Source organism: Kitasatospora sp. NPDC058032 (assembly GCF_042885845.1).
GTDB lineage: Bacteria > Actinomycetota > Actinomycetes > Streptomycetales > Streptomycetaceae > Kitasatospora.
Window position 1 is genome coordinate 105170 of sequence record NZ_JBHVRK010000010.1, and the last position, 55829, is coordinate 160998.

Annotated in this window: 50 protein-coding genes, 4 tRNA genes and 1 pseudogene (1 of these 55 cut by a window edge); 18 read left to right on the top strand and 37 right to left on the bottom strand. The window is 73.7% G+C overall.

The features are described from left to right. Window positions 1-95: 95 nt before the first annotated feature. The 15 genes from ACFVUH_RS18225 to ACFVUH_RS18295 all read right to left on the bottom strand — a co-directional run bounded on the left by ACFVUH_RS18225 (window position 96) and on the right by ACFVUH_RS18295 (window position 13545). Complete coding sequence (locus tag ACFVUH_RS18225; protein WP_387914251.1) at window positions 96-1373, bottom strand: tyrosine-type recombinase/integrase; 1278 nt, start codon at window positions 1371-1373, stop codon at window positions 96-98. Window positions 1374-1376: 3 nt separating this feature from the next. Then, on the bottom strand, window positions 1377-1607 hold the full coding sequence (locus tag ACFVUH_RS18230) for a helix-turn-helix domain-containing protein (protein ID WP_387914252.1): 231 nt from the start codon (window positions 1605-1607) through the stop codon (window positions 1377-1379). Window positions 1608-1950: 343 nt separating this feature from the next. Then, complete coding sequence (locus ACFVUH_RS18235; protein ID WP_387914254.1) at window positions 1951-3540, bottom strand: YfjI family protein; 1590 nt, start codon at window positions 3538-3540, stop codon at window positions 1951-1953. A gap of 109 nt (window positions 3541-3649) precedes the next feature. Further along, a complete protein-coding gene (locus tag ACFVUH_RS18240; protein ID WP_387914256.1) occupies window positions 3650-4573 on the bottom strand; it encodes a bifunctional DNA primase/polymerase in 924 nt (307 codons plus the stop codon). A gap of 236 nt (window positions 4574-4809) precedes the next feature. Further along, entirely contained in the window at window positions 4810-5445 is a 636-nt protein-coding gene (locus ACFVUH_RS18245) for a hypothetical protein (RefSeq protein WP_387914257.1), read from the bottom strand. A gap of 20 nt (window positions 5446-5465) precedes the next feature. After that, window positions 5466-5915, bottom strand: a complete 450-nt coding sequence (locus ACFVUH_RS18250) for a hypothetical protein (protein WP_387914259.1) — start codon at window positions 5913-5915, stop codon at window positions 5466-5468. A 36-nt stretch (window positions 5916-5951) separates the two neighbouring features. Next, window positions 5952-6140, bottom strand: coding sequence for a hypothetical protein (locus ACFVUH_RS18255; RefSeq protein WP_387914260.1), 189 nt, complete (start codon window positions 6138-6140; stop codon window positions 5952-5954). A gap of 238 nt (window positions 6141-6378) precedes the next feature. Next, entirely contained in the window at window positions 6379-8622 is a 2244-nt protein-coding gene (locus ACFVUH_RS18260) for a hypothetical protein (RefSeq protein ID WP_387914261.1), read from the bottom strand. Window positions 8623-8716: 94 nt separating this feature from the next. Next, entirely contained in the window at window positions 8717-10597 is a 1881-nt protein-coding gene (locus ACFVUH_RS18265) for a hypothetical protein (RefSeq protein WP_387914263.1), read from the bottom strand. A 79-nt stretch (window positions 10598-10676) separates the two neighbouring features. After that, the gene (locus ACFVUH_RS18270) at window positions 10677-10934 is read right to left on the bottom strand and encodes a hypothetical protein (RefSeq protein ID WP_387914265.1); all 258 of its coding nucleotides are present in this window, start codon (window positions 10932-10934) and stop codon (window positions 10677-10679) included. 106 nt (window positions 10935-11040) lie between these two features. Continuing rightward, window positions 11041-11334, bottom strand: a complete 294-nt coding sequence (locus tag ACFVUH_RS18275) for a hypothetical protein (RefSeq protein WP_387914267.1) — start codon at window positions 11332-11334, stop codon at window positions 11041-11043. A 20-nt stretch (window positions 11335-11354) separates the two neighbouring features. Beyond that, window positions 11355-11741, bottom strand: coding sequence for an ATPase (locus ACFVUH_RS18280; RefSeq protein WP_387914268.1), 387 nt, complete (start codon window positions 11739-11741; stop codon window positions 11355-11357). Window positions 11742-11790: 49 nt separating this feature from the next. Continuing rightward, window positions 11791-12141: a hypothetical protein gene (locus ACFVUH_RS18285; protein ID WP_387914269.1), complete on the bottom strand. Its 351-nt coding sequence runs from the start codon at window positions 12139-12141 to the stop codon at window positions 11791-11793. Next, window positions 12138-13166 carry a DUF2637 domain-containing protein gene (locus ACFVUH_RS18290; protein ID WP_387914271.1) on the bottom strand — a complete coding sequence of 343 codons (1029 nt, stop codon included), beginning with the start codon at window positions 13164-13166 and terminating at the stop codon, window positions 12138-12140. Before ACFVUH_RS18290 ends, ACFVUH_RS18285 begins: the two co-directional genes overlap by 4 nt. Before the next feature lie 91 nt (window positions 13167-13257). Continuing rightward, window positions 13258-13545: a hypothetical protein gene (locus ACFVUH_RS18295; protein ID WP_387914273.1), complete on the bottom strand. Its 288-nt coding sequence runs from the start codon at window positions 13543-13545 to the stop codon at window positions 13258-13260. A 593-nt stretch (window positions 13546-14138) separates the two neighbouring features. Between ACFVUH_RS18295 and ACFVUH_RS18300 the strand changes: the two genes are divergently transcribed. The 6 genes from ACFVUH_RS18300 to ACFVUH_RS18325 all read left to right on the top strand — a co-directional run bounded on the left by ACFVUH_RS18300 (window position 14139) and on the right by ACFVUH_RS18325 (window position 21204). Then, the gene (locus ACFVUH_RS18300) at window positions 14139-14987 is read left to right on the top strand and encodes a GntR family transcriptional regulator (protein WP_387914275.1); all 849 of its coding nucleotides are present in this window, start codon (window positions 14139-14141) and stop codon (window positions 14985-14987) included. Between the two features lie 38 nt (window positions 14988-15025). Then, on the top strand, window positions 15026-15670 hold the full coding sequence (locus ACFVUH_RS18305) for an HAD family hydrolase (protein ID WP_387914276.1): 645 nt from the start codon (window positions 15026-15028) through the stop codon (window positions 15668-15670). Between the two features lie 418 nt (window positions 15671-16088). Then, the gene (locus ACFVUH_RS18310; RefSeq protein WP_355360737.1) at window positions 16089-17198 is read left to right on the top strand and encodes a peptidoglycan-binding protein; all 1110 of its coding nucleotides are present in this window, start codon (window positions 16089-16091) and stop codon (window positions 17196-17198) included. An 82-nt stretch (window positions 17199-17280) separates the two neighbouring features. Then, window positions 17281-18111 (top strand): MerR family transcriptional regulator, encoded by an 831-nt coding sequence (locus ACFVUH_RS18315; protein WP_387914278.1) that lies wholly within the window; start codon window positions 17281-17283, stop codon window positions 18109-18111. 229 nt (window positions 18112-18340) lie between these two features. After that, on the top strand, window positions 18341-19705 hold the full coding sequence (locus ACFVUH_RS18320; protein ID WP_387914279.1) for an FAD-binding oxidoreductase: 1365 nt from the start codon (window positions 18341-18343) through the stop codon (window positions 19703-19705). A gap of 737 nt (window positions 19706-20442) precedes the next feature. Further along, complete coding sequence (locus ACFVUH_RS18325; protein ID WP_387914280.1) at window positions 20443-21204, top strand: pyridoxal 5'-phosphate synthase; 762 nt, start codon at window positions 20443-20445, stop codon at window positions 21202-21204. Window positions 21205-21360: 156 nt separating this feature from the next. On the opposite strand, the gene ACFVUH_RS18330 is transcribed toward ACFVUH_RS18325, so the two are convergent. After that, window positions 21361-22182, bottom strand: coding sequence for an EamA family transporter (locus ACFVUH_RS18330; RefSeq protein ID WP_355360933.1), 822 nt, complete (start codon window positions 22180-22182; stop codon window positions 21361-21363). 398 nt (window positions 22183-22580) lie between these two features. On the opposite strand from ACFVUH_RS18330, the gene ACFVUH_RS18335 reads away from it, so the two are divergent. Further along, entirely contained in the window at window positions 22581-23456 is an 876-nt protein-coding gene (locus ACFVUH_RS18335) for a DUF1906 domain-containing protein (RefSeq protein WP_387914281.1), read from the top strand. A gap of 23 nt (window positions 23457-23479) precedes the next feature. Here the strand turns inward: ACFVUH_RS18335 and ACFVUH_RS18340 are convergent, their stop codons facing one another. Then, window positions 23480-23677 carry a hypothetical protein gene (locus ACFVUH_RS18340; RefSeq protein ID WP_355360722.1) on the bottom strand — a complete coding sequence of 66 codons (198 nt, stop codon included), beginning with the start codon at window positions 23675-23677 and terminating at the stop codon, window positions 23480-23482. A 230-nt stretch (window positions 23678-23907) separates the two neighbouring features. On the opposite strand from ACFVUH_RS18340, the gene ACFVUH_RS18345 reads away from it, so the two are divergent. Continuing rightward, window positions 23908-25569, top strand: coding sequence for a long-chain fatty acid--CoA ligase (locus ACFVUH_RS18345; RefSeq protein ID WP_387914282.1), 1662 nt, complete (start codon window positions 23908-23910; stop codon window positions 25567-25569). A 73-nt stretch (window positions 25570-25642) separates the two neighbouring features. Here the strand turns inward: ACFVUH_RS18345 and ACFVUH_RS18350 are convergent, their stop codons facing one another. Then, the gene (locus ACFVUH_RS18350; RefSeq protein ID WP_387914283.1) at window positions 25643-29329 is read right to left on the bottom strand and encodes a PAS domain-containing protein; all 3687 of its coding nucleotides are present in this window, start codon (window positions 29327-29329) and stop codon (window positions 25643-25645) included. A gap of 179 nt (window positions 29330-29508) precedes the next feature. On the opposite strand from ACFVUH_RS18350, the gene ACFVUH_RS18355 reads away from it, so the two are divergent. The 6 genes from ACFVUH_RS18355 to ACFVUH_RS18380 all read left to right on the top strand — a co-directional run bounded on the left by ACFVUH_RS18355 (window position 29509) and on the right by ACFVUH_RS18380 (window position 34401). Next, window positions 29509-29602 (top strand) — tRNA-Ser (locus tag ACFVUH_RS18355). Window positions 29603-29775: 173 nt separating this feature from the next. Beyond that, window positions 29776-29851, top strand: a tRNA-Arg gene (locus tag ACFVUH_RS18360). 31 nt (window positions 29852-29882) lie between these two features. Beyond that, window positions 29883-29958: transfer RNA gene (locus ACFVUH_RS18365), tRNA-Arg, on the top strand. Between the two features lie 333 nt (window positions 29959-30291). Further along, on the top strand, window positions 30292-31920 hold the full coding sequence (locus ACFVUH_RS18370) for an Ig-like domain-containing protein (protein WP_387914284.1): 1629 nt from the start codon (window positions 30292-30294) through the stop codon (window positions 31918-31920). A gap of 187 nt (window positions 31921-32107) precedes the next feature. Beyond that, entirely contained in the window at window positions 32108-33436 is a 1329-nt protein-coding gene (locus ACFVUH_RS18375; protein WP_387914285.1) for an SPFH domain-containing protein, read from the top strand. Beyond that, the gene (locus tag ACFVUH_RS18380) at window positions 33433-34401 is read left to right on the top strand and encodes a C40 family peptidase (protein WP_387914286.1); all 969 of its coding nucleotides are present in this window, start codon (window positions 33433-33435) and stop codon (window positions 34399-34401) included. Before ACFVUH_RS18375 ends, ACFVUH_RS18380 begins: the two co-directional genes overlap by 4 nt. Window positions 34402-34475: 74 nt before the next feature. On the opposite strand, the gene ACFVUH_RS18385 is transcribed toward ACFVUH_RS18380, so the two are convergent. Beyond that, window positions 34476-35441, bottom strand: a complete 966-nt coding sequence (locus tag ACFVUH_RS18385; protein ID WP_387914287.1) for an aldo/keto reductase — start codon at window positions 35439-35441, stop codon at window positions 34476-34478. Between the two features lie 127 nt (window positions 35442-35568). On the opposite strand from ACFVUH_RS18385, the gene ACFVUH_RS18390 reads away from it, so the two are divergent. Further along, entirely contained in the window at window positions 35569-35769 is a 201-nt protein-coding gene (locus ACFVUH_RS18390) for a hypothetical protein (RefSeq protein WP_387914288.1), read from the top strand. 57 nt (window positions 35770-35826) lie between these two features. Here ACFVUH_RS18390 and ACFVUH_RS18395 read toward each other — a convergent pair whose 3' ends face one another. From ACFVUH_RS18395 to ACFVUH_RS18430, 8 genes and pseudogenes are all read right to left on the bottom strand, one after another. Then, a complete protein-coding gene (locus ACFVUH_RS18395) occupies window positions 35827-36945 on the bottom strand; it encodes an endo alpha-1,4 polygalactosaminidase (protein WP_387914290.1) in 1119 nt (372 codons plus the stop codon). Between the two features lie 34 nt (window positions 36946-36979). Beyond that, window positions 36980-37684, bottom strand: coding sequence for a spherulation-specific family 4 protein (locus ACFVUH_RS18400; RefSeq protein WP_387914292.1), 705 nt, complete (start codon window positions 37682-37684; stop codon window positions 36980-36982). Then, on the bottom strand, window positions 37681-38586 hold the full coding sequence (locus ACFVUH_RS18405; protein WP_387914293.1) for an NAD-dependent epimerase/dehydratase family protein: 906 nt from the start codon (window positions 38584-38586) through the stop codon (window positions 37681-37683). Before ACFVUH_RS18405 ends, ACFVUH_RS18400 begins: the two co-directional genes overlap by 4 nt. Before the next feature lie 176 nt (window positions 38587-38762). After that, window positions 38763-39470 (bottom strand): annotated as a pseudogene (locus ACFVUH_RS18410) (NDP-sugar synthase); the annotation flags it as partial. Window positions 39471-39541: 71 nt separating this feature from the next. Continuing rightward, window positions 39542-40534 (bottom strand): GDP-mannose 4,6-dehydratase, encoded by a 993-nt coding sequence (locus tag ACFVUH_RS18415; protein WP_355360689.1) that lies wholly within the window; start codon window positions 40532-40534, stop codon window positions 39542-39544. 146 nt (window positions 40535-40680) lie between these two features. Continuing rightward, the gene (locus ACFVUH_RS18420; RefSeq protein ID WP_355360686.1) at window positions 40681-42195 is read right to left on the bottom strand and encodes a hypothetical protein; all 1515 of its coding nucleotides are present in this window, start codon (window positions 42193-42195) and stop codon (window positions 40681-40683) included. Then, window positions 42192-43697: a GT4 family glycosyltransferase PelF gene (gene pelF / locus ACFVUH_RS18425; RefSeq protein ID WP_387914295.1), complete on the bottom strand. Its 1506-nt coding sequence runs from the start codon at window positions 43695-43697 to the stop codon at window positions 42192-42194. The genes ACFVUH_RS18420 and pelF overlap by 4 nt, the downstream gene beginning before the upstream one ends. A gap of 106 nt (window positions 43698-43803) precedes the next feature. Next, complete coding sequence (locus ACFVUH_RS18430) at window positions 43804-46185, bottom strand: hypothetical protein (RefSeq protein WP_387914297.1); 2382 nt, start codon at window positions 46183-46185, stop codon at window positions 43804-43806. Window positions 46186-46598: 413 nt separating this feature from the next. Here ACFVUH_RS18430 and ACFVUH_RS18435 point away from each other — a divergent pair, with 413 nt between their 5' ends. Then, window positions 46599-47435, top strand: a complete 837-nt coding sequence (locus tag ACFVUH_RS18435) for a tyrosine-protein phosphatase (protein ID WP_387914298.1) — start codon at window positions 46599-46601, stop codon at window positions 47433-47435. Between the two features lie 88 nt (window positions 47436-47523). Here the strand turns inward: ACFVUH_RS18435 and ACFVUH_RS18440 are convergent, their stop codons facing one another. The 8 genes from ACFVUH_RS18440 to ACFVUH_RS18475 form a co-directional block, all read right to left on the bottom strand. Further along, window positions 47524-48378 carry an RNA polymerase sigma factor SigF gene (locus ACFVUH_RS18440; protein ID WP_355360674.1) on the bottom strand — a complete coding sequence of 285 codons (855 nt, stop codon included), beginning with the start codon at window positions 48376-48378 and terminating at the stop codon, window positions 47524-47526. A gap of 177 nt (window positions 48379-48555) precedes the next feature. Next, window positions 48556-49425, bottom strand: coding sequence for an RNA polymerase sigma factor SigF (locus ACFVUH_RS18445; RefSeq protein WP_380681708.1), 870 nt, complete (start codon window positions 49423-49425; stop codon window positions 48556-48558). Window positions 49426-49679: 254 nt separating this feature from the next. After that, window positions 49680-49973, bottom strand: a complete 294-nt coding sequence (locus ACFVUH_RS18450; RefSeq protein WP_387914300.1) for a Dabb family protein — start codon at window positions 49971-49973, stop codon at window positions 49680-49682. Between the two features lie 60 nt (window positions 49974-50033). Next, the gene (locus tag ACFVUH_RS18455; RefSeq protein ID WP_199926184.1) at window positions 50034-50198 is read right to left on the bottom strand and encodes a hypothetical protein; all 165 of its coding nucleotides are present in this window, start codon (window positions 50196-50198) and stop codon (window positions 50034-50036) included. Between the two features lie 457 nt (window positions 50199-50655). Next, a tRNA-Ser gene (locus ACFVUH_RS18460) sits at window positions 50656-50745 on the bottom strand. A 56-nt stretch (window positions 50746-50801) separates the two neighbouring features. Next, window positions 50802-51311, bottom strand: coding sequence for a tRNA adenosine(34) deaminase TadA (gene tadA, locus ACFVUH_RS18465; protein ID WP_355360667.1), 510 nt, complete (start codon window positions 51309-51311; stop codon window positions 50802-50804). A gap of 57 nt (window positions 51312-51368) precedes the next feature. Next, window positions 51369-51869: a hypothetical protein gene (locus tag ACFVUH_RS18470; protein ID WP_387914301.1), complete on the bottom strand. Its 501-nt coding sequence runs from the start codon at window positions 51867-51869 to the stop codon at window positions 51369-51371. 292 nt (window positions 51870-52161) lie between these two features. Then, on the bottom strand, window positions 52162-52398 hold the full coding sequence (locus ACFVUH_RS18475; RefSeq protein WP_355360661.1) for a hypothetical protein: 237 nt from the start codon (window positions 52396-52398) through the stop codon (window positions 52162-52164). A gap of 183 nt (window positions 52399-52581) precedes the next feature. Here ACFVUH_RS18475 and upp point away from each other — a divergent pair, with 183 nt between their 5' ends. Next, window positions 52582-53217 (top strand): uracil phosphoribosyltransferase, encoded by a 636-nt coding sequence (gene upp, locus ACFVUH_RS18480; RefSeq protein WP_355360658.1) that lies wholly within the window; start codon window positions 52582-52584, stop codon window positions 53215-53217. Window positions 53218-53299: 82 nt separating this feature from the next. On the opposite strand, the gene ACFVUH_RS18485 is transcribed toward upp, so the two are convergent. Next, the gene (locus ACFVUH_RS18485) at window positions 53300-53968 is read right to left on the bottom strand and encodes a LytR C-terminal domain-containing protein (protein WP_387914303.1); all 669 of its coding nucleotides are present in this window, start codon (window positions 53966-53968) and stop codon (window positions 53300-53302) included. 276 nt (window positions 53969-54244) lie between these two features. Continuing rightward, on the bottom strand, window positions 54245-54541 hold the full coding sequence (locus ACFVUH_RS18490; protein WP_030061387.1) for a type II toxin-antitoxin system VapB family antitoxin: 297 nt from the start codon (window positions 54539-54541) through the stop codon (window positions 54245-54247). 172 nt (window positions 54542-54713) lie between these two features. Here ACFVUH_RS18490 and ACFVUH_RS18495 point away from each other — a divergent pair, with 172 nt between their 5' ends. Then, window positions 54714-55829, top strand: partial view of a helicase HerA-like domain-containing protein gene (locus ACFVUH_RS18495; RefSeq protein WP_355360655.1) — the 5' portion only. It continues 471 nt past the right edge of the window; the window shows 1116 of its 1587 coding nt (coding positions 1-1116); it begins with the start codon at window positions 54714-54716; its stop codon lies beyond the right edge, outside the window.

A 55829-nucleotide genomic window follows, 5' to 3' on the forward strand; every position in this document is an offset into this window, starting at 1 on the left:
TACCAGCGCGGTTTTACTCCGTTCGGGGTGGTGCGGGCCGGGAGGGCGGCGCGGGGGGGGGGGGGGGCCCCCCCCCCCCCCCCCCGGGGCCCGCTTCAGTCCTCCCGGGCCGCCTGTGGGCCGTCAGGCTGCGGATCGGCGGCCCATCCGAGCGTTTCGTAGAGCCTGTCGACGGCCCGGCGGGTCCGGCCGTCGCTGCTCGGCATCAGATGCGTGTAGACCCGGAGCGTGAACCCGGGGTCGCTGTGACCCAGGTACTGGCTCAGCGCCTTCACGTTCTCGCCGGCGTCCAGCAGGACGGTGGCGTAGAAGTGCCGGAGGGCGTGCATGCCGTCCTCCCGGGACGCCTGGTGCCGCTTCCCCTTCTCGGGCGCCGGGATCACCCCGGCTGCGACGAGAGCGGGCTTCCACGCGTACGTGTTGAAGTCGGGCCGTCGCACCGGCCCGCCCTCCTCTCGGGAGAACAGCAGCCGCTTCGTCACCGGAGGGCCGTCCGGGGTGAGCCACGGCAGCGTCACCTCGTCCGGCGGGAACGCCTCCATGTGGGCCTTGAAGAGGCGACCGATCTGCGCCGGGAGCGGCACGTCCCGGACCTTCCCGCGCTTGGGCGGGGCGAACACCAAGCGCCCGCCGATGACCTTGATCTGGTAGCCGACGTGCAGCCATCCGGTGTCGAACCCGATCTCGTCGACCGGCAGACCGAAGATCTCCCCCTGGCGCAGTCCGCACCCGCCGCCAGCGTCCGTCATCGCTCGGTACCGTTCCGGCAGACCCGCGCGCACGGCGTCCACTCGGTCCGTCGGCCACGGACGGACCCGCCCCGGCGCCCGCCCGGGAGCGGTGACCGATCGGGAACGGCAAGGGTTCGTCGTTCGCAGCTGGTCCTCGACGGCCGCCGTGAAGATGCCGGAGACGCTTCCGAAGATGACCCGGCGGTACGACGAGGCCGGGACGGCCTTCTCCAGCTCCGCCAGCCACTCCCGGATGTGGGACGGCAGGAACGAGTCCATCGGGCGCGAGCCCAGGTACGGGATCGCGTGCCGACGGATCTGGGCGTGGACCGAGGCCCGGGTGTTGAGGTCGGTGTGCTGGGACTCCAGCCACCGCTCCGCATACTGCTTGAAGGTGACGCGGGCCGCCTTCGGGTCGACGTACTGGCCGCGCGACATGTCGGCCTCGATCCGGGCCAGCCAGTCGTCCGCCAGCCGCTTCTGACGGTCCGGAAAGGACTTGGACTTCTCCGTGCCGTCCGGCCCGACGTACCGGGCTCGGTACCGCATGCCCGTTCCGTAGCGCTCGGTGCGGACGCGGCGCGGCTTGCCGTTGGGGCCGGGCTCGGTCTTGTACCAGCGGTCCTGGATGTGTCCTGCCATAGATCAAGCCGCCTGTTCGTTCTGCTCGGCCGCCCATTCGGCGACGGCCTGGGGGTGGTAGCGGACGTGCCGGCCGACCCGGAAGCCGGGCGGCCCCGTGCGCCTGCGGCGCCACTGGTAGACGGTCTCCAGCGGCACGCTGAAGATCCGGGCGATGTCCTCGGGTTCGAGGTAGCGGTCGGGGAGAGGGCGGACGTTCGGGGCGATGCCCGTGCTGCGGCCCTTCGGGGGCATGGCGAGGCCTCCGGCTGTGGCGAGTTGAGGTGCGGGGTTCGAGCTGAGCGGCCTGGGACGGGCCGGAGCGCTGACAGAACCTCAAAAACCCGGCTGCTGTGGCGCTGACCTGCGGTTTTGTTCATGATCGCGGTTGTGACAGAACCGGTAAAAACTCTGACAGAACCTCCGGGGAGTGGGTTGTGTCACGGCGGTCGGGGCTGTGACAGAACTCGGGGCGGGGAGGTTCTGTCAGAGTTTTCGGAGGTTCTGTCACAGCCGCGATCACGGCTGTTTTCGCAGGTCAGTGGGTTTTGGTGGGGGTTTTCGGGGTTCTGTCGGTGCTCCGGGCCCTTCGCGGGGATCAGGGGCGGGTGAGGCGGGGGTGGAGCTGGTAGCGGGGGGAGGGGGGTCGGCCGCCTCGGGTGGTGCGGGGCGGCGGGGCCTGCTGGCGGAGCCAGCCGTGTTCCTCCAGGACGTCGAGGGCGGGGGTGAGGTCGGAGATGGTGCGGAAGTCGGCGCGGGAGACGGCGCGGAACAGGTCGCGCTTGGTGAAGGCGGGCAGGGGGTTGGCGCGCAGGTGGTCCAGCAGGAGGCGGGCGGCGTCGCGGCCGGGGTCGGCGCCCATGGCGTCGAAGACGTGCAGGGCGTGGGCGGTGAAGTAGTCCCCGAGGCGGGTGGCCGCGCTCATGGTGGCGGCCTCCACGGGCCGGTTCCAGCCGTCGGTGGGGTGGGTGGCGAGGTGGAGGAGGGCGGCGAGGCGGGCGACGGCGCCGTCGCGCTTGCTGGCCCACTTGAGGATCGGCCGCAGCGGGGCGTTCTTGGCGAGGCGGGCCTCGGTGACCTTCTGGTAGGCGCGCATCACCGCATCGGCCTCGGAGGTGAGGGTGAGGATCGCGGCCTCGGTGCGGTCGAACAGGGCCAGGGTGAGGGCTTCGAGGCGGGCGGCGTAGGTGTCGACCACGGCGTCGGGGATGAGGTCGGGCTCGGTGTCGCGGCTGCCGACGAGGGATTCGGGGACGGCGTAGAGGTAGCGGGCGAGCAGGCCCCGGCCGTCGGCGCCCTTGACCTGGGCGACGGCGTCCAGGACTTCGGGCTGGATCGCCAGGCCCATGGTGACGGCGGGCCGGTCGACGTGCTGGGAGGGGCGTCCCTGGCGGTTGACGCGGACCATGTCCCCGGCGTGGCCCTTGAGGAAGATCCCCATGTTGGCGCTGCCCGAGTACAGGCCGGCGATGATGTCGAAGATCCCGCCCTCGGGGCTCATGACCGCGATCCGGCCGCCCTGCTCGGCCAGCAGGGTGGCCAGGGACTCCTGGGTGGCGTCGTCGGCGACGAGCTGGGTTTCGGTGGGGACGGTGATGGCGGCGGCCTGCTTGCCCAGGTCGATGGCGTCCTGGGTGAGGGCGGCGCGCTGGTCGGCTTCGGCGTTCGCGGCGCGCTGGCCGGCCTTCTCGGCGGCGGCCTTGGCGAGCTTGAGGGCGAGTTCGGCCTCGATGATCCGTGCCTTGCTGACCTCGGCGAGGGTGCTCTCCACGGTGAGCAGGGGGCGGATCATGTGGTCGAACACCGCGCTCTTGCGGCTGCCGGGGTCCATGGCGACGGCGGTGTAGATGTTGGTGGGCTCCTGCCAGCGGCCCCGGATCTGGATGCGGACCCTGCCGCCGGCGGCGGTCGCCACGGTGGCCAGGGCCAGGCACCCGGCGAGGTCGGCGGGGGTCTGCGTCTCCTCCGCCACGGCGGCCACCATGTCGGCGAGCCAGCCGGGCAGGGTGTCGGTGGGGAACGCCGGGAGGGTCCGGGACTCCCCGAGGTCGACGGGGGTGTCCCACAGCTCCCCGCCGGCGGTGGACGGGGGCTCCATCGCCTCCTCCCAGCCGTCCGGGAACAGCGAGGTGACGTTGTCGAACGCGCCGCCCGGGTCGGCGGCGGTGGCGTTGGTGAGCGGGCTCATGGCGAGGGCTCCTCCCGAGCAGGGGTCAGGGGCGGGCAGGCGTGGGCCGGAAGGGCTGGGGGCGGAGTAAGCGGCTTTCTCCGCCCCCGCTCCGGCATCGGAGGGTGGGTCAGGCGGCGGGCCGGTGGGCGGCGAAGCCGCGGGCGAGGCCGTTGGTGATGGCGCGCCGGCACTCGGCCTCACCAAGGCCGGTGGCCATGCCGGCGTCCAGCAGCACATCGGTGGCCAGCGGCTCCGGGAGGGCCCCGGCGTGGATGAGGCGGGCCAGGGACGCGGCGGAGGCGAACAGCCGCTTCGCCCGGCCGGGTTGGGTCTGGGCGCGGACCTTGGCGTCCTCCCCGGCCAGTGCGGCGCGCACGTAGGCGTCCTGCTGGCCGATCCGCTCCCGCACCGCCACCACGTCCACCACCGCCGCGACCGGGGCGGTCGGAGGCGGGGTGAGCAGGGCGAGGAGCTGGGGCGGGCACGCGGCGATGACGCCGGGGTCGGCGCCCGGGGCGAAGCCGTAGCGGCCCTTGTCCCCAAGCGAGGCAGGCCCGACCAGGTAGCCGGCGGGCCCGCGCACGTCGATGCCGGGCGCGAGGACGCCCACCGAGTTCGGGAACGACGCCCCGGCCGGGGCGCTCAGCCACAGGTGCAGCCCGCCGGAGGGGGTGGCCACGGTCGCCGTCGGCGGGACGGTGAAGCCGTGTTCGGCGGCGAGGCGGGCCAGGTCGGCGACGCCGTCGAGGCCGTTCTTGCGGTCGAGGTCGAGGCCGATGAGGTGGTGCGGGGCGGTGCCGCAGGCGATGCCGTAGCCGGTGGCCCAGGGGGCGCGGGCGAAGAGGACGTCGATGCGGTCGTGGTCGCGGGTGGCGTCGTGGACGCCGTGTCCGGGCCTGCCGCACGCGGCCCGGCACTCCTTGCGCTCCCGGCTGCCCTCGGGGTGCGGGGAGGGCACGGCGGGCTTCTTGGAACGGGAGGTCGGGAACACCGCGAACCCACGCTCGGCGGCATGGTGCGCGGCAGCGAGGGCCCGATCCCAGTCGGTCAACGGGGCCTCCGGGGCGACGAATTGAGCCGACACCCCGCCCGCCGACGCCGTAGCGGGCGCCGGGGACAGGGCATCGGAAGGAACCTCCTGTTGCCGCTCGGCACAGACCTTGTGCGCGGGCCTGCACTGGTCATCGCGAAGCGGGGTGGGACGTCCGCACCAGCGGCAGGGCAGGGTGCGGATGCGGTCGTAGTGGGAGGCGTCGCGCCAGTCCAGGACGGCGGACAAGGCTGGCCCTACCTGGTGCGGAAGGCGTCGAGCAGGGCGAAGCGCAGGGCGGTTTCGGCGTGCTGGCCGTAGGCGAATGCGGCTTCGGACAGTCCGGAGGCCCGGTTGATCGCGTCGTGCATCTGGCCGGCGTCGTGGTCGGACAGGTAGCTCTCGGAGGCGAGGCCGTCTGCGAAGGCGGCGGCGTACTCGCACTCGTCCATGGCCTTGCGGGCGGCGCGGAAGGCCTTCCAGCCGTTCCATCGGTCCAGGCCGGTGACCTCGGGCAGCGGGCCGGGGATGACGAAGGCGCCGTCGGTGTTGTGGAGGCCGTGGACGGCAGTGGGCTGGTTGCCGGCGATGACCTGGGTGATGGCCCAGGTGGCGCCGTCGGCGTAGGTGAGGGCGGCCATGCCGTAGATGCCGCTGAGCTTGTCGGCGTGCTCGTGGTGAGCGGTGATGAGGCGGAACAGGACCCTGTCGTGCGGGCGGATCTCGTTGTCGTAGGGACGATTGGCGGAGGTGACGGTGGCGTCGATGGGCTTGAGCCGGTCGAGGTCGTACAGCGCGCATGTGGTCCGGGCGGCGTGGGCGGCGAGGCGGGCCTCTCGGGCGGCGGCACCGAGGGCGGTGAGGCTGTCGGTCAGGGTCTCGAACCAGGGCATGGGCACAGGGTCCTCCGGGGTTAGCGGTTGCGGTTGGTGACGTTGACGTGCACGTTCACGGGGCCCTGCCCGCCGCCCCGGCCGCTTCCGCCACCCGTGGTCTTGGCGAGGGCGTAGGCGCCGACGCCGAGCGCGGCGAGACCACCGACGCTCCCGGCCGCCGCCGCGACGGCCTGCACCGCGTAGCCGATGCCGAGTCCGCCGGCCCCGAGGGCGACGCCTCCGGCGAGCAGACGCGCGGGCCACGGGTCCCGCACCGGAACCGGGTTGGTGACCGGGGACGGGGCGGGCAGGTAGACGGCGGTCGGCGCGAGCGCCGGGCCGTGGTGGACGACCGGGGCGGTGGCGGCGGGGTGGTAGAGGGCGGGCGGTGCGGTGATGGGCGGGGTGGGGGTGAGGTAGTAGGGGGTGCCGTCCGGGCCGTGGAGCACCGGGGCGGCGGTGGGCTGCGGGGTGGTGGTGCGGTCCATCGGGGTCTCCCGTCGACGGGTCGGTGCGGGGGTGGGTCAGTGGTTGGTGGCGATGTGGGCGAGGGCGGCGAGGAAGGTGTTGACGGGGTCGGCGAGTCCGGTGGAGGCGGTGGTGAAGCCGGACAGCCACAGGACGGCGGCGGTGCCGAGGCCGACCCGGCGCCCCTTGAGCAGGAGCGCGGCGGCGGCGGCGAGCAGGACGGTGACGCTGATCGTGACGGCCATTTCGGCGGTCCTTCCCGTTACGGTTTCGGTGACGGTGCGTCATGAGCTTGTGTGGGGCACACAGCACCCTGGGGAAGCGCGGTTTCGGGGTGTGGGGCTGGGGTTGTGTGGGGCTTGGTGTGTGCCCCACACGGGTCACACGGGCAGGTCAGAGGGCCACACGAGCCTGTGTGCCCCACACAGCCCTGTGTGGCCCTGTGTGACCCTGCCTGTGTGACCCTGTGTGGCCCTGTTTTGGCTACTGGCGGTAGCGGGTGAGGGCGTCGGCGAGGGTGTGGGCGTAGAAGCCGGCCTTGGCGTCGCCGTCGATGCGGACGGTTCCGGCGCCGGGCCGGGAGACGCCGACGGCCCGCAGGAGCGCGTTCACGTCGGCCCCGAGGGTCTGGGCGTCCAGGCCGAGTGCGGCGGCGAGGTCGGCGATGAACATCCGGTCGCCGCCGCCCTTGGTGATCGCGGCGTGGGCGCGCACGAGCAGGCCCGGCGCGGGGTCGGCGACCGGCTCGTAGACGCTGCCTCCGTCGTCCCCGTCCGGGGCGGGGACCGGGGTGGTGCGGTGGGCGGAGAGGTTGAGTCCGCCGGGCCGGGGTTGCTTGACGAGCCGGTCGCCGGCGGCGGTCCGTCCGGTGAGGGCGGACAGGTTCAGCCTGCCCGACCCGGCGCCGGTCCCGGTTTCGCTGTCCTCGATCAGGCCGGCGTCGGCAGCGGTGGTGATGACGGTCCAGAGCCATCCGGCGCGGGCGTCGTCCCAGCGGCGGGCGTAGTCGTCTCCGGCGGCGTGGGCGGAGACGGGGTCGAGGGTGGGGCGCCGGTCGTTGGTGGCGAGGACGGCGGCGCGGACCTGGGAGGGGCCGGTCTTCCAGGTCTTGAAGGGGGTGGGGGCGAAGCCGTCGGCGCCGGCGGCGCCGATGACGCCGGAGCCCTTGGCGTTGAGCTGGCGGGTGTCGACCCGGGCGCGGGGGAACATCTTGGCGAGGTTGTTCCCGGCGCTCTCTCCGCTGGTCAGCGCGACGCCGACGGGGGAGAACTTGCGGATCTCGGTGTCACCGAGCGCCGAGACGTTGCCGTCGACGGCGGTCAGCACGAAGCGGATGCCCATGGCGCGGGTGGTGCGCATGGCCTTGCGGACCGCTTCCCGAAGTTCCTTCAGCACGGGCGGGGCGGTGGGCCGGATGGACAGCAGCTCGGCGCCCTCGTCGACGACCACCTCGATCTGCGGCAGCTCCGAGGAGACGGGCAGCAGCGTGGTGTCCATCTCGTCCAGCACGTCCTGGTACTGCTGCTGGCGGGCGGCGTTGATCCGCAGTGCCGCCCGCATCATCCGCAGCGCCTCCTCGGGGGTGGAGGCGATCCAGTCGACCCCCGGTTTGGTGCCGGCGGGGGCGGGGGCGGTGCCGGGCTTGGGGGTCTTGCGGCCGGTGGCCTCCAGCCACGGGCGTACCCAGGGGATGCCGACCGCCCCGGCCTTCAGGTCGATGACCCAGGTGACGACGTCGGTGCAGCGGGCGAAGCCGGTGAGGACGCCGTCGACGAGGGTGGACTTGCCGGATCCGGGCGGGCCGAGCAGCAGCGCGCACGCCTCTCGCAGGAACACGGTGACCGGGTCGAGGTTGGGGAGCATGCCCCAGGGGATGCCGGTGAGGATCGACAGGGGGCTGTAGTCGTCGGGGTAGGGGCGGGCGTCGGCCATGCCGTTGACGGTGGGGATGTCCAGGACGACGCGGCCCTGGATGTCGCCCTCCTCGACGGCGATGACGCAGCCGAGCGGCAGGCGGGCGTCCCCGGCGAGGGCGCGGGCGCGGCCGGCGATCTGGTCCCAGGTGGCCGCGCCGCCGGGGAGTTCGGCGCCGAGGGAGAAGCCGCCGCCGGTCTTCCAGAACTCCACGGCGAACACCCTGCACTGGACGCCGGCGACGCGGTGGATGCGCTCCTCCCACTCTCGGGCGATCCGGCGGCGGCGGTGGTCGAGGGCGTCGGCGGCCTTCGCCGCCTGCGGGGACAGGGCCAGGCGCTCCTCCTCGGCGGCCTCCTCGTGGACGGCGGCGGTCGAGGCCATCGCCCCGATTCCGACCCCGAGGCCCGCGAGGGTCCCGGCGGCGGCCCACGAGAGCGGGCCGGCGTGCATGGCCCAGGTGGTCCAGCCTCCGGCGAGCAGCCACGACGCCGAGCGCGTCACCACGGACATGGCGGTCAGGCGCCGGCGCACGCTCCAGCCGATCCCGTGCCCCACCGCCCCCGCCGCGCCGACCGCGAGCGGCAGGGCCTCGGGCATGCCGGTCGCGGCGCCGAGCAGCGCCAGCGCGCCGGCGCCGGTCGCCGCCGACAAGGCTCCGGTGGCGGGGCCGTGCGGGGCGGCCCAGTCCAGCGGAACCCCCCGCTTCGCGGCCCGGGGCCGGGGGGTCTTGGCCTGCTTCTCGGCGGCGGTGGTCTGGGTTTGGGGGGTGTGGTCGGGTGGGAGGTTGGTGAGGTTCAGGCGGTCGGTCATGCGGAGTCTCCGGGTGTGGGCCGGGGCGGGCCGCAGCAGTGCGGCCCGCCCCGGAGGGTGGTGGAGAGATTGGCGAACTAGCCCTAACAGTGGGCTAGTTGTTGTTGTTGGTGTCCCACTTCTGCTCGCCGGTGCGGGGGTCCTCGTGGCGGCGGATGTCGTGCTCGTGGTGGGTGCGGAAGACCGGGCCGACCTCGCCGGCGGCCTGCACGGCGAGCTGGATGTGGGTGTAGACCTCGGTCAGGGCCTCGGCGATCGGGGCCTCCAGCGGGAACTCCGCGTCGGCCTTCTCCGCCAGGATGCGGAAGACGTTGGCGATCGACTGCAGGGCGTCCGGGATCTCCTCGCACATGGCGAGGACCTCCATCATCCCGTCGGGGTCGAAGGTGTTGGCCAGGGCCTCCATCTCGGCGGCGACCTGGGCGAAGCTGAACGTGCTGTTGGTGGCGGTGGTCACGATCCCTCCCAAGGGGACGGCGGTGCTGTCGGTTGAGTTGTGGTTGCGGGGAGCGCGCGGCACCGTGTCCGCCACCTCCCCCTCGTCGGGGTCGGTGTCGGGGGTGTCGAGGTGTTCGGCGGCGGCGAGGTCGGCGTCCAGGGCGGTGCCGATCACCCAGTCACGGACGGTCCGGTCTTCGCGGGCCCGGCCGACCATGCGGTCGAACAGCCTGCGTCCCGGGTGCATCAGCCACGGCATGTCGAGGCGGCGGCCGATCGGGGTGGTGATCGTGCCGACCAGGCCGACCGCGCCGGCCAGCAGCGCGGCCAGCGCCCACCGGGCGAAGTACCGGCCGGCCGAGCGCCGCAGCCGCTTACGGGCCGCCCGTGCCACCGCGCCCTTGCGCATCGCCACCCGACGCTCCCTCAACCGCGCATCCGCCCGCCCGTCCCGCGCCACCCGCCCGGCCAGGCGCTTGCCCTCGCGGTTCTGACGCCGGGCCAGGCGCTTGTCCTGCCGGGCCTGACGACGCGCCTGCCGGGCGACCTCCCGCGCACCGCCCGCCACCGACCCCGCACCACCGGCCGTGCCGGTGCCGGGGGCGGTGTGGCCGGCGCGGGACAGCTCCCGGGCCGTCGCCTTCGCCGTCCGCTTCTGCTCCCGCGCGGCCGTCTTGGCGGCGCGGCGGGCGTCGGCGACGGTGCGGCGGGCCGCCGTGTCCTGCACCCGCTTCTCGCGCAGGCTCGGCGCCGCCGCGGCACGTTCGGCACGCGCCGCCCGCACCCGCGCAGCCCGAACCCCCAGACCCGAACCCGCGCCGCCACCGGCCGACGGCAGGCGCCCGTCGGCGGAGCGGCCCCGGGCACCAGGCTCGGACGCGGCGGTCGAAGCCGCCATCGAGGCGGCCCCACCGGTACGGACGCGGGACGCGGCGCCCGCGCCACGGCGGGACGTCGAACCGGCGCCCGCCTGGGCGTTGTTCGTCCCGGCAACGGCACTGTTCCTGCCCGCCGGTCGTCCCGCACTGGAAGCGGCGGCGTGCCGCGCCGGGCGGTACTGGTGGCCGAGCGGTAACCGGGTACCGCCCGCCGGGCCGGGCGTCCCGAACAGGCCACCCCCGGCCGGCCGGTGGCCGGCGTTGGGGTGGTTCGAGGTCTGGCCGGTGTCCTGGCCGGTCGGGGTCTTGCGGGTGCGGGAGCGAAGGGCGGCGGCGCCGGTCGCGGCGACGGCGCCACCGGCGAGCAGGGCCAGCACCACCGGCCCGCCCGCCAGCGCGGCGGCGGACACGGCGCCGACGGCGGTGTTCCCGCCGGCCACCGCCAGCGGCACCACCGGCAGACCACCCCGGGTGTGCCCCGCACGGGCCGGGGCCCGGCGAACGGCCGAAGCGGCGGGCGTCGCGGGCTCGGTCGACGGGGCGGCCTCGGCGGGGGCCGGTGCGGGCTGAGCGAACGGTTGTGCGGCAGTGGGCGGCGGGGGAGGCGCGGGTCGGCCGGTGGCCGGGGCGCTCTGGGCCGACACCAGGGTTTCGGACATGATGGGGTCTCCGGTTCTCTGCAGAGGGACGGAGCCCGGGACGGCCGCGCAGCTTGCTGGCGTCGGCGGCCGTCCCGGATCAGGCGGAGGCGGTGAGCGCGGCCAGGGTGTCGGCGGCCTCGCCGGCGGTGATGGGCTCGCCCTTGACGTAGCCGCCGTACATGGCGTTGGCCTTGCGGGCGATGTCGGCCGGGGTCGCGGTGGGGCGGCCGTTCTCCCACGGGCCGTAGGTCGTCAGCTCGCCGGCCGCGTGTCGGATCATCCGGGCGCGGCCCTCGGCCCGACGCTTGGCGCGGCGGGCGGCGTTGCGGTCCTGGCGGGGCTGCGGGTCGGTCATGGTCGTCTCTCCGGGGCTGGTGCGGGATGGCGGGTGGTATGCCGGTCGGCGGCCCCGGCCCTGTGCCGCCGGGTGGCAGCGAGGGCCGAGACCGGTCCTTGGAAGGTCAGTCGGTGTAGCCGAGTTCGGTGGGGTTGACGCCGTCGCGGATGGCGTCGGCGTCGGCGCGCATGTCGCGGGCCTGGCCGCGCAGGATGCTGGCGGACGCCCTGGCCTGCTGGCGGGACAGGGGGCTGTTGTTCTTGTCGGCGGCGTGGGCGTCGCCGGAGGCGGCGGCCTTGGTCTTCTCGGCGGCGCCCTTGTCGAGGTCGGCGGCGATGGCGGCGGCCTTGGTCTTCTCGGCGGCGCCCTTGTCGAGGTCGGCGGCGATGGCGGCGGCCTTGCTGCGGGTGAAGCGCATGGTGATGGTTCCCTTCGGGTTCAGCGCTCGACGACGGGCTTGTCGAGGTCGCGGTGGACAAGGCGGGCCGGGGCGATGGTCTTGTCGAGGCGGCTCGCGAGGACCATGGCGACGGTGGCGGCGCGGTGCCGGCCGCCCGCGCAGCCGACCGCGATGGTCAGCGGCGCGGCGGTGGGCCCGGCGTCGTAGGCCTCGGCGACCAGCGCGGCGGCGAGGACGGACTCCCGGATGCCCGGGGTGGTCAGGACCGCGCGGCGCACCGGCAGGTCGTGCGCGGTCAGGTGACGAAGGGCCGGGTCGACGTGCGGGTCGCGGAAGTGCTTGCGCAGGTCGAGGGTGAGGTGCGCCTCGGGCGGGGCGCCGTGCAGGTAGCCGAAGCTGATGACCTCGATGGTGGTCACGGACATGACAGTGATCTCCTGTTGCTGGTGGCAGCGGAGCAGGTCAGGGGCGGGGTCAGGCCGCGAAGGCGCCGGGCAGGGAGTAGAAGCCGTTCACCTCGATGGGGACGCCGTGGCTGGTGCCGTGGGCGGTCAGCCAGCCGGTGGTGCCGCACTCGACGCTGTCGATGGCGGAGGGGTCCAGGTCCAGGGCCTCGCGCCACTGCTCGAACGCGCCGAGGCCGCGGTGAAGCGACAGCCGCACGCCCCACGCACCCCACGGGATCTCGGTGTCGGGCTCGAAGAACTGACGCAGGCCCGCGTCGGGGGCGGGCAGGTCGGCGTGGGCGCTGAGGACGGCCAGCAGAGCGCCGGCCGCAGTGACCTGAGTGCTGTCGGCGATGGTGGGCTCGGCGATGGTGGTCACGATGCCTGCTCCTCAGCGGTCGCGGTGGTGGGGACGGCGTGCAGGGCGGGCCGGGCCGCGGCCGGGTGTTCCTTGTAGCGGGCGGCGATCCAGCCGACGGACCAGCCGGTCAGCTCCACCGCCTGGCGCTGCGTCAGTCCGGCCTCGATGGCGGCCTTGACCGCCTCGCGGGCCCGCTCCTCCGGCAGGCGCTCGTCGGCGGGACCGGCGGCCAGCAACTCGGCACGGGCGCGCTCTGCGGCCTCCCGCTCGCGCCGCTCGGCCTCGGCCCGCTCGGCGCGCTCACGCTCGCCCGCCTCGCGCTCACGGCGCTCACGCTCACGCCGTTCGTGCTCACGACGCTCACGCTCGGCCCGCTCGGCGGCCTCCTGCCGGGCCTGCCCGTCGCGCTCCGCCGCCTCGCGGCGCGCGGTCTCCGCGCGCTCCTCACGGACCATGCCCGCCTCGTGCTCACGCTGCTTGTCGGCCTCGCTCGCGTCGTGCTCACGGCGCTCACGGTCGGCCCGATCAGCGGCCTCGAACCGGGCGAGCCGATCGGCCCGCTCCTCCTGCCGGCGTGCCTCGGCACGCTGTTCGTGCTGCTCGCGCTCGGCCCGCTCAGCGGTCTCCCGGGCAGCCAGCGCGGTGCCGATCGCCCGCCGGTAGGCGAGGGACGTCTCGGCCGTGACGATCAGCAGCAGCGGCGCGACCGAGTGGACCGCGACCCCGACCCCGTCCCGGTGCAGGGCGCTCAAACCGATGTTGAGCAGCACGGTCATGAGGCCGGTCATCCAACGCAGCACGACGGGCCAGCGCCCGCCGTCGCCGTTCAGACGGGCGAGCGTGGCGTCCATACGCACCACGATCACCACCGCCGCGTCCACGACGATCGGCAGGATCGGCGCCGTCCACTCCCACCCCTTCGGGGTGTGGCCGGCCATGAGCGGGGTCACCGTGAGCACGCTGTACAGGACCGCGCCGAACGTGATCGCCCACGTCCCGACGCTCAGCGCCCGCTCGGCGGATCGGATCTGCGCCGGGCTCATCGCCGCCTTCATCGCGGCCCCCGAACCGTGCGCCGTGAGCGGGCGGTGAGCGCGCTCACGGCGCACGTGAGCGCGGTGAGCACGTGGCTGTTCACGCCGCCACCCGCTCGGTGCTCGCGGTGCGGCGGATGACCGCCGGGCGCCGCAACGGCACCGGCGCCAGGGCCTGCAGGCGCTCGGCGAAGGCGGCCAGCACCGGGTCCTCCCGGCGCAGGTCCACCACGATGTCGGCCGCGGCGTCCATCCGGGCGGCGCGCTCCGTCTCGCTCTCACCGGGCACGCCGGTGAACAGGCGGGTGAAGTCCGAGTCCACACCGAGCGCCAGCTCGGCGAACTCGTCCTCCGTCAGGGCCGTCTGCCCTGCAACAATCGACCTCACGGGTCTACCTCTTCTCGTTGGGGGTGTGGGCCCGGGGCCGCCGCGCGTTCCTTGGCCGGGAGCGCGGCGGCCCGACTCATGCGGGCCCGGGCAACTCGAACGTCACGAGCAGCCACGACCCCCGGCACCCACCCCGCAGTCATGGATGCGAGGGGGTGTCGAGGGCCGTGGTCACTGGTGAAGCAGGGGGTTCGGTCTCAGATGGACGCGGTGCAGCTCGCTCCGGGGAGATCGCTCCCGGAGATCGTCGCCAGCGAAAAGGTCGGCCGCGTCGGTCTTTTGAGTCGGCTGCGTGTCCCATGTACGGCCCACCGTCTTAAGGGCGGGCCGAGGTGTCAGGGCGTGCGCCCCTTCTCTGCCGACTGGTCTCCACTCACCCCGACCGGCGTGGTCACGGGCGGACTGCGGTGGTGGATCACTCTCTTGAGTTGTCGAGGTACTGCGTTTGTGCAGCTCAGAGCAGCCCAAAGAAGGCCCCTCTGTGTCGCCCCTGTCTCACTTGGTGCGACACCCACAACATAGACAACCTGCTTAGGCAGGTCAAGAGGGTTGGGTTTCTCGCGCATGTTGGGCACCTGCCCTAGCATTGGCGTATGGCCCTAGACCCGGATGACTCTCGCCCCCCGTATCAGCAGGTCAGCAGTCGTCTGCGGGCCTCGATCCTGACGAAGCAACCCGGCTTCGAGACTGGTGACAAACTCCCGTCCGGCCCTGAGCTGGCCAAGCACTTCGGCGTGGCTCGCGGCACCGTGGACAAGGCCCTCGACCTGCTTCGGACCGAGGGGCTGATCGTGACCCGCCAGGGAAGCGGCTCGTTCGTTCGGGAGCGCACGTCCCGCCCGGTCGGTCTTCGACCGCATCTCGAAGCGGCCTTCGAGCAGCAGCAGGTCACGCTCGACTTCGCCGGCTTCTCCAGCGAGACGCTGCACAACGCGCTTCAGGAACCGCTGGACAAGGTCCGCTCCGGTCGGCTCACCCCCGAGTCCATCAAGGTGCGGCTGCTGCTGCCGGACACCACGGAGTCGATGGCCGTTCCCGTGCTGGTCGACGGGCTGAAGGATGAGGTTGCACTTCGCGAGCGCGCGCGGAACATCGCGCTGACGAACGCCGGCGGCATCGCTCACTCGGTCGAGGTCCTGGCAGAGCTCGGACTCGTTCAGTCGGCGAGCGTCGAGGTCAAGGTGCACCGGGCGTCGAGCCTGTTCAAGCTCTACATCCTGAACCGGACAGAGGCCTTCTTCGGCTTCTATCCGCTGCGTGAGCGGACCATCAAGGTGGACGACACAGCCCACACGTTCTACGACGTGACCGGCAAGGACACCACGCTGTTCCACCACGCTGCCGGGCCGGACGATGCTTCGCTCGGGTCGCAGTACGTCCAGCAGGCCCAGATGTGGTTCGACAGCGTGTGGTCCACGATCGCCTACGAGCGCCAGCCATGAGCACTCCCCGGCAGCAACTGTCTGAGGTGCTTCGCCCGGTGAAGCACGTACTGCTCGACTTCGACGGCCCGGTGTGCTCGGTGTTCGCCGGCCTGCCCGCCCCCGAGGTTGCGCGGCGACTCCGTGAGGGCCTGCTCGCCACCGGAGAGAAGGCCCCCGCCGGTTCTGAGGCCGAGACCGATCCGCTTGCCCTACTCCGGCTTGTTGCCGACGCCAGGCCCGACCTCGCCGAGAGCGTCGACTCCGCGTTGGCGGCGCTGGAGACGGAAGCTGTTCGGATTAGCAGACCGAACTCGGGTGGAGAATCGGTTTTGCGAGCCTGCGTGCGCTCTGGCCGGTCCGTCTCGGTGGTCAGCAACAACGCTGGCGCGGCGATCGAGGTGTACCTCGCGGACCATGGCCTGAGCGGCTATGTGGCCGGTGTCTTCGGTCGTGTCACTGGCGACCCGTCGTCCATGAAGCCGAATCCCCGCCTCCTTGTGGAGGCCATGGAAGCCGCAGGCGCCAAGCCGGCGGACTGTGTGTTCATCGGTGACGCAGCCCGGGACGTGGAAGCGGGTGACGCCGCTGGCGTGGCGACGATCGGCTACGCAAACAAGCCGGGGAAGGACGCCAAGTTGGCCGCAGCCGGAGCCGTGGCCATCGTCGACTCAATGCAGCGCATCGCGGATGCCCTGGCCTGACGCAAACGCAAAAAAGCCCGGGTCGGGCAGCCGAAGCTGTCCGACCCGGGCATCATGGAACATGCGTGGAACGCTGGTTATGGCGGTGCGTTCAGGTTGATGCTCCGCCGCAGATGGAAGAGGGTTCTGGGGCCAACAGCCTTGATGTTCTTGAAAACTGTCGTGCGGTGACCCCGTACCGTGGGTTCGAATCCCACGCTCTCCGCCGGTAGGAGAAGAACCACCTGCTCGAGGCGGGTGCCGACCTGAGGTCGGCACCCGCCTTCGTGCTGTTCGAGGGTGGGCCGGGGTTGGGCCGAGGGTGGGCCGGGTTCACCTGAACGGGGGGTTTGGGGTGGGAACGTCCTCGGGTGGGGGTGCGGGGTCCGTCGTCAGGGCGTAAGGGGCGAACTGCCCTGGGCCCGGCGAGGAGAGACTGATGGCCTGGTACCCCGGTGCGGAGAAGATGGAGCTCGAACCGGAGTCGGACGAGCAGCCGGCGATCATCCCGACGCAGGTGATCTTCCACAGCGTGGCGGCGCCGTGGACGCCGCGGCGGATCTACGAGTACTGGAGGGACTCCACCAACCTGGAGTCCCACTTCGGGGTCGGGTACGACGGCAGCGTCGGGCAGTACATCGGCACCCAGACCCGCGCCGACGCCAACATGCGGGCCAACCGCCGGGCCGACGGCACCGGCGCGGTGAGCGTGGAGTCGGCCAGCGACGACCAGAGCACCGATCCGTGGACGGACGCCCAGATCAACGCGTTCGTCGCGCTCGGGGTCTGGCTGCACCAGCGGCACGGCATCCCGCTGCGGATCTGCGGCGAGTGGGACGAGCCCGGCTTCGGCGTGCACCGGATGTTCCCCGAGTGGTCGGACGGCGGGACGGCCTGCCCCGGGGACGCCCGGGCCCGGCAGTTCCGCGACGTCGTGATGCCCGGCATCGTCGCGGCGGCCGGCGGTGCGCCGCTGCCCCCGCCGGGCGGCGGCTCCGGCCCCGCCCGGTACCGGGTGACCATCAACGGGCTCGAGTACGGCTACGGGGCGCACGGCCCGCAGGTCGAGGAGGTGGGCCAGGCGCTCGTCCGGCAGGGCTTCGGCGGGCACTACCAGTCCGGGCCGGACCAGGACTGGCGGGACGCCGACACCCTCAACTACCAGGACTTCCAGCGCAGTCTGGGCTACTCGGGGTCGGACGCCGACGGCGTGCCGGGCGAGGCGTCGCTGCGCCGGCTGCTGGGCCGGCTGCCCTCGGCGCAGCGGGTGTCGCTCGCCCACGTGGTCGCGGCGGCGCGCACCGACCCGGGGGCCGAGCAGGGCCACCAGACGTACGGCGGCGAGGTGCGGATCGTCGAACAGGCCCTGGCGGACGAGGGGTTCCTGGAGCAGCGCTGGGTGGACGGTTCGCTCGGCACCCGCACCGTGCAGGCGTACGCCGCGTTCCAGCGCAGTCTCGGCTACGCGGGCGAGGACGCCAACGGCATCCCCGGCCAGCGCAGCCTCCAGGTGCTGGGCCGACGCAGGGGGTTCGACGTGACGGACTGACCGGGCGGCCGCGAGCGGGCGGCCGGGCGGCGAAGCCGGTGCTTGACCGTGACACCGTGTGAGGGTCTGCACTGGAGGGACCATGTTGAACATCGGAGACTTCGCCAAACACGGCCGGGTGTCGGTCCGCATGCTGCGCCACTACGACGCCGTCGGACTGCTCCGGCCCGCCCGGGTCGACCCGTTCAGCGGCTACCGCTGCTACGAGGCGGCCCAACTGGCCCGGCTCAACCGGCTCATCGCCCTCAAGGACCTCGGCTTCACACTGCAGCAGGTGCGGGCCGTCCTCGACGAGGAGGTGGACACGGCCGAGCTGCGCGGGATGCTGCGACTGCGGCGGGCCGAGCTCGCCGCGGCGATGGCGGCGGACGCCGAACGGCTGGCCCGGGTCGAGGCGAGGCTCCGGACGATCGAGAGCGAGGGGACCATGTCCACGCACGATGTCGTGGTGAAGCGGGTGCCGTCGGTGCGGGCGGCCGAACTGACCGGGGTCGCGGCGAGCTACGAGCCGCAGGACATCGGGCCGGTGATCGGCCCGCTGTTCGACGAGCTCTGCGGGCGGCTGGCGGAGGCCGGCATCGCGCACACCGGCCCGTCCGTCGCCCGGTACGAGGACACCGGCGGCGGTGACGGCTCGGTGCTGATCCGGGTGGCCGTGCCGATCGCCGCCTCGGTCGACCCGGCGGGGGAGCACGGTCTCACGGTGGTCGACCTGCCGGCGATCGAGGAGGCGGTGACCGTGGTGCACCGCGGCTCGATGGACGACTCCCTGGGCGCGGTCCAGGCGCTGGCGCGGTTCATCGAGGAGAACGGCTACCGCTCGACCGGGTACGCCCGGGAGCTCTACCTGGAGTGCCCGGAGGAGGTGGCGGACTGGGTGACGGAGCTGCAGGAGCCGGTGCTGCGCGGGTAGCCGCCGGTCGTCCGGGCGCTCGCCCTGAAGCAAGCCGGTCGAGGGTCCTGGCGTCGTCCGGCATGACGACCACCGAGGCCCCCGCGCCGGGCAGCGCCGCCCGCCCGGCGCGTCCTACCTGCCCGCGTCCTACCTGCCCGCGTCCTACCTGCCCCGGGGGCGGCGTACTTGCCGGGCGGCCGGGCGGGCGGCAGAGTGCGAGGACCGGGCGGTGCGAGCGGAGGCGGCGATGAGTGACCTGACGGACCGGCTGGCGGAGGGCCTCCCGCCCGGCGCCCTGGCGGTGGACCCGGACGTGACGGCCGCCTACCGGCACGACATGGCGGACTTCTGCCCGGCCGGCACCCCCGCGGTGGTGGTCTTCCCGGAGACGGTCGAGCAGGTGCAGCACGTCCTGCGGACCGCCACCGCGCTGCGCGTGCCGGTGGTCCCGCAGGGGGCCAGGACCGGGCTGTCCGGCGCGGCCAACGCCGTCGACGGCTGCATCGTGCTGTCGATGGTGAGGATGAACCGGATCCTGGAGCTCGACCCGGTGAACCGGATCGCGGTGGTCGAGCCGGGTGTGGTCAACGCCGAGCTCTCGCGGGCCGCCGCGGCCTCGGGGCTCTGCTACCCGCCCGACCCGTCGAGCTGGGAGTCCTGCACGATCGGCGGCAACATCGGCACCGGTGCGGGCGGCCTCTGCTGCGTCAAGTACGGCGTGACGAGCGAGTACGTGCTCGGCCTCGACGTGGTGCTGGCCGACGGGCGGCTGCTGTCCACCGGCCGCCGGACGGCCAAGGGCGTGGCGGGCTACGACCTGACCCGGCTGCTGGTGGGCTCCGAGGGCACCCTGGGCGTGGTGGTCCGCGCGGTGGTGGCGCTGCGGCCGGCCCCCGCGCCGCAGCTGGCGCTGGCGGCGGAGTTCCCGAGCGCGGCCGCGGCCGGTGCGGCGGTCTGCGAGGTGATGGCGCGCGGCTTCACCCCGTCGCTGATGGAGCTGATGGACGCGGTGAGCGTGCGCGCGGTCAACGAGCTGGGGCGGATGGGGCTGCCGGAGTCCACCCGGGCGTTGCTGCTGGTCGCCTTCGACGGCCCGGACCGGGTGGCCGAGCTGGCCGCGGTCGGGGAGCTGTGCCGGGCGGCCGGGGCGACCGAGGTGGTGCCGGCCGAGGACCAGGCGGAGTCGGAGCTGCTGCTGGAGGCGCGCCGGCAGGCGCTGCCCGCGCTGGACCGGCTGGGCACCACGATGATCGACGACGTGGCGGTGCCGCGCTCGCGGCTGGCCGAGATGCTGGAGGGCGTCGCGGCGATCGCCGAGCGGCACGCGCTGACCATCGGGGTGGTGAGCCACGCGGGCGACGGCAACACCCATCCGATCGTGATCTTCGACGCGGCGGACGCCGAGCAGTCGGCCCGGGCGCAGCGCTCCTTCGACGAGATCATGGCGCTGGGGCTGGAGCTGGGCGGCACGATCACCGGTGAGCACGGGGTGGGGCTGCTCAAGCGGGAGTGGCTGGCGCGGGAGCTGGGGCCGGTGGCGGTGGACCTGCAGCGGCAGCTGAAGGCGGTCTTCGACCCGCTGGGCATCCTCAATCCCGGCAAGGTGATCTGATCCGTCTGATCCCGCACGCCCTGCCGATTTTCGGACTGTCACAGAATGGCCCGAATTTATCGACACGGTAGGTCGACCGAACCGGCAGGGGGCGCGTTCGACTTCGTCGCGCGCCGTGGGGGTGCACCGGCTCGCGGCCGGTCGACCGGTCTGCGTCGCAGGTGGGAGGGGGTACGAAGGCCGCGCTCTCGGGTAGGTGGCGATTATGCATCGGGCCGCCGGATATCACGCTAAAGGGCGAAAAGGCGGCCGTGAGGTGGTGCTTTGTCGATTTGTTGCGGAAGTCTGTGTCCAGACGTCGCACATCCGCAGGTGTTCGTTCGGTCGGCGAACTCCCGCACACCTGACACGATCACCGTTCACGGGAGGCTCCACCACGACATCGTCCTCGTACCGGTCTTCTTCCTGAGCTCCTGAGCACCGACCGGGTGCCGTCGACGGCGGGGGCGCCGTCGGCGGAGGCCCCGGGCCGGGCAGGAGGGAACGGATCGCACAACGCTCTCACCGGGCAGCGGAAAGGGTCACCGCGCACCGGTCCCGTGGGCGGCACCGCAGGTCGGTGCCGCCCACGGGCGCGTCCGGGGGCCGTCGAGAGGTCCAGTCCAGGGCCCGCGCCCGGCGCCGTCACCGCGCGGCGGTACGGTTGCGCTCCGACAGCGCACCCCGCGCCCGGCACGCCCTCCCGGCGACCGGTCCGCCGCGGGGCTGCGGACGCGGCAACCGGAAGGAAGGGCGCGATGGCAGCGGAGGAGGAGGGCCTGACCGGCCCCGGCGAGACCAGGCCGGCACCGGGTCCCGGGCCCGGCGGGGAGCAGGCTCCGGCCGCGCCCCGGTCCGTGCCCGAGCTGATGCTCGGCCGCCCGCCGATGGCCCGCCCGTTGCCGACCTTCGACGCCGAGGCCGCCCCGGCCGAACCGGGCCCGCTCTTCGTGGACTGGCTCGCCACCGCGCTGTACGCCGGGGTGCTGGACCCGCAGGTGTTCACCCTCTCCACGGTCGACGCCGACGGCATGCCGGACGCCCGCGTGCTGGTGCTGCGCGACGTGGACGCCGCCGGTACCGGCTGGGTCTTCTCGACCGCCGCCGACAGCCCCAAGGGCCGTCAGCTCACCGACCACCCGGCCGCCGCGCTGACCGTCTACTGGCCGCAGCTCGGCCGCCAGGTGCGGGTGCGCGGCACCGTCGAACGGGCCGCCGACCAGGTGGCGGGGGCCGAGTTCGCCACCCGCTCCCCGGCCGCCCGGATCGGCGCGCTGGTCGGACGGCAGAGCGAGCCGCTGGCCTCGCCGGCCGAGTACGAGGAGGCCGTAGCGGTGGCCTGGCGCCGGCTGGAGGCCACCCCGGACGCGGTCGCCGCCGGGCACGCCGTCTACACGCTCTGGGCGAACGAGGTGGAGTTCTGGCAGGGCGACGCGGAGCGCCACCACGTCCGGCTCCGCTACACCCGGACCGGCCCGGTGCGCACCCCGGAGTGGTCGCGCACCCTGCTCTGGCCGTAGCGCCGTAGCGCCGTAGCGCCGTAGCGCCGTAGCGCCGTAGCGCCGTAGCGCCATAGCGCCAGGGCGCCGCAGCGCCGTGGCACCGCAGGACAGCGGAACGCCCGGGGGCGCGCATCGAGCCGATGCGCGCCCCCGGGTTCACCATGACACCGTGCCTCAGCGCCGCCCGGTCAGCGTGGCCCCGACGCTCGCCGCCACCACGCAGCCGATGCCGGCCAGCTGCGCGGCGCCCAGCAGCTGACCCAGCACCACCAGGCCGACCAGCGCGCTGACCGCCGGCTCCAGGCTGACCAGCACGCTGAACACCCGCTGCGGCATCCGCCGCAGCGCCGTCATCTCCAGCGCGTACGGGATCACCGGCAGCAGCAGCGACACCCCGGCCACCGCGAGCAGCAGCATCACCGGCGAGGCACCGGGCGCGGTCAGCCCGTCCCAGGCCTGGCCGAGCCCGAACGGCGCCACCGTCAGCGCGCCGACCGTCATCGACACCGCCAGCCCCTGGAAGCCCTGGAACGCTGCCCCGACCTTGTCGGTGAACAGGATGTACGCGGAGTAGCAGGCCGCCGCCCCGAAGGCGTACAGCAGGCCGACCGGGTCGAGCCCGCCGCCCTCCCCGCCCTCGCCGAGCAGCGTCAGCAGCGCCACCCCGCCGGCCGCGAGCAGCGCCCAGAGCAGGTGGCTGGCGCGACGGGCGAAGACCAGGGCGACCGCGAGCGGGCCGAGGAACTCGATGGTGGCGGCGGTGCCCATCGGCAGCCGGTCGATCGCCCCGGCGAACAGCAGGGTCATCCCGGCCGAGGCCATGCCGAGCAGGGCGGCGGCGGCGAGGTCGCGCGGCCGGCGCCCGCGCAGCCGGGGCCGGGTGACGGCCAGCAGGACGACCGCCGCGAAGCCCAGCCGCAGGAAGGTGGTGCCGCTCACCCCGAGCGGTCCGAAGAGCGGCTTGGAGAACGCGATCCCGGTCTGCACGAGGAACATCGCCACGACACAGAGAAGCGGCGCCGGAATTCGCTCCGGGCGCCGCAGCAGGTTCGTGAACCGTCGGCCGGTGGATCGGCCGGGTCGTGCGTCCGGTGGCAGTCCCTCTCCCGGGGACCCGCCTCGTCGCCAGCTGCCCCGCTCGCCGGCGGGCTCGCCCTTGGGGGCGGGCGGCATGGCAAGCGCCTCGGCGACGGCGGCGGCCGGCGTCGGGGCGGAGGTTTCGCTGGGATGGGAGGTGGGCATGATGGCGAGTTTGCCGTAAGGAGCCACTGGGCAGCAAGCTCGTTACAAGAATCGGGACGGATGCGGACGGGTGCGTCCGAAAGGGTGAGCCCCGACGGTGCGCCCGGCGCGGCGCCGGGCGGGATCCGACGGCCCGTCAGTATCAAGGCGGCGTGCGCCATCTCCGCCCCGCCTCGCTCGCCGCCGCCTCCCTCGTCCTCGTGCTGGCCGCCGCCGGTCCGGGCGCGAGGGCCGACGCCGCCGCTCGTTCCTCCGCCGTCCCCCGCATCCGGGCCGCCGTCCTGCCCGACCGGCACGGGCCGCCGCCGGCCCGGCCCCGCGACCTCTACGCCGGCGCGGCCTTCGACGCCTGCACCGCGCCCCCGCTGGAGACCCTGCGGGCCTGGCGCGACGCCTCGCCGTACGGGGCGCTCGGCATCTACACCAGCGGCGGCCAGCGCGGCTGCGCCCAGCCGAGGCTGACCGCCGACTGGGTGCGGCAGGCCCGGGCGATGGGGTGGCGGTTCCTGCCCGTCCACGTCGGCCTCCAGGCGCCGTGCAGCGACCTGACGCACAAGCCCAAGCGGATCGACCCCGCCCGGGCCGCCCAGCAGGGGCGCGAGGAGGCGGCCGAGGCGGTGCAGGGCCTGCGGGCGGTCGGGATCGGCCAGGGCAGCCCGGTCTTCCTGGACATCGAGGCCTACCCGGTGCGCGATCCCGCCTGCGGCCAGGCCGTCGTCGACTTCACCGTCGGCTGGACCCAGGCGCTGCACACGGCGGGCTACCGCTCCGGCTTCTACTCCAGCCTCGACTCCGGCATCGCCGACCTCGCCGCGGCCGCCCGGGCCGGCAGCTCGCCGCTGCCCGACACCCTCTGGTACGCCCGCTGGGACGACCGCGCCGACACCACCGGGGGCGGGCCGCTCACCGCGGATCTCTGGTCCCAGCACCAGCGCGTCCACCAGTACCACGGCAACGTCGAGGAGACCTACGGCGGAGCGACGCTGGCCATCGACCGCAACCAGGTCGACGCCCCGCTGGCCGGCTGACGGACCCGCCGGCCGGCCGGCGGTCACTCCCGCAGCGCGAGTCCCAGCCAGCCCCGGCCCTGGCAGTAGCGGCAGGTCTCGGTGATGTACCCGGTGCCGGTGCGGCCCGCCCGCAGGCCCTTGCGCGCCTGCGTCCGCACCCCGCCGGAACAGCACGGGCACGGCAGCCGGAAGCCGGCCAGACCCCGTCCCACCCGCCGCTCGCCGTGTCCGTCGTCCATGGCTCCAGTATCCCGGCCACCGGGGCGGGCACCCGGGCCGCCCCCGCCGGACCGGGGAGAACGCGGCCGGACCGTGGCCGGGTCGTGATCGGGGCAACGCGGCCGGGATGCTGACATCCGGGACACGGCGCGGCAGAATCGGGCCCGTACTGCCCGTATTACCGCCCAGTAGCCGTAGTTCGGCCGGGCCGGGGCAGGAGCCGCAGTGCCGCCCAGGTCGAGGAGGACCCGTGTTCAGCACGATGCAGGACGTACCGCTCACCGTCGCCCGGATCCTGGAGCACGGGTCCACGATCCACAGCCGGTCGACGGTCACCACCTGGGACGGCACCGGTCCGGTGGTCCGGACGTACGCGGAGGTCGGCGCCCGTGCGGCGCAGCTCGCCCGGGCCCTGCGCGACGAACTCGGCTGCACCGACGCGAGTGTCGTCGGAACCTTGATGTGGAACAACGCCGAGCACCTGGAGGCCTACCTCGCGGTGCCGTCGATGGGCGCGGTGCTGCACACCCTCAACCTGCGGCTCCCGGCGAACCAGCTGTCGTTCATCGTCAACCACGCCGCCGACCGCGTGATCATCGTCAACGGCACCGTCCTGTCGCTGCTGGCCGCGGTCCTGCCCGAGCTCGCCCCGACGCTCAAGCACATCGTGGTCAGCGGCCCCGGCGACCGCTCGGTGCTGGCCGGCTTCGCGGGCGGCGTGCACGACTACGAGGAACTGATCGCGGACCGGCCGACCGCCTACCCCTGGCAGACCGACATCGACGAGCGCCGGGCCGCCGCGCTCTGCTACACCTCCGGCACCACCGGCGACCCGAAGGGCGTGCTCTACAGCCACCGCTCGGTCTACCTGCACTGCCTCCAGGTCAACACCGGCGACAACTTCGCCTTCACCCCGCGCGACACCGCGCTGCCGGTGGTGCCGATGTTCCACGTCAACGCCTGGGGCATCCCGCACGCCGCCTTCATGTCCGGCGCCAACCTGCTGATGCCGGATCGTTTCCTCCAGCCCAAGCCGATGGCCGAGATGATCGCCGCGGTGCGGCCCACCGTCAGCGCGGCCGTGCCGACCATCTGGAGCGGCCTGCTGGACGAGCTGGACGCCGGCGACTACGACACCTCCAGCCTGCGCATGGTGGTGATCGGCGGCTCGGCCTGCCCGCCCTCGCTGATGAAGGGCTACGAGGAGCGGCACGGCATCCGCGTCCTGCACGCCTGGGGCATGACCGAGACCTCGCCGCTCGGCACCTTCGCCCAGCCCCCGGGCGGGCTGACCCCGGAGGAGGAGTGGCCGTACCGGGTCACCCAGGGCGTCTTCCCGGCCTCCGTCGAGGCCCGGCTGATCGGCCCGGGCGGCGAGCGGATGCCGCACGACGGGGTGTCGGCGGGCGAGCTGGAGGTGCGCGGCCCGTGGATCGCCGGGGCGTACTACGGGGGCGCGGGACAGGACCCGCAGCGCCCGGAGGACAAGTTCTCCGAGGACGGCTGGCTGCGCACCGGCGACGTCGGCACGATCACCGCCGACGGCTACCTGACCCTCACCGACCGCGCCAAGGACGTGATCAAGTCCGGCGGCGAGTGGATCTCCTCGGTGGACCTGGAGAACCACCTGATGGCCCACCCCGAGGTCGCCGAGGCCGCCGTGGTGGCCGTTCCGGACGAGAAGTGGGGCGAGCGGCCGCTGGCCACCGTCGTGCTGCGACCGGGCGCCACCGCCGGGCTGCCGGAGCTGCGCGCGTTCCTGGCCGGGCGGATCGCCTCCTGGCAGCTGCCGGAGCGCTGGGCGATCGTCGAGGCGGTGCCGAAGACCTCGGTCGGCAAGTTCGACAAGAAGGTGATCCGCGCCGACTACGCGGCGCGGAAGCTGGACGTCACCCGGCTCGGCAAGGAGTAGCCGGGAGCAGCCGGGGAGCACGAGGGCCGGTCACCCCGGGAAGGGGTGGCCGGCCCTCGGCCGTGCACGGCTGTCAGCCCGCCGCGGCGACGCCCGCCTCGCCCATGGCGCCGATCCGCCCGAGCAGGTCGACGATCCGGGACTGCACGTCGTCGCTGGTCGAGCGCTCGGCGAGGAACAGCACCGTCTCACCGGTGCGCAGCCGGGGCAGCTCGCGCGGGTCGAGGTCCACCGAGGTGTAGACGACGAGCGGGGTGCGGTGCAGTCGGTCGTTGGCGCGCAGCCAGTCCAGCAGGCCGACCCGGCGGCGGCGGATCTGGAGCAGGTCCATCACCACCAGGTTGGGCTGCACGCTGCTGGCCCGGGCGACGGCGTCGTTCTCGTCCACCGCGTGCTCGACGTGCATGCCGCGCCGTTCCAGGCTGCCGATCATCGCGGCGGCGATGTCCGGGTCGCCCTCGACCAGCAGGACGCGCGGGGCGTGGTTCTCGCCGTCGCGCGGGGCGAGGGCGCGCAGCAGGACGGCCGGGTCGGCGCCGTACGCGGCGTCCCGGGTGGCCTGCCCGAGGCCGGCGGTGACCAGCACCGGGACCCGGCTGTTCAGCGCCGCGGTGCGCAGCGACTGCAGCGCGGTGCGGGTGATCGGGCCGGTCAGCGGGTCGACGAAGAGTGCGGCCGGGAAGCCGGCGACCTGCGCGTCCACCTCCTCGCGGGAGCGGACGATCACCGGGCGGTAGCCGCGGTCCTGGAGCGCCTGCCGGGTGGCGGGGTCGGGCTCGGGCCAGACCAGCAGCCGGCGCGGTCCGCCGTCGGGGGCCGGGGCGGGCAGCTGGGGGTGCTCGCCGACGGCGTCGCGGCCGCTCGGCAGGGCGACCGGCGCGACGGCCTGCGGGGCTGTCGGGACCGCCGGGGCGGCGGGCGCGGCGGGCAGCTCCAGGGCGGCCCGCGGCCGGGCCTCGGCGGCGGGAGCCACCGGTGTCACCGGCACCACGGCGGCCGGGCCGGGGGCACCGGGCGCGCCGAACGGGCGCGGCGGGGCCAGCTCGCCCAGGCCGGTGCCGACCGGGCGCGGGCCGCCCTCGCGCTGCTCGTCGCCGGGGGCGGCGGGCAGCGCCGGGACGGCCGGCGGCAGCGCGGGCAGCGCGGAGCCGCCCGCCGGGCCGGCTTCGGGCGCGGCCGGACCGCCGGCCTCGCCGCCGGGCCCGGGCGGCACGGCCAGCCGGCGCCGTCGGCCGGTCGGCGTGGGCGCGGCGGGCTCGGGCGGCGCGGGCGCCGGACCGGCCGGCAGGGCGTGCTCCAGCCCCGGGTAGACGGGGGTCTCGGTGCCGCCGGGCAGGGCGAACCCGCCGGAGGAGTCCTCGGCGCCGGGCAGCGCGCGGCGGCGCCGGGACGGCCGGGGCTCGGCGTCCCCGCCGTCGTGGCCGGCCGGGGCCTTCGGGGCGGAGTCGCCGCCGCCCGGGCCGAGCGCGATCGGGGTGCGTGCGGCGCCCTCGCCGCCGGCGGCCCGGCGCTCGCCGTCACCGGGGACCGCGCCGTTCGGGTCGCCGGGGCGCCCGTCCGGACGCCCGCCGTCGACCGGGACGGCATAGGCGGTGCCGGAGCGGCCGTCGTCCTTGCCCCAGGGGTCGTTCTGCGGGCGGCTCGGGCCGCCCAGGCTCTGGCGCCCGTACGCGGGGTCGTTGCCGGTGCCGTTCCACTGCTCGGGGACGGCCCGTTCGATCCGGGCGGGGGCGTTGGGCCACTGGTCGGCGGGGATGTCCGGGGCGATGGCGCCGACCGGGGCGGCGGGTTCGGCGGCCTCGCGGCCCGGCTGCTCCGGGGCGGCGGGCGGCAGCTCCACGGCCGGCCGGCCGCGGCGTCCGCGCCGCTGCTCGACGACCGGCTCCTCGCCCGGCGCACCGCCGGCCGGGGACGGTCCGGCCGCGGCCTCGGCTCTCCGGGCGTCGGCGGAACCGTCCGGCGCGCCCTCCCGGGGGGCCTCGGCCGGAGCCTTCGCGGGGGTGCCCTCGGCGGCGGCCGGCTCCTCGGCCGGGGCCGCGGTCGGCAGCTGCGGGATGCCCGGCAGGTCGGGCAGGACGGCGCTGTCGCTCTCCTTCGGCCGGTCGGACCGGCCCTCGGCGGACGCGCGCTCGGCGGCGGCCTTGGCGGCGGCCGGGTCCAGCGGCAGTTCCACGACGTACGTGGTTCCGGCGCGTCCCGGCAGCTCGTGCGGCTGGAGCACCCCGCCGTGGCGCTCGACCACCGCGCGGGCTATCGGCAGGTGGACGGGGCTGCCGCCGCGCCCCGGGCCGCGGATCTCCACCCGGGCGACCTCGCCGCGCTGGGCGGCGGCGAGCACCACGGCCGGCGTGTCCCCGCCGGCCGGCGGCAGGGCGGGCGTGCCGGGGGCGGCGAGTCCGGGGGAGGGCAGTTCGGGGGCGACGTCGTCCAGCGCGAGGCCGATGCCGCTGACGTCGGCGACCAGGTGGGCCAGCGCCTGGGCGAGCCGCTGCTCGTCGGCGATCACCTCGACGGCGGCGGCGTGCACGGAGAACCGCACCCGGCCCGCGCCGACCAGCTCGCCGGCGTGCTCGACGGCCCGGCGGACCACCTTGTCCAGGGCGACCGGCACCCGCTCGGCGCTCTTCCGCCCGCCCTTGCCGTCTTCCGTACCGCCCTTGCCGTCGGCCGCGGGGCCCTTGCCGTCCGCGGCGCCGCTCTCGCCGGCCTCGGAGCGCTGGTGGGCCAGCACGCCCTCGATCAGCTTGCCGTAGCGGCGGCACTCGTCGGCCAGCCGGCGAAGGGTCCAGTTGGCCTCCGGCCAGAGCTGCCCGGCCGGGTCGGCGGCGAGCGCGTCGATCCGCCGGTGCAGCGCGGTCAGCGCACCGCCCAGCTCGCTCTCCAGGACGGCGGTGAGGTGCTCGTTGCGGGCGACCAGCGCCAGCTCGCGGCTGCGGTCGGTGAAGGTCATCACGGCGCCGACCAGCTGGTCGCCGTCCCGGACCGGGGCGGTGGTGAGGTCGACGGTGACCGGGCGGCCGTCCTTGCGCCACAGCACGGTGCCGCGCACCCGGTGCTTGCGCCCGGAGGTCAGGGTGTCCAGCAGCGCGGACTCCTCCAGCGCCAGCGGGGTGCCGTCGGCCCGGGAGTGCTGGATCAGCGGGTGCAGCTCCCGGCCGCCCAGCTCACTGGCCCGGTACTCCAGGATGTGCGCGGCGGCCGGGTTGACCAGCACGCAGCGGCCTTCGAGGTCGACGCCGACCACGCCCTCGGCGGCGGCCCGCAGGATCATCTCGGTCTGCTTGTGCTGGCGGCGCAGCTCCGCCTCGACGCCGAGCCGGCCGGTCAGGTCGCGGACCAGCAGCAGGAGCAGGTCGGAGGAGCGGGAGCCCTCGCGGTAGGGGTCGTAGGGCGCCGGGGGCGCGTAGCCGGTGCCGGCGCTGGTGCCGGTGCCGTCGTCGTCGAAGTCGTTGCCGGAGACCTCGACCGGGAAGGTGGTGCCGTCGGTGCGCCGGGCGGTCATCCGCACCGGGCGGTCGAGCGCCTCGTCCTCGCGGGCGGCGGGCCGCATCGAGCCGGGGATCCGACTGGGGTCGAACTCCGGGAGCAGGTCGAGCACGCCCATGCCGACCAGTGAGGTCCCCGGTGCCTGGAGCGCCTGGACGGCCGCGTTGTTGGCATCGACGACGGTGCCGTTGCTGTTCACCAGCAGCAGCGCGTCGGGCAGGGCGTCGAGTATGGCGGCGAGGCGAGCAGCGCCTCGGATCGGCCTGCTGCTCACGTCGACAGGTCTCCTCGGCTCAGGGCAGCTCTCTCCGGAGACGGCAGTATCTCATTCTTCTTTGCGGCGGGGACGACCCGCCTAGTAACGTTGGCGGCGGTTGGTGCCGGGCCCCCGGGTTGTGGCATCATCACAGGCACAAGGAACGGGTCCGCGCACGTGGGCTTGCTCCATGTGGAGGAGGCTTCGCCTAGTCCGGTCTATGGCGCCGCACTGCTAATGCGGTTTCGGGGTTATTCCTGATCGAGGGTTCAAATCCCTCAGCCTCCGCCAGCCGAAGAGCCCCGCCGACGATCTCGTCGGCGGGGCTCTTCGCATGTCCGAACATGATCGGAAGGGCGTTCGGCCGGTGGGTCCGGGGCGCCCGGATCAACCGATTTCGCCCCGCGCCGCAGGTCATGTAATGTTGTCCCCGCACCGCCCCGGAGGAACGTTCGCCAGGGCGAGCGCTCATAGCTCAACGGATAGAGCACTTGACTACGGATCAAGAGGTTGCAGGTTCGAATCCTGCTGAGCGCACCAAACCCCGCAAGACCGGGTCCGCCCGGCACTTGCGCTCATAGCTCAACGGATAGAGCACTTGACTACGGATCAAGAGGTTGCAGGTTCGAATCCTGCTGAGCGCACCAGCGAGAAGCCCCCGGCCATTGGCCGGGGGCTTCTGCGTTTCCCGGGTCCGGTTCGGCCCGGCCGGGGTGCCGCCCGGACGCCCCCTCGGTGGCCCGCGATGGCCGGCAACGGCCCGCGACCCCTCGCGATACCTCGCGCAAGGGGTGAAATGCGGTTCTTTCGGGTACATCCCGTCCTGCCGGACGGAGGACCGCCAATCGGGTGTCATGCGGCCGAGAGTGCAAGTGTCGCCATATGACCGGCTCAGGATCGTGATTCCGTTTTGTCTGATCTTGTGTCCAGACTGCCCGGCCATCCAGGCCGCTCCGGCAGCCGATGCGAAGGAGAGCCGGATGAACCGACAGTTCCCGGCAGCGGCCGGCGCCGCGGTCCTGGCGACCGGACTGGTGATCGGTTGGAATCCGCCGCCCTCGGCCGCCCGGCAGATCGAGCCGGACCGCCCGTCCTCCGGCCTCCATCAGGGCGGCACCACCACGCTCACCCTTTCCGCGTCCACCAACGACCCCGGCATCCGGCTGACCGGCACCGGCGAGCCGGGCGGCACCGTCGTCGTCACCGACCGGTCGTCCGGTGGCCAGGAGGACGACCTCTGCTACACGACCGTCGGGGCCGACGGCGGTTGGTCCTGCCTGCCGGTGGAGAACCTGGTGGACGGGCCGCACCGGCTCACCCCGTTCGCCGCCGACCTCGCCGGGAACCGGACCGCCGGGCAGTCGGCCGAGCTGGTGGTCGACACCGTGCCGCCGGACGGCCCGCTGCTCACCGCGCCCGCCGCCGGGGAGACCGTCCGGGTCGCCCGGCCCCGGCTGGCCGGGAAGGCCGAACCGGGCGCGCGGGTACTCGTCACCGCGGGGCCGGACCGTGGTGACGGGCCCGCGCGGATCGTCGCCTGCGGAGCGACGGCGGCGGTCGACGGCAGCTGGACGTGCACGGCCAACCGGGATCTGACGGACGGGGAGCGGTGGCTGATCGTCACGGCGACCGACCTGGCGGGGAACAGTACGGCGGCCGAGGCGGTGGCGGTCCGGGTGGAGACGATCGGTCGGCCGGCGGCGACGACGCAGGTTCCGCTCCCGCCGCTCCCGCCGCTCCCGCCGCTCCCGCCGTTCCCGACGCGGACGCCCACGCCCACGCCCACGCCGTCGTCGGTGCCGTCGCCGTCGCCTTCAGCGTCGACGGCCGCGGCGCCTTCGCCGGTGGTCACCCCCTCGCAGGCCGCGCCCTCGGCTCCCCGGCCATCCGTGACCGCCCTGTCGCCGGCGGTCACCGCGTCGCCGTCGCCATCGCCGTCGGCGTCGGCGTCGCCCTCGGTCCCGGTGCCGGCGCGGCCGTCCCCGGCCGCTCCCGCTCCTGCTCCGGCCGGCCGGCCGTCGCCCGCCCTGCCGGCGGCCCCGGTACCGACCGTCGCCGTTCCCGCCCCGGTCGTTCCCACCCCCGCTCCGGCCGCGCCCGCGTCCGCCGCCGCGCCCGTCACCGTGGTGGCCCCCGTTCCGAGCGGGCTGCTGCCGTTTGTCGTGCCACCGGCCATCGGCGCGGTGGCCAGGTCGGCGGCCCCCACTCCGGCGCCGACCCCCACGCCCGTACCCACGGCGCCCGGTCCGGCTCCCGCCCCGGCCGCGTCCGCCCCGAGCCCGACGCCCCAGGCGCCGACGGTCCCGGCTCCCGCCCCGGCGGCGCCGTCGGCCTCGGCCGCCGCCCCCTCCGCTGCCCCGGACCGGGAGCGGGCCGAGCGGGTGCCGGCCGCGCCGCCGCCGGGCGGAGCACGGCCGACGGTCCGGGCCGCGGGCGCCGCCGTGGCCGAGACCACCGCCGCCGAGGACCCGTCGTCGCCGACGGCCGCCGACCGGCACCCGTCGGACGGCTGGCGGGGCGTGCTCGCCGCGGTCCTGCTGGTGCTCACCGGTATCGGGCTGATCACCCGTCGGGTGATCGGCCGGGGATCCGGTCCCGGGCGGCACTGAGCCGCTCTCCCCCTGTCCGCTCATGTGCCTGCGCGTCAGGTCCGGGCTCGGATGATTCGTCAGTAAATGTCGACACGCACCGGTTCAAATGTCGCATTTGATGACGTATGAACTTAGCCTGGCCCTGGCACTGCCCGTCAGATCCGGGCCGCCCGTTGCGCGACACACTGAACCTGAGGATCCGTGCATGGACGTCACCCGCGATTCTTCGCAGCGACCCGACCACCTGCCCAAGACGCTTCCCCCGGGAATGCCGGAACGTTCCGCCTCGGGCTCCAGCCCGCTGGCGAGGGCGGCGAGGGCATCCAAGCCCGCCCAGCCGACCGACCACGGCCCGGCCACCACCCCGATCGCGGTGGTCCCGGGGCCGGCCGACGGCAGGCACATCGACCTGCGCGATCCGCTGGAGCTGGCGGACCCGGTGGACCCGGCGGTCCGCCCGACGCCGACCGCCCCGCTGCCGCCGGTGACCTCGACGGCCCTGGCCGCGGACGAGCCGGAGGGCGCCCCGACCGGGGCGGCGACGGCCGTCACCTCGCGCCGGCCCCCGCGCGCCGACCAGACGCTCCGTGAGCACGCCGCCGCCGCCCTGCCCGGCTGGGTCGCCCTGCTCGGGCTGCTGCTCGGCACGGCCGCCGTGCTGCTGGTGCTGCTGCGCGACGGCGTCATCCCGCACTGGGACGCGCTGCCCGACCTGCGCACGGAGGCCGCCCGGGCCGCCGGCGGGGCCGAGGTGACCGCCCGCTCGGTGGCCGCCGTGGCCGCCGCCGGGCTGCTCGTCGTGCTCTCGCTCGCGGGTCTGCTGGCCAATGCGGGCGGCGAGACCCGGGTGCTCACCCGCTGGGGCCGCTACCGGGGCACCGTCCGCCGCACCGGTCTGGTCTGGGTCAATCCGCTGCTGCGCCGCCGTCGGGTGGACGTCCGGCTGCGGCACTGGCGCAGCGAACCGGTCAAGGTCGTCGACCGCACCGGCACCCCGATCGTGGTCCGGCTGCTGATCGTCTGGCGGGTCAAGGACACCGCCCGCGCGATGCTGGCGATCGAGGACCACGAGAGCTACCTGCGCGAGCAGGTCCAGGCCGTGCTCACCCGGACCGCCTCCACGCTGCCCTGCGACAGCAACGCGGCGCCCGGTCCCGCGCTGCGCGACGGCCAGTGGTTCGCTGACGAACTGACCAGAGCGCTGGCCGCCGAGGTCGCGCCGGCCGGGCTCGAGGTCTACTCGGTGCAGCCGCTGGCGCTGGACTACGCACCGGAGGTGGCGGAGTCGATGCGCCGCCGCCGGCTGGCCGATCTGGACGCGGGCCTGCGCACCGTGCTGGTGGACGACGCCGTGGAGGCGGCGGCGCTCGCCGTGCGCCGACTGGAGCGCGCCACCGCGCATGAGCTGGACGAGGCCGCCCGGAGCGCGCTGATGGAACAGTTGCTGGTCGCCTTCGTCGCCCCGGCCGGAGTGGCCGCCTCGGTACCGCCCCCGGCCGCCCGGGCCGGGCGGAAGGAAGGACGACCGGCATGAGGATAGCCACCGGCACGGACGCCGCCGCGGTGTTCGCGGATGCGGACGACACGGCGTTGATCGGCTTCGAGGAGAGCCTCGGCACGATCCCGGCGATCACCGGCTGCGCCTGCCCGAACTGCGTGGTGCGGCCGCGCGCCGCCCGCCCGGCGGAGCCGTACGGGGGAGGCCGAATACACCGGGCGGTGCGAAATACCTGCCTGGCCACCACGGTGCTGGCCGGCGCCGGAGTGGTCGGCCTGACGGCGGGGGCCGGGGCCGCGCACGCCGCGCCGGGCAAGCAGGGCTGGGACGGCTCGAAGTACTGGTTCAAGAACGGCGACGGCGAGTGGCGGTACACCAGCCACTACAGCGTGTACACCGACGCCGTGGGGTCCGGCGCCGGCTCGGCCACCAACGGCTCGGCCACCAACGGTTCGGCCGGCTCCGGCGGGATCCGCCAGGGCTGGGACGGCGAGAAGTACTGGTTCAAGAACAGCAGCGGCGAGTGGCGGTACACCAGCCACTACGACGTCTACCTGAGCCGCACCGGCCAGTCCGGTGGCGGTGCGGCCTCCTCGGGCACCACCACCGCGCCCGCCCAGGCCGGGACCCGGTCCGCCGGCCGCATGGAGTCCGCGATCGAGTACGCGCTCGCGCAGCTGGGCAAGCCGTACGTGTGGGGCGGCGACGGCCCCTCCGGTTACGACTGCTCGGGGCTGGTGCAGCAGGCCTACCGGCGGGCGGGCATCAGCCTGCCGCGGGTGGCCGACGACCAGTACGCGGCGACCACGCCGATCGGCGCGGGGCAGCTGCGCCGCGGCGACCTGCTGTTCTGGTCGGACAGCGGCCGGGCCTCGGGCATCCACCACGTGGGGATCTACCTGGGCGACAACAAGTTCGTCGAGGCGCCCCGGCCGGGCAAGACGGTCCGGGTGTCGACGATCAGCAGCGGCTTCTACCCGACCCACTTCGGCCGGCCGTAGCGGCCCGGCACGGGAGGACACGAAGGGGCGCGCCGTCCGGCTGCGGACGGCGCGCCCCTTTCGGGTGACGGTGCTCAGGCGGAGGCGTCGTCCAGCAGGGCGGTCTGCGCCGGGGTGAGCTCCAGCCCGGCGGCGGCCAGCAGCGGCGGGAGCTGGCCGACGGTACGGGCGCTGGCGATCGGGGCGGCGACGGTCGGCCGGGCGGCGAGCCAGGCCAGGGCGACGGTGGCGGGCTCGACGTCGTGCTCGGCGGCCACCGTGTCCAGCGCGTCCAGCACCTTGGGGCCGCGCGGGTCGTCCAGGTAGCGGCCGGCGCCCTCGGCCCGGGCGCTGGCCACCTCGGCGCCGCCCGGGCGGTACTTGCCGGTGAGGAAACCGGAGGCCAGCGCGTAGTACGGCACGGTGGCGAGGCCGTGCGCGGCGATCACGTCGGCCAGCGGGCCCTCGAAGGTGCTGCGGGAGACCAGGTTGTAGTGCGGCTGGACGGCGGTGTACGCGGCCAGGCCCTCGCGCTCGGCGAAGGCGAGCGCCTCGGCGAGCCGCTCGGCGCCGATGTTGGAGGCGGCGACGGCGCGCACCTTGCCCTCGCGCACCAGCGCGTCGAGGGCGGTGACGAACTCCTCCACCGGGGTGTCGTCGTCCTGGTGGGTGTAGTAGAGGTCGATGTGGTCGACGCCGAGGCGGCGCAGCGAACCCTCGGCGGAGGCCTTGATGTTGGCCGCGCTCAGCCCGCGGGCCTCGGGGTGCAGGCCGACCTTGGTGGCGATGACCACGGAGTCGCGGCTGCCGCGGCTGCGCAGCCACTTCCCGATGATGGCCTCGGACTCGCCGCCGGTGTTGCCCGGCACCCAGGAGGAGTAGGTGTCGGCGGTGTCGACGAAGTTGCCGCCGGCCGCCGTGTAGGCGTCGAGGACGGCGAAGGACTCGGCCTCGTCGGCGGTCCAGCCGAAGACGTTGCCGCCGAGGGAGAGCGGGAACACCGAGAGCTCGGAGTTGCCGAGCTGCACGTAACGGGGGGCGTCGCTGCGGGAATCGGTCATGGTCCGAGTCAACCCGATCGGCCGGGCCGGCATTCCGTGAACGAGGCGTACTTCACACGCCCGTTGCACGTCCGCAGCACGGAGACCGGGTGTCGGGGTGGTCCGCGGATTCGTTAGAGTCCCTGCCATGGCTGACAACGAGTACGACCCCGCCGGCAGCACCCAGATGTTCCGGGCCTTCGTCGAGGAGACCCCGGCACCGCAGGCGCCGGGCTCCGTCAACACCTACGGCAACACCGGCGGCGGCAGCCGGACCGGCATGATCGCGGTCATCGCCGTGGTGGCCCTCGCCATGCTGGGCGCCGTCGTCTGGCTGGCCGTCAAGTAGTCCGCGCGGTGGAATGCCTGGCGGTCCGGTGGCCCGCTGGTGCCGGTCCCTGTTCCCTCAGCAGGGCTTCCGCCAGGCGTCCAGTTCGAGCTTCTTCTGCATCGAGCTGAAGCCCAGGGCCTTGGTGCGGCCGCAGAACTTCTCGGTGCCCAGCTTGTACTCGACATGGAAGACCGCCTTGCCCGCCTGGATGAAGGGGGAGAGGCGGGCGCACTCGTCGAACTGCGCGCACTCCTCGTTGACGGCGAAGTCGAAGTCGTTCAGCAGCGCCGGGACCTGCTCCAGGTCGTTCTTCAGACCGATCGCCAGGCCGCGTTCGTGGGCGAGCGAGGCGAGCATGCGGTTGTAGCGGAGCTGGTCGTCCGCGGTCAGCGGGAAGCCGCTGTTCTGGTTGTAGGCCTCGATGGTGTCGGGCTCGACGGCGTCGAAGCCCTTCTGCCGGCACATGTCGAAGCGCGCCGCCATGAGGGGCTTCAGCTGGTCGATCTTGCGGATGTCGAACCACTTCTCGCCCTTCCAGCCGTTGCCCGAGCCCTGGAGGGCCTGGGCGAAGGCGGCGGAGTCGGGGCGGAAGTCCTCCCAGGAACCGGCGTTGATGTAGCAGATCACCTTGCGGCCCTTGGCGTGCAGGGCCGCGACCACGGAGGCGTCCGTCTCGAAGCCGTCGACGTCGTAGACGGGGACGTCGACGGACTGGTCGACGGAGCCGCCGAGTTGCCACTGCCAGGCGAGGCCGGGGGTGGGCTGCCAGCGCGCGCCGGCCGAGCCGGGCGTGCCGGGGGTTCCCGGAGTGCCGGGCGTGCCGGGGGTGTTGGGCGTGCCCGGGGCGGCCGGGGTGCCGGGCGTGCCGGGGGTGCCGGGCGTGCCCGGGGTACCGGACGGGGCCGACGGCCGGCCGGACGCGGTCGGCGAGCCCGGGCCCGTGGTGGCGGCCGGGGCGTCCGGGGTGACCGGCGTGCCGGGGGTGCTCGGCGCGGCCGGGGCGTCCGGGGTGGCCGGGGTGCTCGGAGTCCCCGGGACGGGGGCGGCGGTGGCCGCCGGGGGCGCGCTCGCGCCGGCGTCGGCCGAGGTGTCGTCCTCGTCGTCCGAGCCGGAGCTGCTGCACGAGGTCGCCAGCAGCGCGGTGGCGGTGGCGAGGGCGAGGGCGGCCCACACGGGCCGGGTAACGCGGGTCACGGTGCACGGACTCCGGATCGGGTCGGATGCGTTCTCAGATGGGTTCGGTGAGCGGCCGTCCGGCGGTCAGCTGGTGCGGCAGGGTGCTCCAGGGGTTCTCCCCGGCGCCCGGCACCGCGCAGCCGACCCCGGCCCGGCGGGCGGCGATCAACGCGGCCACCTCCCCGGCCCGTTCGGCGGGCACGTCGTAGACCAGGTGGCAGAACCGGGCGGCGGCGTGCCGGCCGGTCCACAGCGGCAGGGCCAGCGCCTGGTAGGCGGCCCAGTCGCCCTCGAAGGTGACCAGCAGATCGGCCAGGCCGACCTCGGCGTACCCGGGGTCCGGGTGGTCGCCGTGGCCGAACACCACGGTGGCGCAGCCGGCGGCCCGGGCCGCGGTGGCCAGGCGCCGGTAGTGCGGCAGCGCGCCGGGCGCGGCCGACACCTGGTCGAGGTAGACGCCGGAGATTCCGTGGCGCTGACGGTAGGTCAGGATGTCGTTCACCACGGCCGCGTGCGACCGCCGGCCGTAGTCGGTGTCGGCGTAGCCGAGCAGCGGCAGGCCGGCCTTGCGGAGCTCCTCGGCGGCCTCGGTGAAGACGTGGTCGGGCTCGCCCGGACCGTCGGCGAGGTTGAGCACGACGGCGGCGATGCGCTTGGGATCGGCGGCGGCGACCGCCTGCCAGGCCGCCGGGTCCACCGCGGGGTGGACGTACAGCGGCACCAGCAGGCGGCCGTCGGGGTGGTTGCCCCCGGTCATGCGGTGACCAGCGGTTCGGTGGAGAGCCAGAGGTCGCGCAGCGTCTCGTCGAGTCCGGTCTCCGGGCGCCAGCCGAGGGCCCGGGCGGCGGCCGACACGTCGGCCTGCTGCCAGGAGACGGCCGCGGAGCGCTCGGAACCGGCGCCGCTCTCGTCGATGCGGCCGGCGAACCCGGCCGCCGCGACCAGACCGTCGGCGATCGCCCGGACCGGCCGGGCGTGCCCGGAGGCCAGGTTGAGCACCCGGGGCAGCGCTTCCCGGGCGGTCACGGCGAGCGTGACGGCACGGGCGACGTCCCGGGCGTCGACGAAGTCGCGGTGGGCCGAGAGGTCCCCGACCCGCACCACTCCGTCGGCACCCTCGGGCGCGGCCCGGCGCAGCTCGGCGGCGAGCCGGCCGGGCAGCGAGCCGGCCGGGGCCCCGGGGCCGACCGGGTTGAACACCCGCAGCACCACGGCGTCCAGCGGCGAACCGGCCACCGCGAGGGAGCCGGCCAGCTTGGTGGCGCCGTAGACGCCGACCGGGCGGGCGTCGGCGTCCTCGGCGAGCGAGTCGCCGGGGGCGCAGACGCCGTACTCGCCGGCCGAGCCGATGTGCACCAGCCGGGCCTTCGGGGCGCCCTGGCCGAGCGCCTCGCAGAGCACGGCCGGCCCGCGGGCGTTGACCTCGGCGAGGGTGACGGCACTGCCGGAGACGGCGCCGGCGAAGTTGACCACCGCGTCCGGGGCGAGCGCGGCCAGGTCCTCGCCGAGCGGGCCGGCCTGGGCGGAGGCCAGGTCGAGCCGCAGGTCGTGGTCGGGCCGCCGCCCGGCGGTCAGCACGGTGGCGCCGGGCAGTGCGCGCAGGGCGGTGGCGGCGTGCCGGCCGAGGAAGCCGTCGGCGCCGAGCAGCAGGATCCTCACGCGGCCCGTCCGTCGTTCTCGGGGCCGGCGGGGACGGTCGCCGCCGTGGCCGCGGTGGCCGTCGGCTGCCCGTCGGCGGCCTCGGGGGCGGTTCTGGCGGCGGGGATCGGCAGGGCCTGGCCGTTCGGCACGGCGTACAGGCCCTCCCCGGCGGCCGGGACGGCGTCGGCCGGCTCGCCCGGGAGGAGCAGCGAGCGGTTGAGCGCGAACTCGGCGTTGGCGCGGTCGTAGTCGTCCGGGCGGCCGATGTCGAGCCAGTAGCCGTCGAACTCGTAGGCGGACGGCGGCGTCTGGGCGCCCAGCAGGTCCAGCACCAGCTCGTCGAAGCCCAGCGGCAGGCCCGGGGTGTACCGGGCGAGCGCGGCGCGGGAGACGCCGTACACGCCCATCGAGACCCGGTAGTCGATGCTCGGCTTCTCCTGGAAGCCGGTGATCGCCCCGTCCTCGGCGGTCAGCACGCCGAAGTCGATCTTCACCTGGCGGGCGTAGGTCGCGATGGTGAGCGGGGCCCCGGACGCCTCGTGGTGCTTGAGCACCCCGGCGAAGTCCAGGTCGGTGAGGACGTCGCCGTTCATCACCAGGAAGTTGTCCGGCAGCCGGTCCTGCATGGTGAGCAGCGGGCCGAGGGTGCCGAGCGGGCTGTCCTCGACGGCGTAGCCGACCCGCAGCCCCCACTGGGAGCCGTTGCCGACGTAGGCGCGGATGATGTGCCCGAGGTGGCCGATGGCCAGGGTGACGGTCTGGAAGCCCGCGGCGGCGAGCTGGCGCATCACGATCTCCAGGATCGCGTGCTGGTCGCCGATCGGGACGAGTGGCTTGGGAAGCGCGGTGGTGTACGGGCGGAGGCGTACGCCCTTACCGCCGGCCAGGATCACTGCGTGCATGTGGTTCCCCCACAGAAGTCGGTTCGACAAGGGGCCTTCGGTGCCGGGAGCGGACGGAAGGCGGAGCCGGGTCAGACGTTGTAGATGTCGGTCTTGTAGCGGGCCAGGTTCGCCGGGTCGCGGAAGAACTCGATGGTCTGCTCCAGACCCTCGTCCAGCGAGAACCGGGGGGCCCAGCCGGTGGCGGTGCGCAGCCGGGTGGCGTCCGCGACCAGGCGCATGACCTCGGAGTTGGCCGGGCGGATGCGCTGCTCGTCCTCCTTGACGGTGACGTCCACGCCCATCAGCTTGCCGACCAGGGTGACCAGGTCGCCGACCGAGATCTCGCCGCCGGTACCGGCGTTGAAGGTCCTGCCGACCACGGTCTCGGCGGGGGCGGTGCCGACCGTGCGGAAGGCCAGCGCGGTGTCCTTGACGAACATGAAGTCGCGGGTCGGGCGCAGGTCGCCGAGGGTGATCTCGGTCTCGCCGGCGGCGAGCTGGGCGATCACGGTCGGGATGACGGCGCGCATCGACTGGCGCGGGCCGAAGGTGTTGAACGGGCGCAGGGTGACGACCGGGGTCCCGAAGCTGGCGTGGTAGCTGTCGGCCAGCCGGTCCCCGCCGGCCTTGGAGGCGGCGTACGGGGACTGGGTGTTGATCGGGTGGTCCTCGGTGATCGGCACGGTCTGCGCGGTGCCGTAGGTCTCGCTGGTCGAGGTGTGCACCAGGCGGGGGATCTCCTGGTGGCGCACGGCCTCGAGGACGTTCAGGGTCCCGGTGACGTTGGTGTCGACGTACGAGTGCGGGGCCAGGTAGGAGTACGGGATCGCGATCAGGGCGGCCAGGTGGTAGACCGCCTCGGTGCCCTTGACCAGGCCGTTGACGGAGCCGGGGTCGCGGACGTCGCCGAGGACGATCTCGACGGAGTCCAGCACCTCCTTCGAGAGGGTCTCCAGCCAGCCGAACGACGAGAACGAGTTGTACTGGACCATCGCGCGGACCCGGTGGCCGTCGGCCACCAGGGTCTCGACGAGGTGGGAGCCGATGAATCCCTCGGCTCCGGTGACGGCGACGCTGCTCATGGTGAATCGCTTCCTGTGTCTTCAGGGGACGTGTCGTGCGGGTCCGGCCGGGTGGTGCGACGGTTGTGGTGACCCGGCCGGGCCGGTACGGGTGGTGCTGTTCCGTCGGTGCTGGTTCCGTGGTGCGCTGTTCAGCGGTGCCCGTTTCAGCGGTGTCTGGTGGTGCGGCCGAGCACGGGCCCGGCGGTGCTGGTGAGGACGGCCGCCGCACCCCCGCAGCCGATCAGCTGCAGGACGGTCGGGTCCCAACCGGTCAGCAGCCCGGCGCACTCGGCGCCCGCGGCTGCCAGACAGATGAGGGCGGTGCTCCAGCTGAGCCCGAAGGCGTTCAGCAGCAGCGCCAGCCAGAGCGAGCCGCCGAGCAGCAGCAGCGCGCCGAGCTCCGGGACGCCCAGCGCGGGGGCGCCGGGCCAGAGCACGGTGGCGGCGGCGTCGAGGGCGGCCACGGTGGTGAGGTAGATGAAGAGGCAGCCGAGCAGCACGCCGCCGGTGCGGCGGGCGAACTCGACCGGGGTGTGACTGGTGCGCAGCGCGGCCACCGCCATCGCCCGGTAGCGGAAGAGCAGCCACTCCGCTAGGCCGAGGCTCAGCGTCAGGGCGATCATCGCCGGGCCGGTCGGGCTGGCCGAGGCGCCCTGGGCGCTGCCGGTGCTCACCGCCTGGTGGACGGTGACCCCGAGTCCGGCGATCAGGGTCAGGGTGCCGACCGCGAGTCCGAACAGCAGGTGCGGGATCTCCTGGTGCAGCGGCAGCCGCAGCGGGACGGGTTCCGCCTCGGCGCGCCGGCAGCGCAGCAGCTCGCGGGCGGCGAGCCCGACGGCCAGGCCGAGCGAGGCCAGCAGCACCGCGGTGCGGACGGCCTGCGGCACGGAGACGGCGAGCACCACGCCCGCGCCGACCGCCGACGGTGCCAGCGCCAGCAGCAGGAACTTCTCCCGGCCGAGCACCAGCAGCACGGTGGCGGCCGCCAGGTAGCCGGACTGCCCGGCGGCGAAGCAGAGCGCGCCCAGCGGCCCGCCGACCACGTACCCGGCGGCGGCCGCGGTCAGCGCGCCGAGCGGCGCCCCGATCGCCAGGCAGGCCGCGGCCGACCGGCGCCGGCCACGGCCGAGCCAGGCGTACGCGCGGTGGGCCAGCGCCTGGTTCCAGGACCAGCTGACCAGGGTCGCGACGGACAGCGCGAGCATGCCCGAGGGCAGGCCGAAGCGCATCCGGTCGGCGGCGAACAGGTTGGCGCCGAGCAGGTAGCCGAGGCCGGGCAGGGCGAACACCAGGCCGCGTACGACGCACCGCCAGGGATCGGCCCGCCAGGGGTTGGCGAACTCGGCGCTCGGCCCGGGGTAGCGGCGCTCGACCCGTTCGAACAGCTCCTCGGCGACGGTGAACGCGTCGGGCCGGCCGTAGAGCAGGCCGGCCTGTTCGTCGGAGAGGCCGTCGGCCTCCAGGAAGGCCGCGATCTCGTAGGGGTGGACGGCGTCGGCGCAGATGTCCTGCAGCCGATCGGCGAGTTCGTCCAGCGGGTCGGGGGAGAGTTCGAGCTGGTCCGCCTCCGGCCCGGGGCGCTGCTCGGGCAGGGTCGGGCGGCGCCGCTTCAGCGGCAGTACCCGCAGCTGGACGGTCTCGTCGGCCTCGTTCGGTACGAGCCGCAGAGGCCCACTCATGCGCCCACCTCGCTGCGCTCGCGCTCGGTCGGCTGCTCCCAGTCCGGGTCCGGCGGTCCGTCGGTGACGGCGACCACGCCCTCGGGCAGCCAGCGGGAGGTGCCCAGCAGTTCGGTGTAGATGCCGCGGAAGCCGTCGATGTTCTGGCGGAGCGTGAACTGCTCGATCACCCGCAGCCGGGCCTGCTCGCCGAGCCGGGCCCGGCGCTCCGGGTCGCGCAGCAGCTCGATCGCCGCGGCGGCCATGGGTTCGGGCTCGCGCGGCGGGACGACCAGGCCGGTGTCGCCGACCGCCTCGCGCACGCCGCCGACGTCGGTCGAGACGGTGGAGCGTCCGCAGGACATCGCCTCGATCAGGGTGAACGGGAAGCCCTCGCTGATCGAGGAGAGCATCACCACGTTCCCGGCCGCGTAGGCGTCGGTGATGTCCGCGACCCGGCCCTCGAAGACCACCGAGTCGCCGGTGCCGAGTTCGGCGGCCAGCGCCTCGCAGGCCTCGCGGTAGGCCTCACCGCCCTTGGGGGTGCCGCCGAACAGCCGCAGCCGGGCGTCGGGTATCTCGCGCCGCACGAGAGCGAACGCGCGGATCAGCGTCTCCAGGTCCTTGATCGGGTCGACCCGGCCGGCCCAGCTGAGCGTCGGGGTCTCGGGCTCCGGCCCGGCGGGCGGGAAGGCCGCCGGGTCGACGCCGTTGTAGACGGTGCGGATGTGCGCGGAGGGGGTGCCGCCGCGCTCCTCCCAGCGCCGGTTGTACCGGTTGCCGGGGGTGACCAGCGCGGCCCGCCGGTAGCTCTCCTCGGCGAGCATCCGGTAGAAGCCCAGCAGCAGGGCCTTGACCGGCCAGCGGTAGGGGCCGGTGCGGTAGCCGAGGTAGCGCTCGCGCAGATAGATGCCGTGCTCGGTGAGGAGAAACGGTACGCCGAACTGCTGAGCGGCTATCAGCCCCGGGAGCGTGGCCAGACCACCGCTCGCGGCGTGCGCCACGCCGTCGCGCGGCGGCTCGACCGACAGCGGGCGCAACGCGTGCTCCAGCAGGTCGGTGGCGTTCAGCGCGTCGTGCATGGTGGGCCGGGAGACGGCGGTGGAGAGGTAGTCGCGGGTCCAGACGTGCTGGAGGGTGCGCAGGGCGCGCTCGCTGCGCAGCGCCGGGCTGAGCAGCCCGCGCTGGGCGAGGTCGGCGAAGCCGTAGAGCTCGGTGCCGAAGTGGGTGGTGTAGACCGGGTCCAGGAGGGAGTGCAGGAACCGTTCGTAGGCGTTGAGGAAGCGGCGCATCTCCTTGCCGCGCGGGGCCTTCGCCTCCGAGGCCGGGCCCCACAGCGGGGCGGTGGTGACCGACCGCACGTTGGCGGGCAGCTCCCAGGCCAGTGGTTCGTGGCCGGTGCCGGTGACGGCGATGATGTCGAAGTCGACGTCCGGCATGCCTTGCACGAGCTGGTCGCACCAGACACTCACACCGCCGTGCTGGTGCGGGTACGTCCCCTCGGTGAGCAGGGTGACGCGCATCTGTGTCCCCCCTCCTGTTCTTGCCTCAAGCTCCCGGCCGAGCAGGCCGGATCGGGTGGTGCCGGTGGCGGCCGCTGTGCCGCGGTCCGCCACCGGGTTCACCTGTCTAGCGGTTGCCGGGCGAGCCGGCGGTCTTCCTCGCGGGTTCGGCCTTCCCCCCGGAGGCCTTGCCGTGCTGCTGCGGAGTGCCGCCGTGGCCGACGGCCTTTCCGTCGGTGCCGCTCGCCGTACCCGAAGTCGTACCAGCAGAGACGTTCCTGCCGGCAACCGGGGCCCCGCTACCGGGGATGAGAGTCGGCGCCTCGGTGCGGTCGGTGTCGCCCGGACCGGCCGGGACGGCGTCCACGGTGCCCTGCGGGACGACCTTGGTGTCGGCCGGGGCCGGGGCCGGGACGGACTTGGCCGCGAGGCTCGGGCTGGTGCCGGCCGGGGCGGCCGGGGTGCCCGTGGCGGGCAGCGTCAGCAGGACGCCGCTCTGCAGCTGGCCGGGCTTGACCCAGCCGGAGAGCGAGCCCGCGTAGGCGGTGCCGAAGCTGGTGGTGCCGATGGCGAGCTGCTGGACGGTGCCGGTCGGCATGGTGGCCTCGATCTGGACGCCGGCCGGGGCGCTCACCATGACGGTGTCGCCGGTGCGGTAAGCGGTGACCTGGCCGGAGGCGAGCGCGGCGTTCCAGGCTGCCCGTCGCTGGAACTCCTGGCCGATCTCCTTCTGCGCGAGATTCACGACCGGGGCGTTGTCGGCGTGCAGCGACCGGTAGGTGGAGAGGATCTTCTCCAGCACCGGGTAGACGATCCGGTCCTCGGACAGGTTCGACTGGTGGATGAAGTGCGGCCGCGGGTCGTTGTTCAGCACGTGGCCGAGGTCGATCCGGGCCTCCAGCGGCACGATGTACGACTGGTAGCCGGTGTTGACGTCCAGCGGCGTCGGCAGGCAGGTGGAGTTGGCGCTCTGGCAGATGCCGCTGCCACCGTTGGCGACGCTGGTGTAGATCCAGTTGTACTCGTCGGCCTCCTCCTTCGCCGTGGCGGCGTTGTAGAAGACGTTCATCGGGTAGCGGGGCACGGTCAGCGCCGAGCCGACGGCCCGCTGGCCGGTCTCGCGGGAGGCGTCGCTGGCGGTCCACTTGACCCCGTTGGCGGCGAGAGCCGGAGCCAGGTACGGGTTGTCGCTGGTCTCCTGAGGAGCGGTCAGCAGGCCCGAGTGCTCGCCGGTGACCAGCTCGGTCTTGTCCAGCTGCAGGCCCCGGGCGGCGGCCCAGTCCAGGTTGTTCTTGATCTGGGAGGAGATGGTGGCCTGGTCGACCCAGACGGTGCTGCCCGAGGAGGTCTTGGTGCACTTCCACGGGACCACCGAGACGTCCTGGAGGCAGCCCAGGTACGGGTGGGTGTACGTGTGGTTGATCCACCGGTAGCTGGTCTGGTCGGCGATCATCTCGTCCACCACCGGGTCGGTGGTGGTCTCGTGGTCGGACTTCCAGTCCTCGCTGCCACCGCCGTTGAACACCATGTCCAGGGTGAAGCCGTGGTCGAGCTGCCACTGCTTGGCGTACTGCGCGTCGGCGACCGTCATCCGGATCGGATTCGCGGTCTCCGGGGTGCCGGGCGGGCAGGTGACGTCACCGGGGGTGCACTTGAGCACGGTGTCCCAGCGGTCGTCGGACAGGAAGACGTCGTCGACGTGGGCCGCGAAGTAGTTGCGGTCGTAGCCGAGGTGGACGCCCTGGGTTATCCAGTCGACTATGCCGCGGGCCAGCAGGCGGTACTGCTGCTGGTACTGGTTGTAGACGAAGGTGACGACCAGTTCCTTGCGGCCGGCGTGCTGGTACTCGCCGACCAGCGAACCCTTGGCGGTGCTGTTCGGGATCGGCACCTCGACCAGCGGGGTGAAGCTGGAGCCGGCCGGCAGGGTGGCCAGCGGGGTGGCCAGGTAGCCGTAGCTCTCCGAGACGGTCGGGTCGTTGTCCTCGAACGGGATCGCGCCCTTGAGGTAGTTGAACGGTCCGCTCAGGCCGGCCGTGGTGACCTGGCCCTGGAAGCCGTCCAGGGTCCCCATGTAGCCGGGGTTGACGGCCCAGTTCAGGCCGACGTCGGGACGGGCGTAGGTGTACGCGTCGACCTGACGGACGTTGAACGCGGCCTCGTAGGCGGCGATCGCGGTCATCTCGGCGGAGCCGGCCGCGAACGGGTTGTCGTTCGGCAGCACGATGCCCTGGTACTTGCCGCGCGGCTGGCCGTTCAGCGTGTCGCTGAGGAAGGCCGCGTCGATCACCGGGCGGTTGGCGTCGTTGAGGTCGACGAGCTTGTACGGCGTGCCCTGGCTCTTGAGTTCGGCGGCGATCGCGGCCGTGGCCGGCCCGCCGTCGCTGATCACCAGGACCGTGAGATCGATCCGCGGCGTCGTGGTGGCGTGCGCGAGGGACGACTGCAGGCCTCCGGCCAGCAGAACGGCTGCCGCACAGGCGGCAACTCTTCGGGTCGCTCGACCCATGTTTGTCTTCCTCCCCTGGGCAGGGCGCTCCGCTGCTTGCGCTCGCCCGCCCTCGTAGCTGGTCGCGGGCAGCAGGCTGCCCGGCGCCCATCCTGATGGAACATCCGTAGCAGGAGGGACCGAACGGGCAGGAGTGCAGCGAATCTGTTACCAACGTTCATGGTCGTGCCATGAGGGCGCTGATTGTGGCCGAAAGCGCATCGGCCACGCAAATAATGAATTAAAAATTAAAACCCGGAACCTAGCGTTACCGCTGTTCACCCATCGTGCGATCCGGTGGCTGAACGGGACCCTACACTGGCGGCGTTGCCCCTGACACTCTCGCACATCCTGCCGTTTCAGTGGGCAGGTTCATGCAATATCGCTCACGGTTGTGCAACGTCACCGTTCGAATATCCAATGGAGGCCGCCGAGTGACCGAGCCGCAGACCGAAACCGCCGCAATTCCGGCCGCCCGCAGCCTGGGTCTGCTCGGTGCCGTGAACGCCCGCGACCTGGGCGGCTACCGGACCGCGGAGGGGTTGCTGCTGCGGGCCGGCGTCGCCCTGCGCAGTGACGGCCTCAGCCGGCTCACCGACGAGGACCTCGCGCGGCTGGCCGGGCTGGGCCTACGGCGGATCGTCGACCTGCGCAGCCCGGCCGAGGTCCGCGAGGCCGGTGCGGACAGGATCGTCGACGGCATGGCGGTCCATCAAATGCCGGTGTTCGCCACCGACTTCGACATCCACGCCACGCTGCGCGAGGCGCTGGCCGACCGTGATCCGGGCAAGCAGCGCGCCCTGCTCGGCGGGGGCCGCGCCGACGCCATGATGACCGGCCTCTACCGATGGTTCGTCACCGACCGGATCGCACGCGAACGGTTCGCCGGCGTGCTGCGGCTGCTCGCCGATCCGGACGGCGCTCCGCTGCTGTTCCACTGCTCGGCCGGAAAGGACCGCACCGGCTGGACGGCGGCCGTGCTGCTGACCGCGCTCGGCGTCGACCGGGAAACGGTGGTGACGGATTATCTGCTCACCAACGAGCGTTCCGCCGCCGTCGTCACGACGGTCCTGGAGGGGTTCCGGACCCGCGGGCTGATGGACGAGCCCGAGCTGCTGCTGCCGGTCTTCCGGGCCGAACGGAGCTACCTGGAGGCGGCCTTCGAGGAGGTCGAGACCGGCTGGCCGGACTTCGGGGCGTTCTGGGCCGACGGCCTCGGTCTGGACGAGGCCGTGCTGGCGGGTCTGCGGGCCAATCTGCTGGCACCCTGAGTCCCGCGGGCGCCCGGGCGCGGCCCGTGGGCTCGTCCGGCTCGTCCGGATCCGGGGGCCCGCCCCGGGCCCCGCCGGGCCGCCGTGCTCAGCCCTCGGCGGTCAGGCCCTCGCGCAGCTGGGTGAGCGTGCGGGTCAGCAGCCGCGAGACGTGCATCTGCGAGATGCCGATCTCCTCGCCGATCTGCGACTGGGTCAGATTGCCGAAGAACCGCAGCATGATGATCCGGCGCTCGCGCGGCGGCAGCTTGGCCAGCAGCGGCTTGAGCGACTCCCGGTACTCCACGCCCTCCAGCGCGAGGTCCTCATAGCCCAGCCGCTCGGCCAGCGGGCCCTCGCCGTCCTCCTCGCTCGGGCTGGAGTCCAGCGAGCTGGCGGTGTACGCGTTGCCGACCGCCAGGCCCTCCACCACGTCCTCCTCGCTGACGCCGAGGCAGGCGGCCAGTTCGGCCACGGTGGGGGAGCGGTCGAGGCGCTGGGAGAGCTCGTCTCCGGCCTTGGTGAGCGCCAGCCGCAGCTCCTGGAGCCGCCGGGGCACCCGCACCGACCAGCTGGTGTCCCGGAAGAAGCGCTTGATCTCGCCGACCACCGTCGGCATCGCGAAGGTCGGGAACTCGACGCCGCGCTCCGGGTCGAACCGGTCGATCGCCTTGATCAGCCCGATCGTGCCGACCTGGACGATGTCCTCCATCGGCTCGTTGCGGCTGCGGAAGCGCGCCGAGGCGTAGCGGACCAGCGGCAGGTTGAGCTCGATGAGGGTGTCGCGGACGTAGGTGTGCTCCGCGCTGCCCGGATCGAGGGCGGCCAGCCGCCCGAACAGGGAGCGGGAGAGCGTCCGGGTGTCGAGCCCGGCGTCCGGCGCGGCGGCGGCGCGCTGGAGCGGGATCTCCGCGGCGCCGGCCGGTGCAGCGTGGATCTCCGCAGTGCCCACATCTGAGGACATGCACCCACCCCCTCGTGACTGACGGTCCAACGGGTGCCGCCGTCGGAACGTTCCCGTGCGCGCGCCGGCCCCCTTTGCACCCTCCATACCGGCTCACGGTCCCCGGCAAACCCGAGCGTCGCAAGATGTCACGCCGCGGTGACGCGCCGCTGTCACGGCGTCACAAGCGAGGTGCGGTCAGTCCTCCCAGGAGTTGCCGGTCCGCAGCCTGGTCAGGATCCGCGACAGCAGCCGCGAGACGTGCATCTGGGACATCCCCAGCTCGGTGCTGATCTGCGACTGCGTCAGATTGGCGAAGAACCGCAGCATGACGATCCGGCGCTCCCGCTCGGGCAGCTGCACCAGCAGGTGGCGGACCATGTCCCGGTGCTCGACCTCGGCCAGCGCGGCGTCCTCGTAACCGAGCCGGTCGAGCAGCGCCAGCCCGCCCTCGTGCTCCTGGGCGGCCTCCAGCGAGGCAGCGTTGTAGGCCCGCCCGGCGTCCAGGCAGGCCCGGACGTCCTCCTCGGGGATCCGCAGGCTGGCGGCGATCTCCGGCACCTTGGGGGCCCGGCCGTGCACCACGGTCAGCTCCTCCATCGCGCCGCTGACCTGCACCCAGAGCTCCTGGAGCCGGCGCGGGACGTGCATGGTGCGGACGTTGTCGCGGAAGTAGCGCTTGATCTCGCCGAGGATGGTCGGCAGCGCGTAGGTGGGGAACTGCACGCCGCGGCCGGGGTCGAACCGGTCGATGGCGTTGATCAGGCCGATGGTGCCGACCTGGACGACGTCCTCCATCGGCTCGCTGCGGCTGCGGAAGCGGGTGGCGGCGTAGCGCACGAGGGGGATGTTGACCTCGATCAGCGCGGCCCGGACCCGTTCGCGCTCGGGGGTGTCCGGGGGCAGCTCGGCGAGCCGCTCGAAGAGCACCCGGGTGAGGGTGCGCACGTCGACCGCGGGGCGGCCGCCGGGGCCGCGCAGGCGGTCCGGGCGGAGCTCGCCGGCCGGGCTGATCACGGCGGCCAGCACCTCGTCGTCCGGCGCGCTCCCTGGTGTCCGCACGGACACGTCACCCCTCCCATAGTCGACAACGGTGGGACCTGCGGACCGGGTGTCGCGTCTCGTCACCGCCTTCGCCATGTCCGGCAAAACCGGTCATAGCATCACAAGGCGGGCGCATGTCGGGCAAGTACCGCGCGGAGGTGTGTTGGTGTGCCGCCGGGCGGGGTGGGGTCGGGCCGGCGGTGCGGGGGAAGGGCCGGGCCGGGACAGCGCAAGGCGCCCCGCCCGAATGCCGGGCGGGGCGCCGTGGGCCGTCGGGCTCAGACCTCGATGTCGGCGATCACCCAGGTGGCGAATTCGCGCCACTGCGCGGCCGCGGCCTGGTGGGCCGGGTGGGTGAGGTACGCCTGGAGCGCCTCGCGGTCCTCGACCAGGCTGTTGATCGCGTAGTCGTGGGCGATGTCGCGGTCGGTGGTGTTCCAGCCGCACTCCCACGCGCGCAGCTCGGGTACGAGCGGGCCGAGCTCGGCGAAGGCCTTGGCGCCGGCGAGCGCGCGCTCGTCGTCCTTGCTGACGCCTTCGTTGAGCTTGAACAGGACCAGGTGGCGGATCACGGTGCCGCTCCTCGCGGACGGGGTCGGGTGTCGGGCCCACCGTAGCCGGTGGGGCGCGGGCTATTTCACCAGGCCGGTCATGAAGGTGCCGACGGCCTTGGCGGCGTTCGAGATGCCTTCGAAACCCAACTGGACCAGCTCGGCGGCCCGGGCCGGCGAGGTGATGATCGTGTAGAGCACGAAGATGAGCAGGAGGACCATTCCGATCTTCTTCGCCTGCGCCATCCGTGACCTTCCTCCCTGCCGTGGGCCGTCGTCGCTCGGTCCCCGAGCGGCCCGGTGCAACGGGCAGCTTATCCACCCGGACGGCCTATCAAGTGAGCGACGCGTTCACCTGCCGGGACGAAGGTCCCCGTGGCAGGGGCCTTTCTCCGGGTGCCGGAGGCGCCGGAGGGCGGCAGGATGGGTGATGTACCGAGGATCTGGCAGGAATCCCCGGTACGTGGATCCGGAGCTCCCCGCTGTGGGACCGGGCGCCGCGGCTTCCCCCCGACGCGGCCCCGGTTGTGGGACTCCGCCGGGGGAGCGGTCAGTCCCCCCGAACCGCTCCCCCTCTTCCAGGCTCCGTACTCGACAGGCGTTGGTGGTCATCGGCCGACGGGTACGGAGCCCTTTCCGCGTTCGAGGGTGCGCGGGAACGCCGAAGGCCCGTCCGGTGAACCGGACGGGCCTTCGGGCCTGCTGGCGGTAGCGGTGGGATTCGAACCCACGGTGGAGTTGCCCCCACACACGCTTTCGAGGCGTGCTCCTTTGGCCGCTCGGACACGCTACCGAGGGGAACTCTACCGGACGGGTGGCGCGGGAACGAAATCCGTTCCCGGGGCGGATTCAGCGGTGGGTGTCGAAGAAGGCGCGCAGTTGCTCGCCGCACTCGTCGGCGAGGACGCCCCAGATCACCTCGGGGCGGTGGTTGAGCCGCCGGTCACGCATCACGTCGAAGAGCGATCCGGCCGCGCCGGCCTTCTCGTCGAGGGCGCCGTAGACCACACGGTCGATCCGGGAGAGCACGATCGCGCCCGCGCACATGGTGCAGGGCTCCAGGGTGACGACCAGGGTGCACCCGCTCAGCCTCCACTCGCCGAGCTTCGCGGCCGCCTCGCGGATGGCCACCACCTCGGCGTGCGCGGTCGGGTCGCCGACGGCCTCGCGCTCGTTGTGGCCGCGGCCGAGGACCTCGCCGTCCGGGCCGAGGACGAGCGCCCCGACCGGGACGTCCCCGGTGGCCGGCGCCAGTGCGGCCTCGGCGATGGCGAGGCGCATCGGCGCCGCCCAGCGGTCGCGGACCGGGTCGGGGCGGACGGGAGCGGGCAGCGGCGGGATCGGGCGGACGGACTGCATGGCATCCAGTGTCGGGCATGGCGCGGGTCCGGACGTCCGGACGGCGGACACGGGGCGTTACCGGACGGCCTCCAGGACCTCGCCGCAGCCGAGCGCCTCGGCGATCTCCTCCAGGGCGTCCCCGGGCACCGCGCCCTCGCCGCTGAGGGCGATCAGCTCGTCGGCGGCGAGGCCGAACTCGGTCAGCAGGTGGGCGTCGCCGAGCGGGCCGACCGGGACGCCGCCGGGGCCGTCGCCGTCCTCCTCGTCCTCCTGCTCCTGGGCCTCGGTGCCGTCCTCCAGCTCGGCGACCAGGTCGTCGAGGTCGCCGAACTCGCTCTCGCCGGCCTGGTCCACCAGCTCGTCGGTGAGGACGGCGCCGTAGGAGCTGCGGGCCGCGGCGGCGCCGTCCGACACGAAGATCCGCGGATCCTCCTCGCCGTCCACCCGGACGATGGCGAACCAGGCGTCCTCCTGTTCGATGAAGAGCAGGACGCTGTCGTCGTCCTGGGCCGCCTCACGGGCCAGGTCGGCCAGGTCGGCGAGGGTTTCGACGTCGTCGAGCTCCGTCTCGCTCACATCCCACCCGTCCTCGGTGCGAGCAAGCACTGCAGCGAAGTACGCCACCAGGGACACTCCCCAAGATCTCGGTCTCGGCTGTCGGCGCTCGCGGGCGACGCGGTACTGGCCGCCCCCGCGCCAGAGGCGGTCCGCTGTTCGGACCGTCCCATCGGAATCGTGACAGAAAGCAAGGCTCTGCGGGGGGTGTTCTGCAGCGCGTCTTTGCAGGTCGTGTCGGAAGAGTTGGCCGTCGGACGGTGAACGGACGACCGGGTGGCAGCGGGAGTGTGGAGAAGCCGTGGAGGGCCTGTCAGAAGCGGAAGGTTCGCATCCGCATGGCCTCGCGCATCCGGCGCTCCTTGGTCCGGCGGGGCTGCACCCGCTCGCGCAGTTCGCGGGCCTCGGTCAGCTCGCGCAGGAAGACGGCGCGGCGCCTGCGGCGCTCCGCCTCGGTCTCCGGCCGGTCCGGGGGCGGGCCCGAGAGGGGGCCCGACGGGGCCGCGGCCCCGTCCGCCGAGCCGTCCCCGGGGTTCGGGTTGCTCGTCATAGGACCTGACTTTCCCAGATCGGCCGGATTGATACCACAGGAGCCCGATCCGTCCGGACGTTCTCGGCGGGTCACGGCGCGTGACGGCGGGTGACGTACGACCGTCACCCGCCCGGGGCCGGGCGCGGGGCGCCCTGGCACGGCGTGTCGTACGGGCGTCCGTACCCGGGCTAACCTCGATGCATGCGGATCCACGTCGTCGACCACCCCCTGGTGGCCCACAAGCTCTCCACCCTGCGCGACGAGCGCACCGACTCGCCGACCTTCCGTCGCCTGACCGACGAGCTGGTGACCCTCCTCGCCTACGAGGCCACCCGGGACGTCCGCACCGACGAGGTGGAGATCACCACCCCGGTGGCCGTGACCACCGGCACCCGGCTGTCCTACCCGCGCCCGCTGGTGGTGCCGATCCTGCGGGCCGGCCTCGGCATGCTGGACGGCATGACCCGGCTGCTGCCGACCGCCGAGGTCGGCTTCCTGGGCATGGTGCGCAACGAGGAGACCCTGGAGGCCTCCACCTACGCCACCCGGATGCCGGACGACCTCTCCGGCCGCCAGGTGTACGTGCTCGACCCGATGCTGGCCACCGGCGGCACGCTGGTCGCGGCGATCCGGATGCTGATCGAGCGCGGCGCCACCGACGTCACCGCCGTCGTGCTGCTGGCCTCGCCGGAGGGCGTCGCGGTGATGGAGCGCGAGCTGGCCGGCCTGCCGGTCACCGTGGTCACCGCGGCCGTTGACGAGCGGCTGAACGAGAACGGCTACATCGTCCCGGGCCTCGGCGACGCCGGCGACCGGCTGTACGGCACGGCGGGCTGAGTCCCTGCGGCCCACCCGAACGAAGACGAAGCCCCCCGGCACCGCGCCGGGGGGCTTCGCTTCGTCCTGCGGGGTCCGGTGGTCAGCAGCTGCCGGTGGTGCTCGGGGCCGGGACCGGCTTGGTGGCCAGGGCCAGCGCGGCGGCGGCCTGGGTCTCGTCCAGCAGCGCGTTGTAGCTGTCGCCGATGACGAAGTCCACGGTGGTGTCGGTCCGGGCGTCGGCGGTGCTGGTCGCGCCCGCGATCACCGAGCCGACCAGGGTGGACGCCCCGGCGCCGGCCGCTCCGGCGATCACCTGGGCGGTGCCGGGCACCTTCTTGTCGAGCTCCGCGGGGGCGTTGCCGACCTTGCCGATGGTGAAGCCGCGCTTCTTCAGCTCCTCGGCGGTGCGGGCGGCCAGGCCGGCCTTGGCGGTGGCGTTGTAGACGTTCACGGTGACCGCCGCCGGCTGCGGGACGGCCTTCGGGTCGATCGGCGCGGTGGCCGAGCCCGGCGCGGTCGGCGCCGCCTCGGTCGGGGCGGCCAGCGGCTTGCCGGACGGGGTGGCGCAGGCCTGGGCGGAGGCGCTCTTGCCCTTGCCGCTGAAGATGTCCCAGAGCTGGACGCCGCCGAGGCCGATCAGGGCCAGTGCGAGCACCGCGCCGATCAGTGCGAGCACCCTGCGGCTGCGCTTCGGCGGGCGGCCCAGCCTCGGGTAGGAGTTGCCGGTGATCCGGTACTGCTTCCCCTTCAGGCCTTGGGGAGTCAACATGCTCACGGTTTGTCTCCCCCTCGTGCCGGGGCGGGGATCGGGTGACGGTGGGCCGGGCGCGGTGCCCGCGAAAGCGGTGTCACGCGAACGCGGTCGCGGCCGTAGTCAGCAGATTAGTGCCGTACAGCGGTGAAGGTACTAAACGATCATCATCAGGAGTACGCCGGTACCCGAATGGCGGCACCGCGACCGCACCCGGGTACGAACGGAACCGCCCTCCGGGATCAGCCGGAGAGCGGTCCGAACGCGTACGGGGCCGGGTCGGCCGGCCCCCGGTCATTCCATTTCGAGGACGCGGGCGTGCAGCACCTGGCGCTGCTGGAGCGCGGCGCGGACCGCGCGGTGCAGTCCGTCCTCCAGGTACAGGTCACCGTGCCACTTCACGACGTGCGCGAAGAGGTCCCCGTAGAAGGTGGAGTCCTCCGCCAGGAGGGTTTCCAGATCCAGTTGTCCCTTGGTGGTCACCAGCTGGTCCAGTCGCACCGGGCGCGGGGCGACGTCCGCCCACTGGCGGGTGCTGGTACGGCCGTGATCCGGGTACGGCCGCCCATTGCCGATGCGCTTGAAGATCACACGGAAAGCCTACCGTTTGGGCGGCGGATGGCGCAGCAGCCGCGACGCCGCCACGCGCACCGGTACCGGCTGCGGGCGGGGGATTGCGGCTGTTTCATGGGAAATGTCGTGTAGGTCCCGCGTGGCCGCTGCCCTTTCGTCCGGTCCGCCGTACCGCTGTGGAGGGTGACCGATGTCCGCTGCCGTTCCGACCGCCGTCCGGGAGATCGCCGACGGGTACGCCTTCGCCGGTCCCGCGCTGGACCTCGGCGCGGTGCTGCTGGACGGCACCGCGTACGCCGAAGCCCCGGTGCGGGTGCCGCTCGGGGTGCTCAACCGGCACGGGCTGGTGGCGGGCGCCACCGGCACCGGCAAGACCAAGACCCTCCAGCTGATCGCCGAACAGCTGTCCGCCCAGGGCGTGCCGGTGTTCCTCGCCGACATCAAGGGCGACGTCTCCGGGGTGGCCGCGCCCGGTGAGCCGGGCGAGCGGACCGCCGCCCGGGCCGCCGAGGTCGGCCAGGACTGGACGGCCCGGGGTTGCCCCGCCGAGTTCTACGCGCTCGGCGGCCAGGGCACCGGCATTCCGCTGCGGGCGACGGTCACCAGCTTCGGGCCGCTGCTGCTGGCCAAGGTGCTGGACCTGAACGAGACCCAGGAGTCCTCGCTCGGCCTGGTCTTCCACTACGCCGACCGCAACGGCCTGGAGCTGTACGACCTCAAGGACCTCACGGCGGTCATCACCTTCCTCGCCTCGCCCGAGGGCAAGGAGGAGCTGAAGGGCATCGGCGGGATCTCCGCCGCCACCGCCGGGGTGATCCTGCGCTCGCTGACCCTGCTGGAGAACGAGGGCGCCGGGGCGTTCTTCGGCGAACCGGAGTTCGACACCGCCGAGCTGCTGCGGCGGGCCGAGGACGGCCGGGGGGTGGTCTCGGTGCTGGAGCTGCCCGCGGTGCAGGACCGGCCGAGGCTCTTCTCGACCTTCCTGATGTGGCTGCTCGCCGACCTCTACCAGGAGCTGCCCGAGGTCGGCGACCTCGACCGGCCGAAGCTGGTCTTCTTCTTCGACGAGGCGCACCTGCTGTTCAAGGGCGCCTCCAAGGCCTTCCTGGAGGCGATCACCCAGACCGTGCGGCTGATCCGTTCCAAGGGAGTGGGAATCTTCTTCGTCACCCAGACGGCGAAGGACGTGCCCGGGGACGTGCTGGCGCAGCTGGGCAACCGGGTGCAGCACGCGCTGCGGGCGTTCACCCCGGACGACGCCAAGGCGCTCAAGGCGACCGTCTCGACCTTCCCGAAGTCGGCCGCG

Coding starts and splice junctions, on each gene's coding strand:
- ACFVUH_RS18330 (WP_355360933.1), bottom strand. CDS start 22,182: ATGTTCCTCGTGCAGACCGGGATCGCGTTCTCCAAGCCGCTCTTCGGA.
- ACFVUH_RS18400 (WP_387914292.1), bottom strand. CDS start 37,684: ATGACCGGGGGCAACCACCCCGACGGCCGCCTGCTGGTGCCGCTGTAC.
- ACFVUH_RS18485 (WP_387914303.1), bottom strand. CDS start 53,968: ATGTTGACTCCCCAAGGCCTGAAGGGGAAGCAGTACCGGATCACCGGC.
- ACFVUH_RS18245 (WP_387914257.1), bottom strand. CDS start 5,445: ATGCCCTGGTTCGAGACCCTGACCGACAGCCTCACCGCCCTCGGTGCC.
- ACFVUH_RS18270 (WP_387914265.1), bottom strand. CDS start 10,934: ATGACCGACCCGCAGCCCCGCCAGGACCGCAACGCCGCCCGCCGCGCC.
- ACFVUH_RS18290 (WP_387914271.1), bottom strand. CDS start 13,166: ATGAGCCCGGCGCAGATCCGATCCGCCGAGCGGGCGCTGAGCGTCGGG.
- ACFVUH_RS18455 (WP_199926184.1), bottom strand. CDS start 50,198: ATGGCGCAGGCGAAGAAGATCGGAATGGTCCTCCTGCTCATCTTCGTG.
- ACFVUH_RS18235 (WP_387914254.1), bottom strand. CDS start 3,540: ATGAGCCCGCTCACCAACGCCACCGCCGCCGACCCGGGCGGCGCGTTC.
- ACFVUH_RS18300 (WP_387914275.1), top strand. CDS start 14,139: ATGGCCCTAGACCCGGATGACTCTCGCCCCCCGTATCAGCAGGTCAGC.
- ACFVUH_RS18325 (WP_387914280.1), top strand. CDS start 20,443: ATGGCAGCGGAGGAGGAGGGCCTGACCGGCCCCGGCGAGACCAGGCCG.
- ACFVUH_RS18280 (WP_387914268.1), bottom strand. CDS start 11,741: ATGTCCGTGACCACCATCGAGGTCATCAGCTTCGGCTACCTGCACGGC.
- ACFVUH_RS18255 (WP_387914260.1), bottom strand. CDS start 6,140: ATGGCCGTCACGATCAGCGTCACCGTCCTGCTCGCCGCCGCCGCCGCG.
- ACFVUH_RS18390 (WP_387914288.1), top strand. CDS start 35,569: ATGGCTGACAACGAGTACGACCCCGCCGGCAGCACCCAGATGTTCCGG.
- ACFVUH_RS18315 (WP_387914278.1), top strand. CDS start 17,281: ATGTTGAACATCGGAGACTTCGCCAAACACGGCCGGGTGTCGGTCCGC.
- tadA (WP_355360667.1), bottom strand. CDS start 51,311: ATGCAGTCCGTCCGCCCGATCCCGCCGCTGCCCGCTCCCGTCCGCCCC.
- ACFVUH_RS18230 (WP_387914252.1), bottom strand. CDS start 1,607: ATGCCCCCGAAGGGCCGCAGCACGGGCATCGCCCCGAACGTCCGCCCT.
- ACFVUH_RS18320 (WP_387914279.1), top strand. CDS start 18,341: ATGAGTGACCTGACGGACCGGCTGGCGGAGGGCCTCCCGCCCGGCGCC.
- ACFVUH_RS18260 (WP_387914261.1), bottom strand. CDS start 8,622: ATGACCGACCGCCTGAACCTCACCAACCTCCCACCCGACCACACCCCC.
- ACFVUH_RS18380 (WP_387914286.1), top strand. CDS start 33,433: ATGAGGATAGCCACCGGCACGGACGCCGCCGCGGTGTTCGCGGATGCG.
- ACFVUH_RS18225 (WP_387914251.1), bottom strand. CDS start 1,373: ATGGCAGGACACATCCAGGACCGCTGGTACAAGACCGAGCCCGGCCCC.
- ACFVUH_RS18420 (WP_355360686.1), bottom strand. CDS start 42,195: ATGAGTGGGCCTCTGCGGCTCGTACCGAACGAGGCCGACGAGACCGTC.
- ACFVUH_RS18375 (WP_387914285.1), top strand. CDS start 32,108: ATGGACGTCACCCGCGATTCTTCGCAGCGACCCGACCACCTGCCCAAG.
- ACFVUH_RS18440 (WP_355360674.1), bottom strand. CDS start 48,378: ATGTCCTCAGATGTGGGCACTGCGGAGATCCACGCTGCACCGGCCGGC.
- ACFVUH_RS18310 (WP_355360737.1), top strand. CDS start 16,089: ATGGCCTGGTACCCCGGTGCGGAGAAGATGGAGCTCGAACCGGAGTCG.
- ACFVUH_RS18430 (WP_387914297.1), bottom strand. CDS start 46,185: ATGGGTCGAGCGACCCGAAGAGTTGCCGCCTGTGCGGCAGCCGTTCTG.
- ACFVUH_RS18275 (WP_387914267.1), bottom strand. CDS start 11,334: ATGCGCTTCACCCGCAGCAAGGCCGCCGCCATCGCCGCCGACCTCGAC.
- ACFVUH_RS18340 (WP_355360722.1), bottom strand. CDS start 23,677: ATGGACGACGGACACGGCGAGCGGCGGGTGGGACGGGGTCTGGCCGGC.
- pelF (WP_387914295.1), bottom strand. CDS start 43,697: ATGCGCGTCACCCTGCTCACCGAGGGGACGTACCCGCACCAGCACGGC.
- ACFVUH_RS18475 (WP_355360661.1), bottom strand. CDS start 52,398: ATGACGAGCAACCCGAACCCCGGGGACGGCTCGGCGGACGGGGCCGCG.
- ACFVUH_RS18265 (WP_387914263.1), bottom strand. CDS start 10,597: ATGTCCGAAACCCTGGTGTCGGCCCAGAGCGCCCCGGCCACCGGCCGA.
- ACFVUH_RS18385 (WP_387914287.1), bottom strand. CDS start 35,441: ATGACCGATTCCCGCAGCGACGCCCCCCGTTACGTGCAGCTCGGCAAC.
- ACFVUH_RS18370 (WP_387914284.1), top strand. CDS start 30,292: ATGAACCGACAGTTCCCGGCAGCGGCCGGCGCCGCGGTCCTGGCGACC.
- ACFVUH_RS18250 (WP_387914259.1), bottom strand. CDS start 5,915: ATGGACCGCACCACCACCCCGCAGCCCACCGCCGCCCCGGTGCTCCAC.
- upp (WP_355360658.1), top strand. CDS start 52,582: ATGCGGATCCACGTCGTCGACCACCCCCTGGTGGCCCACAAGCTCTCC.
- ACFVUH_RS18415 (WP_355360689.1), bottom strand. CDS start 40,534: ATGAGCAGCGTCGCCGTCACCGGAGCCGAGGGATTCATCGGCTCCCAC.